Source organism: Nocardia sp. KT25-26 (genome assembly GCF_056627695.1).
In genome coordinates, this window is record NZ_CM152813.1 from 2,298,447 (window position 1) to 2,354,478 (window position 56,032).

Sequence of the window (56,032 nt, forward strand, 5' to 3'; positions counted from 1 at the left end):
GCGCCAAGCTCGCGCCCGGCTACATCGTCGGCTGCCAGGTGAACATCAGCGGCGCCGGCACGGGTGGCAATGTCCAGGGCAGCACCAGCTGGGACGGTGAGAAGACCTCGGCGTCCGCCGGTGCCAACGGCAACCTGACGCTGGGGCCCGGGCAGACCGCCCGGCATATGATCCTGGACCTGGAGAAGGCCAATGCCTACGGCGAAGAGACGCACAGCAGCGCCAACGGTTTCCAGGGCAACGGCAGTGTCAGCTGGGCCGATACCACCCTTGCGGTCAACGGCTGCGGCGGCTACGCCCAGGCGCGCTCGTTCGTCATCGTCAAGGTGCGCGGTGACTTCGGTGTCACCGCGGTGACCCTGTGGGGTCAGCCGTTCAGCCTCGGCTGAGCGACCCGCGCAGCACGAAACCCTGCCGGTACCGCCTCGTCGGGTACCGGCAGGGTTTCGGTCGTTTCAGTTGGTGGCGGCCTCGGCGGCGACCAGGTCGGCCCGCCACTGCCGGAAGCCCTCCTCGGTGCGCCCATCTCGCCAATAACCAGAGATCGAGGCCGCCCATTCGGCATCGACGCCCCGTTCCCGGCGGATGTAGCGCCGCAGATCGTGCATCACCGTCTGCGCCTCACCGTGGATGAAGACCTGGACCTGTCCGGGTGCCCACTCCGCAGCCCGCACCGCCTCGGCCAGGGCGAGGCCGGGCCGGCGGTCGCCGCGGTGTACCCAGGTCAGGGTCACGCCGGGCGGGTGGGCCAGTTCGAGTTCGTCGCGGGTGGACTCGACCTCGACGAATGCCTGTCCCACCGCATCGGCGGGCATGCGCTCCAGCGCCACCGCGATCGCGGGCAGCGCCGCCTCGTCACCGGCCAGCAGGTGCCAGTCGGCGTCGGGGCGCGGTGCGTACGCGCCCGCGGGGCCCTGGAGATCGACGGTGGCGCCGGGCCGGGCTGCGGCGGCCCACGGGCCCGCCACCCCCTCGCTGCCGTGATGGACGAAGTCCACCGCGATCTCCCCGGCAGCCGGGTCCACCGAACGCACGGTGTAGGTGCGGCGGACCTCGTCGGCGCCCTGCGGGAAGACCAGCTTCACATAGGAATCGGTGAACTCGGTGGGCCGGAAATCCGCGTAGCCGGGGCCGCCGAGGTGCACCCGGACGAGATGCGGTGTCAGCCATTCGGTGCGCTGGACGGTCAGGGTGATGCGCGGTCGTGCCATCTGAGCACCTCTCGATCGAATATAGGCAAGCCTCACTTTACTGGAGGATCAGGGGTGGGTCACCTCGCCGAGTGGCCGCCTGGTGTCGGCCGGGACGACCAGGGGCGTGCCGGTCAGCGGATCCTCGATCACCGTGTTCGGCAGATCGAAGGTGGTGGCCACCAGGTCGGCGGTCACCACCTCGCCCGGCGGCCCCTGGGCGACCACCTGGCCACCCTTCATCGCGATCATATGCGTGGCATAGCGGGCGGCGTGGTTCAGATCGTGCAGTACGGCCACCACGGTGCGCCCCTGTCGCTGCAGGTCGTGCAGCAGGTTGAGCACCTCGATCTGATGGGCGATGTCGAGGAAGGTGGTCGGCTCGTCCAGCAGGACCAGGGGAGTCTGCTGCGCCAGCACCATCGCGATCCACACCCGCTGGCGTTGCCCACCGGACAGCTCGTCCACCCGCCGGGTGGACAGTTCGGCGGTTCCGGTGGCGCGCAGCGCGTCGGCCACGGCCGCCTCGTCCGCCGCCGACCACTGCCGGAGGAACCTCTGGTGCGGGAAGCGGCCGCGCGCCACCAGTTCGGCGACGGTGATGCCGTCCGGGGCGGTCGAACTCTGCGGCAGCAGGCCCAGCCGGCGGGCCACCGCCTTGGCCGGATAGCTCGCGATGTCCTTACCGTCCAGCACGATCCGTCCGGCGGCCGGGCCGAGCAGGCCGGCGAGCGCGCGCAGCAGTGTGGATTTGCCGCAGGCGTTGGGTCCGATCACGACGGTCAACGACCCATCCGGGATGTCGACACTGAGATGGTCGGCGATGGTGGTGCGGTCGTAGCGCAGCGTCACATCGACGGCGGCGAGCGGGGGACGGCCGGTGCTGGTCATCGGTGGTCTCTCTAGGTCCTGGTACGGATTTCGTGGACGAGCAGCCCCACCAGGTAGCCGCCGCCGACGACGACGGTGACGACACCGGCGGGCACGGTGACGGGGACGAGGTGCTGGGCGATCAGATCCGCACCGAGCAGTACCACCGCACCGATCGCCGCCGACACCGTCAGCGGCAGATGGGGGGTGCGGGCCAGGCGGCGCGCGATCTGCGGTGCGGCCAGCGCGACGAAGGCGATCGGACCGGTGACGGCCGTGGTGATGCAGACCAGCGCCACACCGATCACGACCGCCGCGAGCCGGACCCGGCCCAGCCGGACGCCGAGTGCAGCGGCCAGGTCGTCCCCCAGATCGAGCTGGCGCAGCTTCGGTGCCAGTGCCGCGGTCGCGGCGAATCCGGCGGCCAGGCAGACCGCTGCCCCGGCTACCAGGTCTTCGGTGATGCCGTTGAGGGTGCCCGCGCCCCAGGCCGAGGCGAACAACGCGGTTTCGAGCTCCACCTGGAGTAACACCCAGGTGTTGATCGAAGCCAGCATGGCCGATATCGCAATGCCGACCACGATGAACCGGAAGCCCTGCAGACCGCCGCGATAGGCCAGCAGGTAGATCACCAGGGCAGCGGCCACACCGCCGACGACCGCGCCCGCCGTCCGCCACTGCCAGGCGCCGCCCACCGCGAGCAGCGTCAGCAGCATGCCGGTGAAGGCGCCGTGCGACAGCCCGACGATATCCGGGCTGGCGAGCGGATTACGGGTGAGTGTCTGGAAGATCGCCCCCGAGACACCCAGGGCGGCCCCGAAGAGCAGCGCCGCGAGGACCCGGGGCAGCCGCCACTCCAGCACCACGGTGCGGGCCAGGCCCGTTTCGGAGCCCTGGACGACCGCGACGACCTCGTGCACGGTGAGCGGGAAATCGCCGTTGATCAGCGCGGCGACCACCAGCGCGAGCAGCACCGCGGCCGCGCCGAGCAGCATCACCAGGGTGCGCACCCGCAGCACCAGGTGGTGTCGGTCGGTGCCGACGACGAGGCGGCGGTAGGCGAACCGGACCGCCGGGGTGGATTCGGTCACAACGTACTCGCCTTCCGCCGCCGGACCAGGACGATCAGGATCGGTGCGCCCACGAACGCGGTGACCACCCCGGCGGGCATCTCGCTGGGCAGCACACTGATCCGGCCGATGATGTCGGCGCCGAGCAGCAGCACCGGTGCCGCGACGATCGAGGCCGTGACGATCAGCCGCTGGTCGGGGCCGAGCGTCCAGCGCAGCACGTGCGGGATCATCAGGCCGACGAACGAGATCGGGCCGGCGACCGCGGTGGCCGCACCGGCCAGCAGGGTGACCGCGGCGAGTACCAGCAGCCGCACCCGGCCCACCGGTACACCCTGGGCGCGGGCGAGGTCCTCGCCCAGTGCCACCGAGTTCAGCGCCGCTGCGACCGCCAGCGCCAGGGCGATACCCACTGCGACGAACGGCAGCACCGGGACGAGGACGTCGAAACCGCGCCCCAGCAGGCTGCCCGCCTGCCAGCCGCGCATCTCGTCGAATGCGTCGGGGTCGGTCAGGGTCAATCCGGTGGTGAGGCCGGACAGGACGGCCCCCATCGCGACTCCGGCCAGGGTGAGCCGCACCGGGTCGGCGGGCCCGCGCCCCGATGCGCCGATCGCATACACCACGAACGTCATCACCAGCGCACCCGCGAAGGCGAGCCAGGTGTAGGACAGGATCTCGCGCAGCCCGAAGAACGCGACCCCGACCGCCACGAAGAAGGCGGCACCCGCATTGACGCCGAGAATGCCGGGGTCGGCCAGCGGATTGCGGGTGAACGCCTGGATCAGCGCGCCCGCCACGCCCAGCGCCGCACCGACCAGCAGTCCGGCCACGGTGCGCGGCACGCGCTGATCCCACACGATGTACCGGGTTTCCCGGGTACCGCCCCCGAACAGGGCGTCCAGGACCTCATCCGGTGGGATCGGATTCGCGCCGATCAGCAACGACAGCACGATCGCGACGGCGAGGGCGGCCGCGATGGCGAGCAGGCCACCGGCGCGCGCCCGGACCCCGGGTGCCACGGGGACGTCCCGGGTCGGTGCCGGCCGGCGGCGGGCGAGGAGCGGCACGGGTCAGCGATCGGCGACGATGCGCTCGATATCGTCGAGCACGGCCTGTCCGCCGAGCGGGCCGACACCGGTGATCCAGTACGAGCGGTCCACCAGATGGACGTTCGGGAACATCTGCGGGTTGTCCCGCACCGCGGCGGGCGAGGTGCTGGCGTCCGACGGATCGGTGCTGGTGACGAATACGTAGTCGGCCTGCGCTTCCGCGACCCGTTCGGGGGAGAGGTCGACCGAGATCGAACCCTCCCAGTCACGCTGCGGTGTGGTGAATCCGGCGCATTCGAGGGTGCTGCCGGCGAACGAGGTCGGCCCGTACAGCGTCAGCCGGACATCGCGGGGCCGGATCAGCTGGGCGGTGGTGCCCGACAGTTCGTAGGTCTCGGCGATCGAGTCGCAGCGATCCCGGTACTCCGACAGCAGGCGTTCGGCCTCGCCGGAACGGTTCAGTGCCTGCCCGACCAGTTCGACATTCTCCTGCCACGGGTCGGCCTGGGACGCCATGAACACCGTCGGAGCGATCTCGTCGAGCTGCTCGTAGAGTGCCGAATGACGCGATTCGGTGCCCAGAATCAGATCCGGGCGCAGTGCGGCGATCTTTTCCACATTGGGCTCGGGCACCGTGCCGACCATCTCGATCCCGGCCGCTTCATCGCCGAGATAGGCCGGAACGCCCGACTTCTCGCTGAGGACGGCGGTGCCGACCGGTGTCACGCCGAGGGCGACCGCGGTGTCGAGCTGGACCGGCTCGAGGACGACGACGCGTTGCGGATCGGCGGGTACCTCGGCGGTGCCACGCGCATGTTCGACCGGGTGGCCCGCCGCGCCGGCCGGGTCGGTGCCGGTCTCGGCGCTACAGGCGGAGACGACGGCACAGGCGGTCAGGGCCGCGGCGAGCAGGCCGGCGGCGCGGAGTCGGGGCTTTCTTGACTGCATTCGGTGAGGTTAGCCTAGCCTGAAGTTGCCTGGGGATTGCGGGGTGAGATGCCCGGCGACGGGTCAGCGATGCGCGCGCGCCGTGAGGTAGGCGTGCAGCACCGTGCGCAGCTCGGACACCATGGCCGGGCGGGCGGCGGGCTCGGCATCGACGATCAGCGGCATCATGCCGCGGACCAGCTGGACCGCCACGGTGGTGGCCTGTTCGGTGTCCTCGCCCAGTTCCGGCAGCACCGACCCGATCAGCGCCGCCGCCTGGCGGTGGATCGCCTGGTGGGCGGGGGCGACGGCGGCGCGCAGGGTCGGTGGCATATCGGTGCGGGCGAACAGTGCCTTGAAGCCGGGATGGGCCAGGTTGAACTCCACCAGCGGTCCGAGCAGTTCGGTCAGCAATTCGTCGAGATCGCGCCCCGTGCCGGATCCGGCGCCCGGTAGCTCGCCCCGGAAGCGGACCAGCTGGTCGCGGTAGAACTCTGCCAGCGCGGCCGCCACCTCGTCCTTGTTCCGGAAGTACTGATAGAGCGAACCAGGGGAGATGTCCGCCGCTGCGGCGATGGCGTTGGTGGTGGCCCCTTCGTAGCCGCGATCGGCGAAGACCTCGGCGGCGGCACGCAGGATCTGCTCGATGCGGCGGCGGCCGCGTTCCTGCCGGCGTACTTCGGGCATGGCTCTCCTGTTGCTAATGCGAGCAGTTACTCGTATTCTCGGATCGAACGCGAGTCATTACTCGAATATTCTGCACCCCCACAGAGGACCCCCTGTGCTCGGACGCACCATCACCCGCCATCCACGCGCGATTCTCGGCGCCGCGCTGGCCGTCGCCATCGGATTCGTCCTGCTGGCCGCCGGCGCCCTCGACGCCCTGTCGCTGAACCGATTCGAACACCCCGATGCCGAATCCACTTCGGCCCGAGCCGAACTCGCTGCAGGCTTCGACACCGGCAGTCCCAATGTCGCGGTGCTGGTCACGGCGCGCGACGGCGATGTGGACAGCTCGGCGGTGGCCGCCGCCGGGCGGCAGCTCACTGCGGAACTGGCCGCCTTCCCCGGAGTCGGTGATGTCCGGTCCTACTGGGGTGGCGACGCTCCCGGGACCCTCGCCTCGGTCGATGGTGACCACGCCCTGATCCTGGCCTGGGTGCCCGGCGACGCCGATCATGTGCGCGGCCGGGTGCTGCCCGGAATCGAGGCCGAGATCATCGACGCGGACCGGCCGGCGCCGATCGAGGTGACCCTCGGCGGCGGTGACGAGGTGTTCCGCGATGTCGCCGAGCAGGCCGCCACCGATTTCCTGCGCGCCGAACTGCTGATCCTGCCGGTGGTCTTCCTGCTGCTGTGGCTGGTGCTGCGCCGGGCCGCCGCGGCGGCAGTCACGGTCGGCATCGGGATCTTCTGTGTACTCGGCACCCTGGCACTGCTGCGGGTGGTCACCGAGTTCACCGACGTCTCCACGTTCGCGGCCAATATCGCGCTGGTCATGGGGATCGGCCTCGGCGTCGACTACTGCCTGTTCCTGATCCACCGGTTCCGGGAGGAACTCGCGGCCGGTGGTGATGTCGCCGCGGCGGTGCGCCGGTCGATCCCGTCCGCCGGACGAACCGTCGCCTTCAGTGCGGCGACGGTCGCGGCGTCGCTGGCGGTGCTGCTGGCATTTCCGTTCCCGTTCCTGGCGTCGTTCGCCTACGCCGGCATCGCGGTCGCTCTGGTGGCAGTACTCGGCGCGGTCGTGGTGCTGCCGGCGGCACTCACCCTGCTCGGCCGCCGGATGATGCCCGCCCGGCCCGGACGTACGCCCGACACCGGCCTCTGGTACCGCACGGTCGGCCGGGTCCAGCGGCAGCCGCTGCGTTACGGCGGCATCGCGGCACTGATCCTGGTGGCGCTGGCGGCGCCGGCGGCAGCAGTGGACTTCGGTGCACCCGACGACCGCGTGCTGCGCTCCGAGCAGCCGGTCCGGGCGATGTACGACACCATCCGCGCCGAGTTCGTCACCGAAGAGGCCGACGCCCTGCAAGTGGTGGCGCCGGCGGCCGACCTGCAGGCACTGCCGGGCTACGCGACGGAGCTGTCCGCCCTGCCCGGCGTGCTCCGGGTCGACACGGCCACCGGGACCTACGCCCACGGAGCACTCGCCGGGGCCGCTGCGGGCGGTGCCGAGCGTTATCACAACGGGGACGGTGCCTGGTTGCACGTGGTGCCGACCGGTGACCGGCTGGCGGACGATCCCGGCGGGCTGGTCCGCGACGTCCGCGCCGTCGCAGCACCGTTCGACGTGCTGGTCGGCGGGTATCCGGCGGAGCTGGCCGACTACCGCGACGGGGTGCTGGACCGGCTGCCGCTGGTCGCGGCGCTGATCATGATCGTCACCTGGGCGGTGCTGTTCCTGATGACCGGCAGCGTGCTGGCGCCGGTGAAGGCCGCCGTCCTGAACCTGCTGTCGATGACCGTCATGTTCGGCGTGCTCGTGCTCGGCTTCCAGAACGGTGCGCTGGCCGATCTGCTCGGCTTCACCCCGACCGGCACCATCGAACCCAGCATTCCGATCCTGATGTTCTGCATCGCCTACGGGCTGTCGATGGACTACGAGGTATTCCTGCTGGCCCGGATCAAGGAGGACTACGACCGCACCGGCGATCCGACCGGCTCGGTCGCCCGGGGCATCGCCCGCAGTGCACCGCTGATCACCGCGGCCGCCGCGATCCTGGCCGTCTCGTTCGCGGTGTACGCCACCAGCGAGGTGGTGTTCCTGCAGCAGCTCGGCATCGGCATGGCGATCACCGTCGTCCTGGACGCCACCGTCGTCCGGGGCATCCTGGTGCCCGCGCTGATGCGGTTGGCCGGACACGCCAACTGGTGGGCGCCCGCCCCGCTGCGCCGATTCCACCGCCGGTTCGGCTTCCGGGAAGCGGTTTCGCCGACCGGGGCGGCCGATCCGGTGCCGGAACCGGTCCACCGGTGAAGTGGCAGGCCAGTGCCGGGCAACTGGCTATCAACCCCTGGTCCGGGCGCGCCTAGAATCGCCTACGTTTCCACATCCAGCGATGCGGGCGCACCCTCACCGGTGCCGCGCTCACGACTCAGGAGTTGACCGTGACCACCCCCGAGACCACCAACACTGTCGGCACCGCCCGCGTCAAGCGCGGCATGGCGGAGATGCTGAAGGGCGGTGTGATCATGGACGTGGTCACTCCGGAGCAGGCGAAGATCGCCGAGGACGCGGGCGCCGTGGCAGTCATGGCCCTGGAACGGGTCCCCGCAGATATCCGCGCCCAGGGCGGCGTGTCCCGGATGAGCGATCCGGACATGATCGACGGCATCATCAACGCCGTGTCCATCCCGGTGATGGCCAAGGCCCGGATCGGCCACTTCGTGGAGGCCCAGGTTCTGCAGAGCCTCGGGGTCGACTACATCGACGAGTCCGAGGTGCTCACCCCGGCCGACTACACCAACCACATCGACAAGTGGAACTTCACCGTGCCGTTCGTCTGCGGTGCCACCAACCTGGGCGAGGCGCTGCGCCGCATCACCGAGGGCGCGGCGATGATCCGGTCCAAGGGTGAGGCCGGCACCGGCGACGTCTCCAACGCCACCACCCATATGCGCAAGATCCGGCAGGAGATCCGGCAGCTCGGCGCCCTGGCCGAGGACGAACTCTACGTCGCGGCCAAGGAACTGCAGGCACCCTACGAACTGGTCCGGGAAATCGCGCAGACCGGCAAGCTGCCGGTGGTGCTGTTCACCGCCGGTGGTATCGCCACCCCCGCCGACGCCGCGATGATGATGCAGCTCGGCGCCGAGGGCGTGTTCGTCGGCTCCGGCATCTTCAAGTCCGGCAACCCGGCCCAGCGCGCCTCCGCCATCGTCAAGGCCACCACCTTCCACGACGACCCCGATGTGCTCGCCAAGGTGTCTCGCGGCCTGGGTGAGGCCATGGTCGGCATCAACGTCGAGGAGATCCCGCAGCCGCACCGGCTGGCCGAACGCGGCTGGTGACGGCTCGTATACGAGCCGATTCGAGCCCACGTCACCGATGTTCGGCATGGGAGTCCTTCGGAACGGCCACCGGGGGCTCCTCGTCGTACGCGGCACGAAGGATCCTGATGAACTCCTGATCCTGTCGCAGCCTCCGGTCCCCGATCCGGGCGACCGGGATGCCGGGTGACCACGAGTTCATCACCGCTGCCGTCAGACGTTCGTCAAGGTCGCTCGGGCGGATCTCCGCTGTCCGCTGAGGGACTCCGAGCGGTTCGAGCCGACGGGCGAGGATCTGCATCGTCACGCCCGGCAGGACCTCGGCTCGCGGCCAGATCACCGACTGCCCATCCCAGAAGGCCAGGTTCCAGATCGTCGCTTCGCTCAATCTCCCAGATCGGTCGGTGAACGCGGCATCGTCGAAGCCGCCGGCGTTCGCGCGCCGGAGCAGGAGTGTCTTGGACACCTCGCCGACGTGCTTGACGCGGGGAAGATGCCGCTCGTGCTCGACGAGGTCGAGTGAGAGGGGGCCGACGGGCGGCGTTGCCGGATCGGTGACCTTGATCAGCACGTCGAGGTCGACGTCGTCGTCGGCCGGTGTGAATTCTCCCGGCCGTGAGGTGACGAAGCAGGTCAAGGACACGTCCGGCGGCGCGTCCGCAAGCACGCCGCGCATCTGCTCGAGGATTGTCTCTTCGGGTAGGTGCCGGCCGAAGAGCTCATCGCTGGCCTCGCGCAGACGGGTCAGGTGCAGGTCCAAGCCCCGCACACGGCGGTCGCGGACCTGCATCGCGGTGAAGTGGGCGAACCCTGCGAATGCCAGCGGCGCGAGGTCGGCTACCTCGGCATGCCTACCATTGAGATGAGTGATCGAAGTGGTCATGCGATCGACCGTAGGAGTTGACACCAGTGTCAAGGGCAAGCCGCGCGACTGTGGGGGACGTGCTGCGGGTCGGTGATCTCGCGGCCCTCACGTTCACGACGCCGAGGATGCTGCGGCACTACGAGAACCAAGGGCTCATCGCCGCGGAGCGCTCCTCCACGGGCCAGCGCTTGTTCGACCCGTCCGTCGTCGACCAGGTCCGGGCCATCCGACGGCTGCTCGCAGCCGGACTGCCTGTCGTGGCCGTCCGTGAGCTCCTCGACTGCATCCACGACACCGATCGGCTCGAGCCGTGCGCGGTGCCGATGCTGGTCGAGCACCTCCAGGTCTACGACGGGCGCATCGCCGAGCTCACGACGACCAGGAGCGCTCTCCAAGGGCTCATCGACGCGTCGAGCAGGTGACGCGTCGTCTGCATGGGATTCGGCCTGATCAACGACTTGCCCGCGCAGCCTCTTGCCTCCTGCAACCTCGTCCGCCCCGTGATCCCACAGCCACACCGGCTGGCCGAACGCGGCTGGTAGGCCCGGTGCGCCGCGTACCGGAGGGTCTCTGTTCGCCGAGCCGGTGCGACCCGTGGCCAGGGCGGTACGAAACAACCGCACCGGCGGGCGTTCCGCAAACAGCGACGGCCGGCATGATCGTTTTCTCAGAGTTTCCTCGAGATGACTGGGTAGCGTGCCTGCAGCGGTGGCATCGGCGTCACCGAACCGACGAAAAGGACGAGTGGATGAAACTTCGCAGGACCGGACGAGTCGTGGTGGCGGGTGTGGCCGTGGTGGCAGCACTGGGGCTGACCGCATGCGGCAGCGACGACGAGGGTGGTTCGGAGCCCGCCACCACGACCAGTGCTGCCGCGGAGGCGACGACGACGGCCGAGGCGGCCGCGGAGCTGCCGCCGGTGCCGACGGTGGAGGAGCTGAACGCGCAGCTGACCCAGGCGCTGGATCCGTCGGTGCCCAACGAGGAGAAGCTGAACTTCGTCCAGGGCGGCGAAGCCGACCCGGAACTGCCCAACCGGCTCGCCGTAGCCGCCCAGGACGCCGGCGTGCAGGTCGTGGTCACCGACGTCACCGCATTCGGTGACGCCGTCAGCGCCAAGGCCGACTTCACCATCCCCGGCCAGGCCACCAACGTCGTCGACGTCCCCTTCGTCGCCGAGGACGGGGTGTGGAAGGTCCAGAAGGACTGGGCCTGCACCATGCTCACCAACCTCGGCGAAGAGTCGGTGGCCTGCGCCCCCGCCTGACCCCGGCGTGATGCGGATTGCCCCGGACCCGATACGAGTCCGGGGCATATCCGTATGAAACGTCAGTCGTCGAGCTGGGCGGCGACGTCGTCGCTGATGTCGACGTTGGTGTAGACGTTCTGCACGTCGTCGCTGTCCTCCAGCGCATCGACCAGCTTGAGGATCTTGCGGGCGCCATCGATGTCGACGGCGACCTCGACCGACGGCTGGAAGCCGGACTCGGCGGAGTCGTAGTCGATATCGGCGGCCTGCAGCGCGGTGCGTACCGCGACCAGGTCGCCGGGTTCGCTGATGACCTCCCACATGTCGCCGAGGTCGTTGACCTCTTCGGCACCGGCGTCGAGGACGGCCATCAGGACATCGTCCTCGGACAGGCCGTTCTTCTCGAGGGTCACCACACCCTTGCGGTGGAACAGGTAGGCGACCGAACCCGGGTCGGCCATGTTCCCGCCGTTGCGGGTCATCGCCACCCGGACCTCACCGGCGGCCCGGTTTCGGTTGTCGGTGAGGCATTCGATCAGGACCGCGACACCGTTGGGCCCGTAGCCCTCGTACATGATGGTCTGCCAGTCGGCGCCGCCGGCTTCTTCACCGCCGCCGCGCTTGCGGGCCCGTTCGATGTTGTCGTTGGGGACCGACGACTTCTTCGCCTTCTGGATGGCGTCGTACAGCGTCGGGTTGCCTTCGGGATCGCCACCGCCGGTCCGGGCCGCCACCTCGATGTTCTTGATCAGCTTCGCGAAGAGCTTGCCTCGCTTGGCATCGATCGCGGCTTTCTTGTGCTTGGTGGTGGCCCATTTGGAGTGGCCGCTCATTCCCTACTTCCTCCAGTCGGTGGCACGTCTGCCCGGGTGGACAACGGGATAGAGCCTACTCGGCCGCCCGAGCGCCGCGCCGAGGGTCCGGGTGCACCGGCGTTCCGGTCGGTCCGATCAGGCCGTGGCCGGGGCGTGCCGGACGACATCGACGAACATCCGGTGCACCCGCAGATCCCCGGTGACTTCCGGATGGAAGGACGTGGCCAGGACGTTGCCCTGCCGCACCGCGACGATCCGCCCGGCGGCGGGACCGGCCGGCACCCGGGCCAGCACCTGCACGTCGTCGCCGGCCCGTTCCACCCACGGCGCCCGGATGAATACCGCCCGCACCGGGCCGTCGTCGATCCCGGCGAACTCCAGATCGGTTTCGAAGGAATCGACCTGGCGGCCGAAGGCATTGCGCCGCACCGTCATGTCGATGCCGGACAGGTGCTCGGCATCGGGGCGGGTGTCGAGCACCTCGTCGGCGAGCAGGATCATCCCGGCGCAGGAGCCGTAGGCCGGCAGGCCCGCCCGCAGTCGCGCCCGCAACGGTTCCAGCAGGCCGAAGGTCACCAGCAGATTGCTGATCGCGGTCGATTCCCCGCCGGGCAGGATCAGTCCGTCCACGGCGGCCAGTTCGCTCTCCCGGCGCACCAGCACCGGTTCGGCGCCGCAGCGGCGCAGCGCTGCCGCATGCTCGCGCACGTCGCCCTGCAGGGCGAGCACACCGATGGTCGGGCGAAGGGAGTCCGCGGTGGCGTCGATGGCGTTCACAGCGTCCGAGCCTACGGACGTGGGCGATGTGCCCCGGCTCACGTGCCGACCGGTCATTCCGCGCGCAGGGTCCGGATGAGGCCTTCCTGCATCACCATGGCGACCAGGTTGCCCTCACGGTCCCAGATCTTGCCCTGGGTGAGCGCGCGGCCCCGTCCGGCCGACGGCGAGGACTGGTCGTAGAGCAGCCAGTCGTCGGCCCGGAACGGGCGCATGAACCACATGGCGTGGTCGAGCGAGGCGTCCTGGGTGGGCGTGTCGGGATGGATCACCTTGGACGAGCCGAGCAGGGTCATATCGCTCATATAGGCCAGGGTGCAGACGTGGAACAGCGGGTCGTCGGGCAGCGGGTGCCGGTACCGGAACCACACCTGCTGGGCGCAGACCACGCCTTCCCGTTCGGTGACCTGACTCTGCGGCACCGTCCGGATGTCCCAGTGCTCCCATTCCCGCATCGCCCACAGGCGTTCCGGGCTCATCGTGGTGCTGGCGTCGGGCAGTTCGTCGGGCGCCTCGACCACCGGCATGATGTCCTGGTGCTGCGGACCTTCGTCGCCGACATGGAACGACGCCGACATCATGAAGATCTCCACACCGTCCTGGATGCCGACCACCCGGCGGGTGCAGAACGAACGCCCGTCCCGGATCCGCTCCACCAGATAGACGGTCCGCTCGTGCGGATTGCCGGGCCGCAGGAAGTACCCGTGCAGTGAATGCACCTGGAACTTCGGGTCGACGGTACGCACCGCCGACACCAGCGCCTGACCGGCGACCTGGCCCCCGAACGTCCGCGGCAGCTGGGATTCGGTGACGGCGCCGCGAAAGATGTTCCGGTCCATCCGCTCGATCTCGAGCGCCTCCTCGATTGTCGCCATGATCGAAAGGTTAGCCCGCCGCGAGCCCCTCGTTCCGAGCGGCTCGCGGCAAGGTGACCTGGACCTCAGCGGGCGGACGGGCCTGATCTCGCCGCTCGTCCCGAACGATCCGGTGCGCTGGGAAATCGGATGAGGACCGTTGGCGAAGAATGGCAGAATTCGGTCATGACCTCGATCGAGCTGGTGCACGGCGACATCACCGAGCAGGTGGTCGATGCGATCGTGAATGCTGCGAATTCGTCGCTGCTCGGCGGCGGGGGCGTGGACGGGGCGATTCACCGGCGGGGCGGGCCGGAGGTCCTGGCCGCGTGCCGGGAGTTGCGTGCCGGGCCGCTTTCCGGCGGGTTGCCGACCGGGCAGGCGGTGGCGACGACGGCGGGGCGGTTGCCGGCGCGGTGGGTGATCCACACGGTCGGTCCGGTCTGGTCGGCGGGCGTGGATCGGTCCGGGCAGCTGGCCTCCTGCTACCGCGAGTCGCTGCGGGTGGCCGATGAACTCGGTGCGGGCACGGTCGCCTTTCCGGCCATCTCGACCGGGATCTACGGCTGGCCGATGGACGACGGGGCACGGATAGCCGTCGAGTCGGTGCGTACCACCGCCATCTCGGTGCGGCAGGTGCGGTTCGTGCTGTTCGACCGGGCGGCGTACGCCGCGTTCGAGGCTTGTCTGTAGCGCGCCGGGTATCGACCACGGTGGCCGGTCCGAGGCCACGAACACTCGGGCGTCACCGGCCGGCTGGATTCGATACTGATACGGCCGTTCGTTGCCGAATACCTAGAGCGACGGGTGCACATTACCCGTGGCGCTCTGCGTTGTTCCAGGGGCTCAGGCTGCGCTGGGGCACTCGGCGCGGGTGGTGGCGGCCCCGGGGTGTTCACCGCCGGAGGTAGAGGGCGGTCGGCTGCCGGACCGTGCGCTGTCACTCGGCGATCTCGGTGCGCTCCCACCATTCGTAGACGGGCAGGCGGCCCTCGGGGGTGTCCTGCTCGCGCTGCGTGGACTTGAAGTGTTCGTAGCCGCCGCGGAACGGGATCTTCAGCTCGGTGCCCGGCGGGGTGATCGCGACGATGCGCTCGGGCAAGCTCTGCGGCCCGCCCTCCAGGACAGCCTTCGTTGCAGTGCTCATGTTCCGATGGTAGGGGCCCCGGCGGGCGGCTGGCGAGATCGCCACGCGGCCGTGTCGTGGTGGGATGGGCCGGATTCCGTGCACTAGAGTATCGAACAACTGTTCGTGTCCCGAGGGGAGGAGTGCCGGTGCGGGTGATGGGTGTCGACCCGGGACTCACCCGGTGCGGCCTGAGCATGGTCGACAGCGGGCCGGGTCGGCGGGTGGTCGCCCTCGATGTCGGCGTGGTGCGGACACCGGCGGATGCCGAACTCGCGCACCGGCTGGTGCGGGTCGCCGACGCCGCCGAGGAATGGATGGACGTGCACCGCCCGGAGGCGGTGGCGATCGAACGGGTCTTCGCGCAGCACAATGTGCGGACCGCGATGGGGACCGCGCAGGCCGGTGGGGTGATCGCACTGGCGGCCGCCCGGCGCGGTATCGAGGTCGCCTTCCACACCCCGAGCGAGGTCAAGGCCGCCGTCACCGGCAACGGAACCGCGGACAAGGCCCAGGTGACGGCCATGGTCACCCGGATCCTGGGACTGCAGGTGGCGCCGAAACCGGCGGATGCGGCCGATGCGCTGGCGCTGGCCATCTGTCATTGTTGGCGGGCGCCGCTGCTGAAACGGATGGCCCGGGCCGAGGCCCAGGCCGAGGCGGTGCGCCGGCGGTACGAGCAGCGGCTGGCCGAACAGCGCCGGTCCGGCGGACGAAAGGTGGTAGGCGGGTGATCGCGTCGGTACGCGGTGAGGTGCTCGAGATCGCACTCGACCATGTGGTGGTGGAGGCGGCCGGAGTCGGCTACCGGCTCAATGCGACCCCGGCGACGCTGGCCGGGCTCACCCGCGGCGACGAGGTCCGGCTGTACACGGCGATGATCGTGCGCGAGGACTCGATGACGCTGTACGGGTTCGCCGACACCGAGGCGCGGGAGCTGTTCGGCCTGCTGCAGACGGTGTCCGGGGTCGGGCCGCGGCTGGCCATGGCGGTGCTGGCGGTGCTCGAACCCGAGGCGCTGCGCAAGGCACTCGCCGAGAGCAATGTCGCGGCGCTGACCCGGGTGCCGGGTATCGGCAAACGCGGCGCCGAACGCATGGTCGTGGAGCTCCGGGACAAGGTGAACCAGGTGCCGGTGCCCGCCGGTCCGCCCGGCGCCACCCCGGCGCCCGCGACGCCGGTGCGGGAACAGGTCGTCGAGGCGCTGATCGGGCTCGGTTTCCCGGCGAAGGCCGCCGAACCGGCCGTCGATGCGGTCCTCGCCGATCAGCCGCAGACCGGGACCTCCACCGCACTGCGCGCGGCCCTCGGCCTGCTGGGGAAGAACCGGTAGCCGATGGACCCCGAATTCGACCCGGAGACCTCCCCGGTCGACGCGCACGCCCTGCCGTCCGACGGCGACGCCGAGGCGGGCCTGCGGCCGCGGTCCCTCGCCGATTTCATCGGGCAGCCGCGGGTGCGTGAGCAGCTGGCCCTGGTCCTGCACGGTGCCCGGCAACGCGGCGCCACCCCGGATCATGTGCTGCTGTCCGGGCCGCCGGGGCTGGGCAAGACCAGTATGGCGATGATCATCGCCGCCGAACTCGGGACCGCACTGCGGATCACCTCCGGCCCCGCACTGGAACGGGCCGGTGACCTAGCGGCCATGCTGTCCAATCTGGTCGAAGGCGATGTGCTGTTCATCGACGAGATCCACCGGATGGCCCGCCCCGCCGAGGAGATGCTGTACCTGGCGATGGAGGACTTCCGGGTCGACGTCGTGGTCGGGAAGGGGCCCGGCGCTACCTCGATCCCCCTGGACATCGCACCGTTCACCCTGGTCGGCGCCACCACCCGGTCCGGTTCGCTGACCGGGCCGCTGCGCGATCGGTTCGGCTTCACCGGTCATATGGACTTCTACGAACCGGCGGAGCTGCTGCATATCCTGCAGCGTTCCGCCGGGATCCTCGGCGTGCCGATCGAACCGGACGCGGCCGCCGAGATCGCGGGCCGCTCGCGTGGTACCCCGCGAATCGCGAACCGCCTGCTGCGCCGGGTCCGCGACTATGCCGAGGTCCGCTCCGACGGCACCATCACCCGCCCGGTCGCCCAGGCGGCGCTCGAGGTGTACGACGTCGACGTCCTCGGGCTCGACCGGCTCGACCGGTCAGTACTCGGCGCCCTGGTCCGCAGCTTCGGCGGCGGACCCGTCGGCGTATCCACCCTGGCCGTCGCGGTCGGAGAGGAATCCACGACGGTGGAAGAGGTCTGCGAGCCCTTCCTGGTGCGCGCCGGTCTGGTCGCGCGCACGCCCCGGGGCCGGGTGGCGACCGCCGCGGCCTGGGAACATCTGGGCCTGGTCCCGCCGCCGGACCTGGTGGTCGGCGCGATCGAAGTGCGCGGCCGCGGACAACCGTCCCTGGACCTGTTCGACAACTGACCGCGCCGACCTCCCTGCGGGCCCGGCCGCCGGGGCCGGTGCGGTATCGACTCGCTTGCAGTACCCAGATTTGCGCCATCCGCACACAACCGTCGCCGAACCGGCCGTTCGGCGTGGTACCGGCTCGATTGTGGGCGAATGGCGCAGTATCGGAACGGTGCCGCGGCGACCGCCGGGCGTGTTCGTCGTGACGTGGTTCGGTCTCCGGAGCGAGCGTCGGCGGGTTCCGGACTGTGGCCGTCCCGGGGCCCGGTAGCCGGCGGCGTGCGGGCCGGTGACCTCCGACGAACGTTCGTCCGGTGCCCACCGATACCGCTGCCGGGTGGGCGGTTCGCGCGAAGGGGGTGCGTCCGTAGCCCTGGCCGGTCCGGCCGGTGGTGGCCCGGTTCGCCGGCGGCGCGCCCGGAATCGGATATCGGCGCGCTGGATTACAGTCGGCAGGATGGTGATCGCACGTGTGCTGGAAACGGTTCCGGAGCCGTTGCGTTCCGTTCTGATCCGGCATCGGGAAATGCTGAAGTTCGCGACGGTCGGTGGCATCACCTGGTTCATCGACACCGGCGTCGTGTACGCGGTGAAGCTGACCGTACTGGGGGAGAAGCCGCTGACGGCCCGGCTGCTCGGGGCGCTGATCGCGACCATCGCCTCCTACATCCTCAACCGGGAGTGGTCGTTCCGCACCCGCGGTGGTCGCGCCCGGCACCACGAGGCGGCGCTGTTCTTCCTGATCAGCGCGCTCGGTATCGGGGTGACGATGATTCCGCAGGCGGTTTCGCTGTATGTACTGAACCTGCGGGTTCCCCATGTCGATCCGGTGGTGCAGGCGGTGGCCAACTTCGTCACCGGCCAGATTCTCGGAGTGCTGCTGGCGATGGTCTTCCGGTTCTGGGCGTTCCGTAGATTCGTGTTCCCGGACGACCGGTATCAGGCCGAACTGCACAGCATCCAGGGCTGATCGGGGCTCAGGCGCGGCCGGCCTGCTCCAGCGCGGTGACCACCAGGTCGAGGAAGGCATCCACTTCGTCGCGGGAGTACCCGCGGGTGCCCAGCCGCGCCTCGGTGAACCGGACCGACCGCACATCGGCGACGGTGAGGCTGCCCGGTCCGTCGTGCACCAGCGTCGCGGCCACCAGATCCAGGAACGCATCGACCTCGTCGGTGTGATAGCCGCGCAGTTCCAGCCCGGCCCGGCTGAACCGGACCCGGTGCACATCGTCGGGGCTCAGCAGCTCGGCGGGCCGGTTGTCGGCGGGTGCGGCGGGTACCGGGGCCGCGCCCTTCTGGCGATGCTCGAGCTCCACCCGGACGCGGTCCAGGAAATCGTCGACCTGGTCGGCCTGGTATCCGCGGCCGCCGAAGCGGGGCGCGCCGAAATGCACCTGGCGGATGTCGTCTGCGGTGAGCGCACCCCGGCCCTGCAGGGTGGCCGTGACGAGCTCGAGAAAGGCGTCGACCTCATCGGCATGGTAGCCGCGGTGTCCGATCGATGGCATGGCGAAGTGGGTGCGGCTCACGTCGTCGGGGGTCACGTGCGTCATTCTGTCAGGAACCGCCGCTGCCGCCGCCCGGTTGGTCGTTTTTCCGCACACCGTCGATCAGCAACCGGCGCACCGACATGTTGTACCGGGCCAGACCGGCCGGATCCGGGTCGCGCATACCGTGCAGGACGCCGGCCAGCAGCATGCCGGTGACAGCGCGCGCGGTGCCTGCGGTGTCCAGGTCCGGTCGCAGGTAGCCCCGCTCCACCCCGTGCTCCAGGTAGGCGGTGGTGAGTGCATCCGCGGTGTCCAGGAGCCCGTACAGCCGGGTGGTGAGTTCGTGGTCGATCCCGGTGGCGTGGAAGAGCAGCAGCTGCGGGATCCGCGGGTCGTCCAGCAGGATCCGGTCGAGCGCGGCCCCGATCCGGTCGAGCTGGGCCCGGTAGTCGTCGAGGGTGGCGGCTGCGTCCGGTGCGTTCTCGGTGCTCAGCTCGGCGACGATGCGTGCGGTCAGGTCGTCGACGACATGGTCGATGATGTCGCGCTTGTTGGCGAAGTACCGGTAGAACGTGCCGTGGCCGATTCCCAGTTCGGCCGCGATATCGGCGATCCCGGTCGCGTGGTAGCCCTTCCGGGCGAAACACGCGAACGCCGTGTCGATGATCTCCCTGCGCAACTCGGCCTTGCGCTGCTCGGTCCGGGTGGCCGGCGGCATGGATGGCTGCGTGGATGGCTTCGTCACGTGCCCGATGATACGGTCGTCCGTAGCGGAATGATATGTCATTCCGGTTTGATCTTCTGTTGAGCTGGAGGTTCGACGTGGCACCTCGATTCGATGCGGTAGTGGTCGGTGCGGGGTTCGGTGGCATGGGAGCGGCCATCGAACTGGACCGGCTCGGTCTGCGCAATTTCGTCATCCTGGAACGGGAGGACGATCTGGGCGGCACCTGGCATGTGAACCACTACCCGGGCCTGGCGGTCGACATCGCCTCGGTCACCTACTCGTATTCGTTCGAGCCGAACCCGCACTGGAGCCGGCTGTTCGCGCCCGGCGCCGAGTTGAAGCGCTATGCCGAGCACGTCGCGGACAAATACGACCTGCGGCGGCGGATGCGCTTCGGCACCGTAGTGTCCGGGGCGTGGTGGAATCCCGACGAGCAGTACTGGGAGGTGGCCCTGGCCGACGGGACCACCGTGACCGGCCGGTATCTGCTGACCGCGACGGGATTCCTGTCCCAGCCCTACACCCCGCCCTTCCCGGGCATCGACTCGTTCGCGGGCAAGATCATCCACACCACCGCCTGGGACGACGACTTCGACCTCACCGGACGCAAGGCCGCCATCATCGGCACCGGCGCCACCGCGGTGCAGCTGATCCCGGAGGTGGCCCGCGAGGTCGAGGCGCTGACCGTGTTCCAGCGCACCCCGATCTGGGTGGTGCCGAAGGTGGATCTGCCGATCCCGGCAGCCGTGCAGGAACTGTTCGCGCGGGTGCCGCTGACGCAGCAGGCCGCCCGGCTGGTGAACACCGGTCTGCTGGAGGCGGTGATGGTGGCCGGCGTGCTGCACTATCGGCAGGCCAAGGTGCTCAACCGGGCGGCAGCGCTGGTGGCGAAGGCGCACCTGCGGGCCCAGGTTCCCGATCCCGAACTGCGTGCGAAGCTGACCCCGCACTACGACTTCGGCTGCAAACGCCCGACCTTCTCCAACACCTACTTCCGGGCCCTCGGCGCCGACCATGTGCACCTGGAGACGAACTCCATCGACCACCTCGAATCGGATGCGATCGTCACCGAGGACGGCACCCGGACCGAGATCGACACGCTGATCCTGGCCACCGGGTTCAATCTCTGGGACGTCAACTTCCCGGCGATCGAAATCATCGGCCGGGACGGGGTGAACCTGGGGAAGTTCTGGCGGGAGAACCGGTTCCAGGCCTACGAGGGAATCACGGTGCCGAAGTTCCCCAACTTCCTGAGCCTGAACAGCCCGTACTCCTACAGCGGCCTGTCCTACTTCACCACCATCGAGGCGCAGATGAAGCATATGGGCCGGCTGTTCGGCGAGCTGTTCCGGCGGGGAGAACAGGTCTTCGAGGTGACCGAACAGGCGAATGCCGAGTTCCTGGACCGGGTCACCGAGAAGCTCGACGACTCGGTGTTCTACGGCGGCGACTGCGCCACGGCCCGCAGCTACTATTTCAACCAGCACGGTGAAGCGGCCCTGCTGCGCCCCACCAGCACCGTCAATGCCCACCGCGAGGCGGTCGCCTTCCCGCTGGACGACTACATCTACGGTGCGGCGTGACCAGCCCGAGCCGGTTGTCCGGGCTCCGGGCGCCGACGGTGGACCGCGGAGGTCGAGGACGGTAACCGGTCGGGGCCCACACCCTGCGAGGTGACTGCCGCGGCCGAGTCGCTCCCGGCGTCGGCCGTGGCCCGAAGTCCATCGTCCGGGGCACTGGGCCGGGCCGCGGGTGCCGGGCGTTCGAACGCCTGCGTTCGCGGAGATCGGTACGGTGGCGGTGCCGCCGGCCGGGCGCCGCCACCCGATGGCGGTCCGCCACGGCTCCGGGCAGGGTGTCCGGTGTGTCGCCGCCGCGCGGAGCTGGCAGACTGTCAGGCGTAACCGTGTACATCACCTACCAGAACACTCACACTAGGGACTGACTTCGACGATGGACTTCCTGTTTCCGCTGCTGATCCTGGCCCTGCTCGTGCCGATGTTCCTCGGTATCCGCAAACAGAAGCGCGAGGCCGAGAAGATCTCGGTCATGCAGGACAGCCTGAAGGTCGGCGATCAGGTGGTCACCACCTCCGGTCTGTATGCGACCGTGGTCGAGCTGGACGAGGACACCGTGGATCTGGAGATCGCCGAGGACGTCGTCACCACGTGGCTGCGTCAGGCGATCCGTGAGGTGCGTGCCGAGGACACCGCCGTCGAGGAGGCCGGCAGCGCGAACAGCGCCGAGGCCCCCGCGGGTGCCGAGGAGACCGCCGAACAGACCGAGACCCGGCTCACCAAGGACTGACCGGTCTCATCCTGCGCCGTGCGGGCACACCGCACGGCGCCGGGCGCTGCTGTGCCGCCGGCGCCGGTGTCCCTCGATTCCATTCGACCTTCCAGGAGATGACGTACTGTGCCACCTTCTCAGGGATCGGCGCATCCGTTCCGGCTGCTCGGTGTCTTCGCCGCGCTGCTGGCCGTGATCTATGCGCTGGTGTTCTTCACCGGTGACCGCGAACCGACGCCGAAACTCGGCATCGACCTGCAGGGCGGCACCCGCGTGACGCTCACCGCGCGCACGCCCGACGGTAATCAGCCCAGCCAGGACAGCCTGGAGAAGGCGCAGCAGATCATCGAGAGCCGGGTCAACGGCCTGGGTGTCTCCGGTTCCGAGGTGATCATCGACGGCGACAACCTCGTCATCACCGTGCCCGGCACCGATGGGCAGCAGGCCCGCACCCTCGCGACCACCGCGCGGCTCTACATCCGCCCCGTCCTCGAGGAACGGCCGGTGGCGGTTCCGGGAGCACCGGAGACGGCCACCCCGGAGGCGCCGGCGCCGCCCGCCGAGGCCCCGGCGGCACCTCCGGCGGAGACGCCCGCGGCCGAGCCGCCCCCCGCCGAGTCCGCGGCTCCGGAGGCTCCGGCCGCGCCCGAGGCGCCGGTCGCGCCGGCACCACAGCAGCGAGTGTTCCCGGCCCAGGCACCGACCACCCCGGAGGAACCGGCCCCGGACGCCGCCGAGACCCCGCAGGAACAGGCGCAGCGCGAGATCGCCGAGGCCAAGGAACAGCGGCAGAGTACCGACCCGGCGGCCCAGCAGGCGGCCCTGGCGGCGATGGACTGCACCGGCGCCGACCCGCTGGCCGGCAACGACGATCCGGACAAGCCCCTGGTCACCTGCTCCACCGACGGCACCCGGGTCTATCTGCTCGATGCGGCCCGCATCGACGGCCAGGAGATCAAGGACGCCACCTCCGGCCTCAATCCGCAGACCTCCCGCCAGGAGGTCAGCCTCGAGTTCAAGTCCACCGGCACCGACCAGTGGGCGGATCTGACCGGCGAATACCTGAACCGTCAGGTCGCCTTCGTGCTCGATTCCCAGGTCGTCAGCGCACCGGTGGTCAACGAGGGCCCGCAGCTGGGCGGCCGCACCGCGATCTCGGGTTCGTTCACCGCCGACTCGGCCCGGGAACTGGCCAATACGCTCAAGTACGGTTCGCTGCCCCTGTCCTTCGAGGTGTCCGAGGCCGAGACGGTCTCGGCGACCCTGGGCCTGTCCTCGCTGAAGGCGGGCCTGTTCGCCGGTGCGGTCGGCCTGCTCGTGGTGTTGCTGTACTGCCTGAGCTACTACCGATTGCTGGGGTTGATCACCGGCCTGTCCCTGGTCGCCGCCGGTTTCGCGGTCTACGGGATCATGGTGCTGCTCGGCCGCTGGATCGGCTTCACCCTGGACCTGGCCGGTATCGCCGGCCTGATCATCGGCATCGGGATGACCGCGGACTCGTTCGTGGTGTTCTTCGAACGGATCAAGGACGAGATACGCGAAGGCCGCAGCTTCCGGTCGGCCGTTCCGCGCGGCTGGCAACGCGCCCGGCGCACCATTCTGTCCGGCAACACGGTGAGCCTGATCGCCTCGGTCGTGCTGTACATGCTGGCGGTCGGCCAGGTGAAGGGCTTCGCGTTCACCCTGGGACTCACCACGGTGCTCGATGTGGTGGTGGTGTTCCTGGTCACGGCGCCGCTGCTGCTGATGGTGGCCCGGACGCCGTTCTGGGCCAAACCCTCGGTCAACGGCCTCGGCGCGATCCAGCAGGTCGCCCGGGAGCGGAGCGCGGCGGCCGCCGCGGTCGGAAAGGCATGACGCGATGAGCAACCCCAACCCGTCGCTGACGAAGACATCCGACGTCGCCGCCGCCCCACCGCCGAGACACGGCTTCCTCAACCGGCTCTACACCGGCACCGGTGCGCTGAATGTCATCGGCAAACGCCGTAAGTGGTACGCGATCACCGCGACGATCGTGCTGATCGCGATCGCCGGCATGCTGCTGCGCGGCTTCAACTTCGGCATCGATTTCGAGGGCGGTTCGCAGATCCAGTTCCCGGCCGGATCGGCGACCGTCGAACAGGCCGAGCAGGCCTACGCGGCCGCACTCGGTACCGAACCGGAGTCGGTGCAGACAGTCGGCCGGGGTGAGTCGAGCACGCTGCTCATCCGCTCCGAGGCCCTCGACCAGACCCAGGTCGAGCAGCTGGGCAGCGAGATCCTGGAACGCTTCCAGCCCGAGGACGAGAACGGGGTACCAAGTCTCGCCGCGATCAGCTTCTCCGACGTCAGCGAGACCTGGGGCAGCCAGATTACCCAGAAGGCGCTGATCGCGCTGGTGGTGTTCCTGGTGCTGGTGGCGGTCTACATCGCGATCCGGTTCGAGCTGCACATGGCGATTGCGGCACTGGCGGCGCTGGCCTTCGACCTGACGGTGACCGCCGGGGTGTACGCACTGGTCGGCTTCGAGGTCAGCCCCGCCACCGTGATCGGCATGCTCACCATCCTCGGCTTCTCGCTGTACGACTCGGTCGTCGTGTTCGACAAGGTCGAGGAGAACACCCGCGGGGTCCTGGAGGTGCACCGGCGTACCTACGCCGAACAGGCCAACCTCGCGGTCAACCAGACCATCATGCGTTCGATCAACACCACGCTGATCGGCATCCTGCCGATCCTGGGCCTGATGATCATCGCGGTGTGGATGCTGGGCGTCGGCACCCTGAAGGACCTGGCGCTGGTGCAGCTGGTCGGCCTGATCGTGGGTACCTACTCGTCGATCTTCTTCGCGACGCCGCTGCTGGTCTCGATCAAGGAGCGGTGGGGACCGGTCGGCAAGCACACCGAGAAGGTGCACGCCAAACGGGCGCGCGCTGCGTCCCGGCCGGCCGGGGCCCCGCAGCCGGCCGGCGCCGCCCGCCGGCCCGCCGGGCCGCGTCCGGAGCCGGGCGCCGCGCCACGCCCCGGAGCGCGCCCCACCGGTAAGCGGCAGCGAGGACGGCACTGATCCATCGGCAGGGGGTTCGTGGTATGCGCATGCGTTCGATGCGGCAGCGGTTCGGCCGGCCGGCGGCCCTGCTCACCGCGGGCGTGCTGGCGGCCGGGCTGGTCGTCGGCTGCTCCGGTTCCACCCGGGTGCCGTCGATCGGGTACGCCGTGGACGTGCCGGTCGCCAGTTACAACGGTGGCAGCACGCTCGGCGCGGTGACCGGTGCCGCGACGGTGTTCCCCCGGGTACTCACCGGGTTCTTCTACACCGGGCCGGAAGGCCAGCAGATCGCCGACACCGACGTCGGAACCGCGAAGGAGGTGCCGGGGGAGGCCCAGACCATCCAGTACCGGTTCCATCCCGACGGCACCTACTCCGACGGGGTCCCCACCTCCTGCGACGATCTGGTGCTGGCCTGGGCCGCGCAGTCGGGACGGTTCGCGCCGCTGTTCGACGCCGCCCGGACCGACGGCTACGCCGATATCGAGCGGGTGGAATGCGAACCCGGCTCCAAGGACGCCACCGTGGTGTTCCGGCCGGACCGTCGCTACCTGCCCTGGCAGACCCTGTTCGCGGCGGGCGAGCTGATGCCGGCCCATATCGCCGCCGCGGCGGCGGGTGTGCCCGACGTGGTGACCGCGGTCGAGTCCGGGGATATGGAAGCGATCCGCCGGCTCGCCGAGTTCTGGAACTCCGGATGGAACCTCACGCCGGGTGAATCGGATCTGGCGAACTTCCCGTCCTCGGGCCCGTACCGGATCGAGTCGTTCACCGAAGACGACGGCCTCGTGCTGGTCGCGAACGACGAATGGTGGGGCACCGAGCCGGAGACCGGCCGGATCGTGGTGTGGCCGAAGGGCACCGACCTGGCCGCGAAGCTGGGGGAGAACGCGGTCGGCGTCGTCGACATCGGTACCGGCGCCCTTCCCGACCTGGACCTGAGCGGCTTCTCCGTGCAGACGGTGCCCGGTCGCGGCGCCGAACAACTGATCCTGGCCACCGGCGGCGTCTTCGGCTCGGTCGAGGCCCGGCGGGCCTTCGCACAGTGCGTGCCGCGGCAGGCGCTGTTCGACTCCGTCGGCGCCGTCCCCGAACCGCCCGAAGCGGGGCTCGGTGCCGGACCGTTGAACGCGCACGTCGTCGCGCAGGACTCGCTCTACTACCCGTCGGTGACCGGCGCCGCCGGGCAGTTCGCCACCGCCGACCCGGCCGCCGCGGAGGCCACCCTGGCGGCGGCGGACCTCGACGCACCGACGGTCCGGATCGGCTATGCGGCGCCCGACGCCCGGCGCGCTGCCACCGTCGCGGCCATCGCCGACGCCTGCCGTGCAGCCGGTATCACCGTCGTCGACGCCGGTTCCCCCGACTTCGTGGCCACCTCGCTACGGGACGGCGCGGTCGACGCCGTGCTCGGCGGAACCGGGGCGGCCCCGGGACCGTCCGGTTCCCGGTCGCAGACCGTCGCCTTCGCGGCGTTGCGCACCGGCAACGGCCTGAACATCGGCGGCTACGGCAACGGCCGCTTCGACGATATCGCCGCACAGCTGGCCGGTGACGGCAATCCCGCGCCGGCGCTCGGCCTGCTCACCGAGGCGGAGAACCTGCTGTGGGCCGATCTGCCCGCCGTTCCGCTGTTCGCGAACCCGCGCACCATCGCCTTCGGCGACGGTCTGCGCGGCGGTGTGGCGAACCCCACCCGCGGGGGGACCGGCTGGAATATGGACCGCTGGGTGCTGCAACGGTGACCGGCGCACCCGGAACGACCCGAGGGAAGAGGAGCCGATGAGCAAGCACGCGGCAGCGGAGCCCGCGGAAACCGAGGCCGACCGGCACCTGCGGGCCGCCGACGCCGTGCGGCGGCTGACCCGCTGGCACGACGACTTCCCGACCCCCGGTGTCCGGTTCGCCGATCTGACCCCGGTGTTCGCCGACGCCGCCGGCTTCCGGAGCGTGGTCGACTGCCTGGCGGCCGGCGCCCCGGACGCCGACCTGGTGGCCGGGGTAGATGCCCGCGGCTTCCTGCTCGGCGCCGGCGTCGCGGCCACCCTCGGCACCGGTGTGCTGGCCATCCGCAAGGCGGGCAAGCTGCCGCCACCCGTCGTCTCCCGCGAATACCAGCTCGAATACGGGTCGGCGGCCCTGGAGATTCCGGCCGACGGCGTCGACCTGCAGGGCCGCCGGATCCTGCTGCTCGACGATGTGCTCGCCACCGGTGGCACCCTCGCCGCGGCCGCGGAGCTCTTCCGTGGCGTCGGCGCCGAGGTCGTCGCGGCCGGTGTGGTGCTGGAACTGGAGTTCCTGAACGGGCGCGAACACCAGGGCGACTACCCGCTGACATCGATCGTGCGGGTCTGACGACCGCCGGTACCGGCCGGCTCCGGCAGGATCGCAGCGGTCCGGTCGGCATGAGGACTAAAGTAGGTGGTCCGGGTGGTTACAGCAGTCGGCCCGCTGGGCCCGAGTGCGCGTGGAGAGGCGGTGGCATGACTCGACAGCTGGGCGAGGCAGAGGTCGGAAAGAGGTCGGCCGACGCCTCACCGGCCGGCGGTGCGGACGCGACGGCGAAACCCGCCCAGGAACCGCGGAAGGTGCCGACCCCGGCGCAGGTCGCGGCGGCGAGCAAGGCCCGGCAGTCGGCGCCCGCGGTGCCGTCGTCGGCGTCGCGGCGGGTCCGAGCTCGGCTGGCCCGGCGGATGACCGGCCAGCGCGGGATCGCCGCGGTGAAACCGGTCCTCGAGCCGCTCGCCACGGTGCACCGGGACCTGTATCCCAAGGCGAACCTGGCCCTGCTGCAGCGGGCGTTCGACGTTGCCGACGAACGGCATGCGAAACAGTTCCGCAAGTCCGGTGACCCCTACATCACCCACCCGCTGGCCGTCGCCAACATCCTGGCCGAGCTCGGTATGGACACCACCACGCTGGTGGCCGCCCTGTTGCACGACACGGTCGAGGACACCGGCTACACCCTGGAACAACTCACCGAGGAGTTCGGCCAGGAGGTCGCGCACCTGGTCGACGGCGTCACCAAACTGGACAAGGTGAACCTCGGTTCGGCCGCCGAGGCGGAGACCATCCGCAAGATGATCATCGCCATGGCCCGGGACCCGCGGGTCCTGGTGATCAAGGTCGCCGACCGGCTGCACAACATGCGCACGATGCGCTTCCTGCCGCCGGAGAAGCAGGCGAAGAAGGCCAAGGAGACCCTCGAGGTGATCGCGCCGCTCGCGCACCGCCTCGGCATGGCCACGGTGAAATGGGAGCTGGAGGATCTGGCCTTCGCCATCCTGCACCCCAAGAAGTACGACGAGATCGTGCGCCTGGTCGCCGACCGGGCGCCCTCGCGCGACACCTACCTGACCAAGGTCCGCCAGGAGATCATCAACACCCTCGCCGCCAGCCGGATCGATGCGGTGGTCGAGGGCCGGCCGAAGCACTACTGGTCGATCTACCAGAAGATGATCGTCAAGGGTAAGGACTTCGACGACATCCACGATCTGGTCGGTATGCGCATCCTGTGCGACGAGGTGCGGGACTGCTATGCGGCGGTCGGCGTGGTGCACTCGTTGTGGCAGCCGATGGCGGGCCGGTTCAAGGACTACATCGCGCAACCGCGGTACGGCGTGTACCAGTCGCTGCACACCACGGTCGTCGGCCCGGACGGCAAGCCACTGGAAATCCAGATCCGCACCCACGCCATGCACCACACGGCCGAGTTCGGCATCGCGGCGCACTGGCGTTACAAGGAGACCAAGGGCAAACACTCCGGTGACGCGACCGAGGTCGACGATATGGCCTGGATGCGGCAACTGCTGGACTGGCAGCGCGAGGCCGCGGACCCGGCGGAGTTCCTGGAGTCGCTGCGGTTCGACCTGAAGTCGCCGGAGATCTTCGTGTTCACTCCGAAGGGCGATGTGATCACGCTGCCGCAGAAGTCGACGCCGGTCGATTTCGCCTATGCGGTGCATACCGAGGTCGGGCACAAGTGCATCGGTGCCCGGGTGAACGGCCGCCTGGTGGCGCTCGAACGCCAGCTGGAGAACGGTGAGGTCGTGGAGGTGTTCACCTCCAAGGCGCAGAACGCCGGGCCGAGCCGGGACTGGCAGAAGTTCGTGGTGTCTCCGCGTGCCAAGGCCAAGATTCGCCAGTGGTTTGCCAAGGAACGCCGGGAAGAGGCGCTGGAGAACGGCAAAGAGGAGATCTCCAAGGAGGTCCGCCGGGTCGGGCTGCCGCTGCAGCGGCTGATGAACGTGGACGCGATGACCGCGGTGGCGCACGAACTGCACTACAGCGACATCTCCGCGCTGTACACCGCGGTCGGCGAGCACCAGGTGTCCGCGCATCACGTGGTGCAGCGGCTGATGGCGCAGCTCGGCGGTATCGGCGACGTCGAGAACGAACTCGCCGAGCGGTCCACCCCGTCGACCACACCGGCGCGGCAGCGGGTCACCGGCGACGCCGGGGTGCTCATTCCGGGTGCCTCGGGAACGGTCGCCAAACTGGCCAAATGCTGCACTCCGGTGCCCGGTGACGAGATCATGGGCTTCGTGACCCGCGGCGGTGCGGTGAGCGTGCACCGGACCGACTGCACCAATGCGGGTTCGCTGCGGGAACAGGCCGAGCGCATCATCGATGTCGAATGGGCGCCGTCACCGTCGTCGATCTTCCTGGTGGCCATCCAGATCGAGGCGCTCGACCGGACCCGGCTGCTGTCCGATGTCACCAAGGTCCTCGCCGACGAGAAGGTGAACATCCTGTCCGCCTCGGTGGCCACCCACGGAGACCGGGTGGCGATCAGCAAGTTCACCTTCGAGATGGGCGATCCCAAACATCTCGGGCACCTGCTGAACGTGGTCCGGAACGTGGAGGGCGTCTACGACGTGTACCGGGTGACCTCCGCCGCCTGAGTTCGTCCGGACGGGAACTCACGCCGCATCGGCCGGTCGGAGCCGTCCTCGATGCGGCGTGGCCGGATCCCGCCGGGCTGCGGCGGATCCGTGACCCGGTTCGCCGACGTTCTGTCGCTCCGGGTGCTCGGCGCGTTCGGAAGATGTACCGCCCGGACTTCGCCGGGGGTTTGCCGAGTGCGGCGAGATTTGCTGTGGTGCAGTGCGAGGGCAGTGCCGGGGCGGTGGGAGGCGGCTTCGCCGATCCCCTGTGATAGCCGGATTCTGTTACGGTTTATGGCGTTTCAACGCTCCTCGGATCACGTTCGACACCTCCGACTGATTGCGGATCGCTATGGCACGGTGCATGGGAAGGCCGACGGGAACGCTGTTCGCGTTCACCGTCTCGGTCGCGACCGTCGTCACCGCGAGCGCGACCGCCACGGCGCAGCCGGCGCCGGCCGGCGCCCGGCTCGGAATCGACACCTGCCCGGCCCTGTACGCACTGGGTATCCAGGGCACCGGGGAATCCTCGCCGGGCACCGCGCCGACCACCGACACCGGGATGCTGTCGACCGTCTTCGGTCCGATGCTCGCCCGCGCGCCGGAACCGGGACTCGTCGCCCGCGCCTATGTGCCCTACGAGGCCGGATTCGGTGGTGCGGTGCCGGGCGGTGCGGCACCGTACGCGGAATCCGTGCGCGGCGGCTTGGAGCGGCTACGCGAGATGGCCGGGACGGTGGGGCAGCGCTGCCCGGACAGCCGGATCGCGGTCGCCGGTTATTCGCAGGGGGCGCATATCGCCTCGCTCTTCGCACAGGAGGTCGGCGCCGGAGTCGGTGTGCTGCCGCCCGATCGAGTGGCCGCGGTCGCCCTGTTCGGCGATCCCACCCGCACGCCGGGTGCGCCGCTGTTCCCGGGCGCGCCGGGCCTGGTGGAACCCGAACCGGCGCCCGGCACCTCGGGTGCCGAGATCGGCGGCGTCCAGGTGCTGTCGCGCACCGCCGCACCGGGCGGCGGAATCGCACCCGAACGGGACCGGGCCGAGAACTTCGGTGCGCTGACCGGCCGGGTGGCCAGCTTCTGCGCAGCCGGCGATCTCGCCTGCGATGCACCGGCGGGAGCGCCGATCCTGCAGGCCGTCGCCAACCTGGTGGGGCAGGTGCAGCTGTCCGGTGGTGACCCGATCGGCTCGCTCCGATCGATCGCCCAGGCGCTCGCCTTCACCTCCATCAAAACAGCCACTGCCGTGGTGAACGAGGACATCACCGGCACCACACCGGCCGATCTGTCGCTGGCGCCGCGGAAATCGATCTCGCAACGCCTGGCCGAGGCCTCCGATCCGCGGACGCCGCTGCAGGCGAACGACGCCGTGGCCGCCCTGTTGAAGGTGGGCACGATCGGCCTCAATGCCGTCGAGACCGTCGTCCGTACCGTGCTGAATCCGGTGGCGATCGCCGAACTGGCCACCGCCACCCTGGCGAATCCGGCCGCGGGTATCGCCCTGCTGGGCACGAAGCTGGCGGGTGCGATTCCGCAGTTGGTGCCGCCGACCACCGGGTTCCGGCTCGTCGAACAGGCCTACCACGAAGTGCTCCGCAACGTCACCGACAACCGGGAACTGCTGGACATCACCACCTGGGTTCGTTACTGGGACACCGTCTCCAGGCACCAGGCCTACGCCAACGCCACGATCACCGCCGAAGGCGACGCACCGACACGATTCGTGGCGGACTGGTTCGCCGCCCTGTCCCGGGACCTGGCGGCGGAGTTCGGTGCCGGTGCGCCCCCGGCCGGCGGATCCGATCGACCCGATCCCGGAATCTTCGGTCCGGGTCCCGGCGCGTCGCCGACGTCCGAGCCGTCCGGTACGGGACAATTTCCCTTCGGGACAGGAGCCGATGGCGCCTCATCCGGAGGCGTGACATCTACTCCGCCTACCGATACTCCGCCCACAGGGCCACCCGAAGCCACCACGTACTCGTTCACCGAGAACTGACTCTTCCGACAGGTCCGAGAAACAGAGGTCGAGACGATGCGAATCCATGCGCCCGGCGTTGCGGAGAGGGGGGAATGTTGAAGTCGTACAATGAACTGTCGCGCTGGTACGCCGCGCTGGAGCCGGCCGACGGCGCCCCCGCCCCGGACCGCCCGGACACGACGGAGTCCGCACCGGCCGGTGAGGACGACGGTCCGGCTCGATATTCGCCCGCGGCCGAGGCCGCGCCCCGTGCCCCCGAGCCCCTGGCGGAGTTGCCGGTGCGGCACAGTCAGTACACCGGCGGGTGGTCGGATTGGGTGACCGGTGAACCACCGGATTCCGCCCACGAAGCGGAGCTGGTCGAGTTTCCGTGGTCCGGTACCGAAGGGGTCGAGGCGGCGCCGCGGCTGGCGCCCTCCGGACCGATCCGTCCGGTCCCGCGTCGCCGGATGTGGCTCGTGCTCGGCGGATGTGTGCTGGTGCTCGTCCTCGCCGCGGCCGGGGTGGTCTTTCTGCTGGCCGGTCCGGACGCCCGGCCGGCCGACTCGGCACTACCCGCCGCCGGCAGCCGGCCCGCCGCCTACGACCGGTCCTGCCCGACCGAGCGGACCGCCACCGTCGTCCGCAGCGCCGAGCCCGGGAGTACCGCGTCAGGGCCGGATGTGGTGCTGGCCTTCCAATACGCCTACTACGTCACGCGTTCGGCCGTCCAGGCGCGGGCGGTGGTCACTCCCGATGCCGCGGTCGCACCGGCCGAGATCATCCAGCGCGGGATCGACTCCATCCCGGTGGGCACCACGCATTGCGTGCTGATCACCACGATGGCCGCGGACCGCTACGCGGTCGAGGTCACCGAATTCCGCCCCGCGGACGCGCCGGCCACCTACAACACGCAGACCGTGCGGACGGCGCGGTTGGGCGAGCGCACGCTCATCACGGGCATCGCGGCGGGATAGAGGAGAGCAGAAGCGATGGCAGAGGATTGGAGCCGCTGGCTCGACGAGACGCCGGACGACGCGGACCCGGCGGGCGGACCGGACGCCGCACCGGCACCGGTGGTCCGGCTGCGCCGAGGCGCCGACGAGGACGGTGCCGGGCCGCGCCGGCGCTCGATCCTGGTCGTCGGTGGTTGCGGTGGGGCCGGGACGACCACCACGGTCCTCGGCCTGGCCGCCGAGCTGGCCGACACCGGCGCCGAGACCGTCGCCGTGGACGCCACCGCGGCGGGTAGCGATCTCGCCCTGCGCGGTGCGGACAAGCATCTGCACCCGGTGAGCCTGCAATCATGGTTGTACGGCCGCGGCGGTGACCGGCCCGCGCCGGTCGCCGCCGGTCTGTCCCGGTCGACCTCGGGCTACGGGCTGTTGTGGCGCGATGCCGCACCGTTGCGCCGCCGGGCCACCTATCTCACGGTGGCGCGGGCACTGTCCGGCAGCGGGTACACCGCGGTGTACGACGGCGGACACCCGATCGCCGGCCGGCAGTTGCGTCCCCTGCTCGACGACGGTGAGATCGCTCTCGTGCTGGCGATCCCGGCACGTGTCGACGCGGCGAACCGGTTGCGGCTGACCCTCGAATGGCTCGACGATCAGTACGGCGACGCCGAGGACAGCATCGTGGGCGACACCACCATCGTGGTGTCGCATCAGCATCCGGACGGCGACGATCGGGTGGCCGGGCACCTGCGGGAACACCTGGCCGGCTGGGTGCGTGGAATCGAGGAGATTCCCTACGATCCGCATCTGGCCCGTGGCGAACTCGTCCGGCATGTCGATTTGACGCAGGCCACACGCTCGGCATATGGGAGCCTGCTCGCCGGGGTGGCATCATGACGGCAGCCATGAAACTGCATCGTCGTCGTGAATCAGATCCCGCACCGGCGGGCGTGATCGCGCCACCGGAATCCCGGCAGGCGCCGATCTGGAAACATCCCATCCCGGGAATCGGGCGTGCGCCCCTGTTCTGGTTGCTCGGTGTGCACGGTGGTGCCGGCGCCAGCACGCTGGCGCATGTGCTTGCCCCGGCGGCGGATTCGCAACGGCGCTGGCCGGGCGGATTCGACGGCGAGTCGCCGTTCGTCGTGCTGGTGGCGCGCGAGACGATCTCCGGTCTGACCTGCGCCCACGATCTGCTGCGGCAGCACCATGCCGGACTGGCCGGAACCGGCACCGACGTACTGGGTCTGGTGACGGTGGCGGCGCGGCCGGGCCGCGTGCCCGCCGAGATCCGGCGCTACCGGGATGTGGTCGGTGTGCTCGCCGGCCAGGTATGGCGGGTCCCGTGGTTCGAGGAGTGGACCCTGGTGGAAGCCGAGCAGTTGCCGGTGTGGTCGCCCGGGATCGACACCGCACCGCGGAAGCGGCGGGTGGACCCGCTCGACCAGGTTCCGCCCGAAATCGGTGAGCTCGGTACCGAACTGGTGGCCGCCGTGCGTGCGGCGCTGTCCGGTGACTCCGCTGCCGGGGCAGGTGGTGGATGATGCACCATCGGCGCAGCTGGTGTACAAGTGATCTTCGGCTCGACAGTGATTGCGGGACAACACCTTCGAACGGGAGAGAGGCACCCCGATGAGCATGATTCTCGTCGCCGTACAGGACTCGGCGAGCGCTGTCCTGGCCCAAGTCGGTAATCCGACGCCCGAGGCGCCTCCGGGTTCGGAGAAGATCCTGCAGCTGGTGCGGTACCTGACCTGGTTCGTACTGCTGTCCGGCATCGTCGGCATCACCTATGCGGGGGGCAAGTTCGCCTGGGAGAAGTGGACCGGCGGCGGTCTCGAATCGCCGAAGATGGTCGCCGGGGCGATGATCGGTGGTGTCGTCGCGACCAGCGCCGGAACCATCATGAACGCCGTCATCGGAACGTGAGGTTGCAGATGTCCACCCTGTCCGCTGGAACCGCCCTGGCCTACAAGCAGATGCCGGCCGAGGTGCTGGAGCCGCTCATGCAACTGCTGAACTGGCTGCTGTGGTTCGTGCTGCTGTCCTGCCTGGCCTGGATGCTGGTGGCAGCGGGACGGTTCTGGCTCGCCTTCCGCGACGATCTGGCGGTGAACGACTCCTCACACGGAATCATGATGAGCCTGCTGGGGGCGATCGTCGCCAGCACCGCATCGGGGATCGCGCTGGCGATCCTGCCCGCGTGAGCCGGCGGACGGCCATCGGGCGATGAACTCCACAGTGACCAGATCCCGGCCGGTCATCGGTGTCGCGGCGACCGGTGTCGCGGCCCTGGTGCTTGCGGCCTGCGGGTCCGACGATCCCGGTCCCGGCCTGTCCGATGCGCCGACCGGCGTGCGCTGGGACAGCTACCAGGGCATCGCGCTGCCGCGCGCCGACCAGGGGCCGGGTTCGGTCTCCGACGGTGCGGCCACCGGATTCGAACACTCCCCGCGGGGCGCGGGCCTGGCCGCGGTGACCCATTCCATCCGGCTGTCGGTCGCACCGGACGACGAATGGTCGACCGTGGTCAACCGGGAAGTGGTGCCCGGCCCGGCCCGGGACCGCTGGGCAGTGAACCGGGTGCAGCTGTCCATCACCGGCCCCGCCGCCGACGAGTACGCACCCCGCCTGCTGGGCTACCTGGTAACCGGCTACACCGATGAGCAATCCGAGGTGGACGTCTACACCGAGTATTCGGACGGCTCTCGCGCGGTGAACCACACCACGGTCCAGTGGTTCGGCTCCGACTGGCGATTACGCCTGCCGGCGCCGGACTCGGACCTGCGGCCGGTGGCCGCGGTCGACGAACTACCACCCGACATCGTGATATTGGAGGCACCGAAGTGAGCGAGAAGGAGTCGGCCGCGCGCGATCGCGTCTCCTTCGGCATGATCGCATCCGGGGCCCTGCTGACATTGATCCTGGTCGGGGGCGCGATCGTCTACTTCACTGCGGGGGACGGTCCTGCGGTGGCGACGGCTCCGCCGCCACCTCAGGCGGCCGGTGGTACCGGCTTCGCCGATGCGGAGGTCGATCTGTTCGGCCGCCGGGTGGACATCCCGAACAACCCGGCCGGCCAACCGCTGGAACAGGATCCGGAACTGCAGCGGACTCCGGCCGATCCGGACTGGCTGACCGGGGCGCCCGCCGGGACCACGGATCCGTACGGCTGGCAACGGGTGTACGGTGCCTCGGTGCCGTTCTCCACCTCGGACGGCCCGGCCCGGATCGAGGACGGCCTGGCCGTGGGCTATGCCCACACGCCGCAGGGCGCGGCGCTGGCCGCCGCACAGATCACCTACCGACTCAACGCCCGACCGGCCGATCGCGACCTGTACGTGAACCAGGTCGACAGCACGCCGGCGCAGCTCGTCGCCTACGACCGGGCGCTCGGCAGCGACCGGCTGCCGGAGCAGCAGCCGGAGCGGGTGACCCGGTATCTGGTCGCTCCGGACGGCTTCAAGATCGACGACTACGCCGACGATATGGCGATCGTGCGGCTGGCCTCGCGCGGCCCGGTGGTCGACGGGCAGCAGCTCTATGCCGCGATGCGGCTGATCATGGTGTGGGAATCCGGGGATTGGCGGCTCAAGCCGACCACCTCGAACAATGCGCAGACCGAGTACGTGGAATCCCTAGCGGGGTGGACGACATGGTGATACCTGCGAACCATCGAAGGGGCCTGACGGTGCAGACGACTCAGACGATGCTGCAGCGGCTCGTCACGATCCTCGCGGTGATCTTCACCGTCATGATCGCGACGCCGACCGTTGCCTACGGCCAGACCTACGGGTTCGACGAAGCGTGCAACGAACTGCACGACACGCTCGACAGCGTAGCCATCCCCGGGGTCTCGCTCGGCGATGCCGCATCCGCGGTGTGCAAGGCGGGCAACGCCGCAGCGCATCCGGACCAGGCGGCCGAGGCGGTCAAGGACAAGGCCTGGGACTCGACCTTCGGCAGCGTGGTGGACTCGCTGATGAAGGGCCTCGGCGAGGCACTGATCCTCGCGCTGACCTTCTGGATGAAGGTGCCCAACGAGGTGGTCAGCGATTCCGGCGCGTTGTTCACCACGATCAACGACTACACCTATCAGGTCCAGATCCTGTTGCTGATCGCCTCGGTGATCATCACCGGTGCCCGATTGGCCGAGGCCAGACGCGGGGCCGCCATGAGTGAGGCGGCCGAATCGTTCCGGATGTTCGCGCGAGTCGTCTTCAGTTCCTGGATGCTCGGTGCGGTGATCGTCGCCGGTACCCGGGCCTCGGACCGGTTCTCCGAGTGGATCATCACCGACGCCACCGGCGGCAACGCCAAGGACATGGCCGAACTACTGGTGAAAACCAGCAAACTGCAGGCATTCTCACCGGGGCTGGTGCTGATCATCGCCATCGTGGGCATGCTGGGTGCGCTCGCCCAGATCGTCCTCGCGATCGTGCGTCAGGGCCTGCTGGTGGTCGCCGCCGGCGTGCTGCCACTGGCCGCGGCCGCCTCGGCGACCGGTACCGGCAAGCAGTCCTATCAGAAGCTGGTCGGCTGGATCATCGCGTTCATGCTGTGGAAACCGGTGGCTGCGATCGTCTACATGATCGCGTTCACCACCGCCGGGCATGTCGACAACCTCACCCCGGCCGGAGGCCTGCCCGCCGCCGAGGAAGCCCAGCGGATGCTGGTCGCCCTGGTGCTGATGTGCAGCGTCGCGTTCGTGCTCCCCGCCCTGATGCGGATGGTTGCACCGGCCGTCGCCACCGTCGGTACCGGCGGCTCCGGTCTGGTGATGGCCGGTGGCACCGCGGTCGGCGCGATGGCCCTGGGCGCGGTCGGGACGAAGGCGGTGAGCGCCCGGGCCGCCGCTGCCGGGCCGGGTAAGGCCGGGCATGTCGCGGCGACCGGATCCGGTCCCCGCCCGCCACGCCCACCCGGGGGCTCGGCCGGGCCACGCGGCGGTGGTACGCCGCCGTCGCCGCGGGGCGGCGGGCCCGGCGGTGCGCCACGGGGCGGCGGCGCTGCGGCGGTACCCTCCGGTGCGGCGCGCGCAGCAGGGCGCGTGGGCGCGGCCCGGGCCGCGGCCGATACCGCGAACCGAACCGATCAGGCGGCCGGGGACCTCGCGGGTGACCGGTGGGCCAACCGGGCGCCCGATCTCGGGAGGAGCACGATTCCGCGATGACGACACCGACCGATACCTACGAGCGGCGCTCGTACGGACTGTGGCAGAAGCCGCGCAGCGCAGGTCTGTTCGGCCTGCGCTGGGAAGAGACGGTCATCGGCTTCGTCGTGGTGATCACGGCGCTGATCTGTGCCATGGTCGGCGGGTTCACCTGGGGGCTGGTCGTCGGCGGCGTCGGAGTGCTGGTGATGCTGCCGCTGGTGTGGCGTACGGGTGGCCGTTCGGGATACGAGACGGGACTGATGATGTTCAACTGGATGCGCTCCCGGAGTCGCGGCGAGCATGTGTACCGGGGCGGCCGGTTCTCCCGGATCCCCGGTGGTTTCACCAAACTGCCCGGCCTGCTGGCGCCGTCGAAGCTCTACGAGGGTGTCGACGCCGGTGGATTCCACTTCGGGATGATCCACCTGCCGGCCTTCTCCCAGTACACCGTGGTGCTGCGGGCCTGGCCACAGGGACACGAGGCGGTGGACCAGCCGGTGATCGATCGCTGGGTCGCCGCCTGGGGCACCTTCCTGGCGTCGGTCGGCCAGACCAGCGATATCGTCGCCGTCGTCCCGGTGATCGATACGGTGCCCGAGACCGGAAACCGGCTGCTCACCGAGGTCTCCACCATCACCCGCCCCGAGGCGCCGGACCTGGCCCAGCAAGTGATGTACGAACTGGCCACCGAATTGCCCCAGGAACGGGTCCAATTGCTGCCCCGGGTGGCGATCACGTTCAAGGCGACCACCGCGGAACGGCGCAAGAACCCGGCCGAGGAAGCCGTCGAGATCGGCCGGCGGCTGCCCGGGATCTGTGCCGCGCTCGCGGAGGCCGGGGTGCGCGCCCAGCCGATGTCGGCCGACGAGGTGATCTCGTTCATCCGGCGCAGTTACGATCCGGCGGCCCAGGCCGACCTGGAGGTTGCTGCCGGGGAGCCCACCGGGCACGGGCTGGGCTGGGACGACGCCGGTCCGGTCTCCTACGACGAGAAATGGGATCACCTGATCCACGACGGCGCCCGGTCGGTCACCTGGGAGATGGACGCGGCACCGGAGGGCGCCGTCGACGAACGGGTGCTGCAGCGGCTGCTGGCACCGAATCCCGAAGTGCCGCGCAAGCGGATCGCCATCGTGTACCGGCCGCATTCGGCAGCCGACGCCGCCGAGATCGTCGACGACGACTTCAAGAACGCCCTGGTCGCGCAGCAGAGCGAGCGGGGCGTGGTCTCCGCGGCGGCCACCCTCCGGGTCGGCGCCACCCAGCAGGCCCGCGAGGAGCAGGCCCGGGGCCACGGCGTGACCCGGTTCGGAGCATTGGTGACCATCACCGAGCCGCTGCGTGGTGACACGCCGCGGATCGAGGCGATCACCCGGGATCTGTCCACGCAGGCACGGTTGAAGATCCGGCGATGCTACCGCTACCAGTCGGCGGCCTTCGCCGCCTCACTGGGCTGCGGTGTCATCCTGCCGGAACACGCGACGGTGCCGAAGGCACTGGCGGGATGAGGCAATCATGGGACGTGACCGCACCACCGGCGACGACGCCGATCCGCTGCTGCCCGAACTCGATCTGGTTCCGGTGCACCGCCCGCCCCGGATCCGGGGGGAACGGGAGCCCCGGCCGGTGCGGAGTTCGGCGCGCGTGAGCGGCGACGAACGCGTCGGCCTGGACAAGCGCACCGAGCGGGAGCGCCGTACGCCCCGGGACAACGACCGCCGGACCCGCGCCGCGGCGGCACCGCCCGACCGGGGCCGCGGCGAACATGCACCACGCCGCCGCCCGGACCGCGGCGAGCGCAGCGGCGCGCCCCGGGAAGGGGAACGCCGGGTCCGCGGGGACGGGCCGGATCGGCCGAAGGCCGGAAAACCACGCCCGGCCGGGAATCGCAGACCACCCCGCGCCGCCCGGGCCGATACCGCCGCCGACCGGGCGATGGGTACCGGTGCGGCAGCGCGGGCACCGAAACCCGCTGCCCGGCAGACCCGGTCCGGGCCCCGGCTGCTGGAGCCGGCCGAGCGCAGCCGCTACGAGCAGATCGCCCGGGAGCAGTCCGGATTGCGGGCGGCCTGGGCCACGTTCCGGCTGCACACCGACGACCTGCGGCGGCGCAATGCCGAATCCCGGGTGCAGGCAGTGGTCGAGGACGGTTTCGACCGCACCACCGCCGAACTCACCGACCTCGGGTACGCGGGACCGGGTGGCGGACGGATGAACGTCGTCGGGCGGCCGGTCGAGTACCGGGCCACCACCGCCCAGGTCGCGGGCCTGTGGCCCTGGTCGGTCGGAGCCGGTGCACCGTTGATCGGGACCCCGCTGGGATCGCATCTGCACACCGGCGCCCCGGTCTGCTTCGACCCGATGAACTGGTTCATGCGGGGCAGCTTCATTACCGCACCCAGCCTGTTCGTCCTCGGGCTCAACGGTTTCGGCAAATCGTCACTGGTCCGCCGGATCGTGCTCGGCGGCGTTGCCCAGGGCATCACCCCGTTGATGCTGGCCGACGTCAAACCCGACTACCGGCAACTGGTGGAACTCGTCGGCGGGCAGGTGATCGATCTCGGCTACGGGCACGGCAAGCTCAACCCCCTGGCTGCCGGAGTGCTCGGTGCCGTCGTGCCCCGCCTCGACCATCTGCCCGCCCTGCAGCAACAGGTGCTGCAGGACCTGCGGGCCCGGCAGGTCACCCTGATCGCCGGGCTGGTGGAACTGGTACGCGGCGAACGGGTCCGCGACTTCGAGGAGACGCTGATCGCCACCGCGCTGCGGATTCTCTACCTGCCGGACCGGGGGTTCACTCCGGACCGGCCGCCGATCATGGCCGATCTGCTCGAGGTGATCGTCGCCGGTGGCGACGAGCTCATGCTGGATGCCGGCGCCGACGACGAAACCGAATACCAGCTGGCGATCAAGGAACTGCGCCGATCGCTGCGCGCGCTGACCCAGGGACCGTTCGGTGCGGTGTTCAACGGGCAGACGACAGTGCCCATCGACACCGACTCCGTCGCCGTGTGCATCGACGTATCGCATGTGCCCTCCGGCGACAAGAAACTCAAGGCCGCGGTGATGCTCGCCTGCTGGGCCGACGGTTTCGCGTCCGTGGAAGCGGCACATGTGCTCGCCGATGCCGAATTGGGGCCGCAACGCTACTTCCAGGTGGTGATGGACGAGCTGTGGCAGGTGCTCGGGCTGGGTGACTTCATGGTCGACCGGGTCAACGAACTGACCCGCCTGCAGCGATCCATCGCGACCGCTCTGATCATGATCAGCCACACCATCAAGGACCTGCAGGCACTGGGCTCGGATGCGGCGATCGCCAAGGCGCTCGGCTTCCTGGAACGGGCCCGCGCCAAGATCTTCGGGGCACTGCCCGCCGAGGAGATCAACCGGCTCGACAGTACGGTGCCGTTCACCTCCGCCGAGCAGGAAATGGTCACCAGCTGGTCGGCGCCGCAGGCACTCACCGGTGAGGCCCTGCGGCCCGGTCAGCAGCGCCCGGCGCCGCCCGGCACCGGCAAGTTCCTGCTCAAGATCGGTGAGGACCGCCGGCCCGGGATCCCGTTCCACATGGAGTTCACCTTGTCCGAGAGGGAAAGTGGCATCCACGAGACGAATCAGCGGTTCAGCGAGTTCACCGGCCCGGCGACGGCCGCCGGGGAACCGGCCGGTGCCGACGGGAGCGGATCATGAGCACACCGCCGGGATCCTCGACCGGGAGGTGGCGCCGATGATGCCGCACCGGCCCTACCGGAAGGTCTCGCCCGAGGTGCGCCGGGCCGCGGTCGAACAGGTGCTGGCCCTCGCCGGGAAGCTGCGCAGCGAATCCGAGGCGTGCCGGGTGGTGGCCGAGCAGATCGGGGTGCACACCAACTCCGTACGCAATTGGGTGCGGGCCGCCGAGGGCCCCAGCCTGGACCGGATGGATGCCGCGGCCCTGCGCCGCAAGGTGGCCGTGCTCCAGGAACAACTGGCCGCCGCAGCCGAGATGAACCGGACTCTCGCGGACACCCTCAACGACGCCCGGCGCCGGACGTGAAGGGAGTCCGGTGACGGCCCGGTCGCTACTCACCCTGGCGCTCACGGTGACGCTGGGGTTGCTGGCATTGGTCGTGGTCGTGGTGCTCCCGTCCGTGGACGAATCGTGTACGGACACCGATATCTTCGATGCGCCACCGCCGACCCTGCCGCCGCTGGGCGGCTACGCGCCGGGGGACCGGGCCGCCGCCGACGCGCCGGCGCCGGAGATCTCGGCGAATCCGTCGCTGGCGGCCGGTACCGGGCCGATCGAACGGACGCTGCCGCTCGAGGCGGGCACCTTCACCGTCTCCGACGGCTTCGGCACCCGCGGCGGACGGCACCTCGGGGTCGACTTCGCGGCCGCCGACGGCACCACCATCTACTCGGTGTCCGACGGCCGGGTCGTGGCGGCCGGTCCGGCCTCCGGTTTCGGGAACTGGATCGTCGTCGATTCGGTGGACGTGAACGGCCGGGCCTTCTCCGCGGTGTACGGGCACATGTGGGAGCACGGCGTCCGGGTGCGGGCCGGTCAGCAGGTGCGGGCCGGCCAGCCGATCGGCACCGTCGGTTCGGCCGGCCAGTCCACCGGTCCGCACCTGCATTTCGAGATCGTCCCCGGCGGGCGGTTCACCGGTGGCCGCCAGATCGACCCGCTGCCGTGGCTGGACGGCGCACCGACCCCGGATGTGGGCGGCGCCCGGGCCTTCTCGTCGGACCCGCGATGCGTCCGCGGTTTCGGCAGTGCCGGTGGTGCGCTCGCCGACGGTACGGTGCCGCCCGAACTCGAGATCTGGTACCGCCGCGCGGGAACCGTCTGCCCCGAGATCACCTCGTCCCTGCTCGCCGCGCAGGGCAGGCAGGAGTCCGGATTCCGGCGCGGGCTCACCTCACCCGCCGGGGCCCAGGGCCTGGCCCAGTTCCTGCCGGGCACCGCCGCGAGCATCGATCCGGCCGACGGCCGGCCCTATGTCATCGACGCCGACGGCAACGGCACCGCCAGCGTATGGGACGACGGCGACGCCATCATCGGCCAGGCCCGCTATATGTGCGCCATCGCCGCGAAGGTCGCCGGCTGGATCGAACAGGGGCGGGTCTCCGGTGATCCCACCGCCCTGACCCTCGCGGCCTACAACGCGGGCGAAGGAGCGGTGCTGGCCTCCGGTGGGATGCCGAACCAGTACGCCGCGCACTACTCCGAGACCCGGCCCTATGTGGCGAACATCCTGGCGATGGAGCCGCGCTACCGCGCGCCCGGCGCCCAGGGCCGGTTCGTTCCGGAGGCCGACGGGGCGGACGGCAGCCAGATCGCTGCGGCAGCCCGCGATTGGCTGGGTACCCCGTATGTATGGGGCGGCGGTGGTCCGCAGGGGCCGACCGACGGCGGGTTCGACGCCGCGGGGCTGACCGCCGCGGCGGTGTTCCGCGCCTCGTCCGGTGAGATCGACCTGCCGCGGACCGCCGAACAGCAATGGGAGGCCGGGATCGAGGTGCCGATCGGCCGGGCTGCGGCCGGTGACCTGGTGTTCAGCGATTTCGGTCCGCGCGGTCCGGCCGTCGTGGGCATCCACGCCGGAGACGGGACGATGATCCAGGCGGTTCCGGCGCGCACTGGCGCGGGTGGTGGGGTGCAGCAGGTCCCGGTCCCCGGCGACGCACGAGCGAGGAGGGTGCTGTGATCCGGCGACGGCGGCCGCACCGGTGGATAACCTGGAGGAACAGGGTTTCGGATGCGGCGGACGATCGAGGGAGGTCGGCCTCGTGGTACGCGGTCGGTGCGGTGACGGTCGGTGCGATCGTGCTGACCGGTTGCGGTGGTGGCCCGGAATCCGGCGGGGCACTGCCGACGGCGCCGAGTACCGTCCGGCAGCTGGAGGCGGCGCCGGCGCCGGACCCGACGACCCCGGACGGGGTGGCAGTCGCCGCGATCCGCGAGGTCTTCACCTGGACCCCGGCGACGGAGCAGCCCGGCGATTCCCTGGAGCGGGCCCGGAAATGGCTGGGTCCGAGTCTGATCCGGGTCGTCGACGAATCGTCCGAGGCCGGTGGTCCCGGGGCGTCGCTGCAGTGGGCGGACTGGGCCCGCAACGGCGCGGAGGTCGAAGCGTTCACGTTCGCGGCGGGGGAGCAGCCGGAAACCGCCCCCGGCGCCGAGGTCGCGCAGTACAAGATCGGTGTCGAACAGACCGTGGTGTACCCGGACGGCCGGCGCGTGCCACTGAACCCCAGCACGGTCATCGCGACCGTGGTGCACACCCCGGACGGCTGGCGGCTCGACGGATTCCGTTGAGCAGACCCGTCCCCAACGATCGACGTCCACACAGGAGGCGCAGGTGGCGAAGAAGAAGGTGAAGGACCCGGCCGCGGTCGGCCCGGATATCGGCCTGTGGGCGATCGGCATCGGGTTCGCAATGCTCGCGTTGACATGGGTGGCGCTGCACGTCGGGAACTCGTTCGCGGTGGTACCGCAGGACATGCCGATCAACCCGATCGCGATAGTCGTCGGCTTCGTCCGCGGCGAACTGCACTGGCCCAGCGGTGCCACCGTGATCATCCTGGCCGCGGTGCTGATCGTGGTGTCCGCCTTGCTGATCCGGCGGCGCCGACAGGTGGCCAAGCTCAAGGGCCGGCTGTCGATCGACGACAAGGCCGACCATATGGGCAGCGGGGGCGCCATCTCGGCGCTCACCGCCGCCGGCGCCGGCGAGAAAGCCGGACAGCTCGGGCTGAAACTGGGGGACGGCATGTCGCCCGGCGTCCCGATCGGTGTCGGCGTCGCCGACGGCATCATGCTGTACGGCTCCTACGAGGATCTGCACCTCGACATCTGGGGGCCGCGCCAGGGCAAGTCGACCTCCCGGGTGATCCCGGCGATCCTCACCGCGGTCGGTCCGGTGCTGACCACCTCGAACAAGCGGGACGTGGTCGACGCGACCCGGGATGTGCAGGAGGCCAAGGGCAGTCCGACCTTCGTGTTCGATCCGCAGCAGGTGGCCGGGGAACATCCGCGGTGGTACTGGGATCCGCTGGGCTGGGTCGACCCGCGGCTCGACGGCTGTGAGATGCGGGCGGCGCGGTTGGCCGGGCATTTCGCCGACGCCGACAACACCGGGGACGCCAAGACGGACTCCTTCTTCGATCCCGAGGCCGAGGACCTGCTCGCCGGTCTGTTCCTCGCCGCGGCGGTCGCGGGGAAGCCGATCACCCAGGTGTGGGAGTGGGTGACCAATCCACAGGACCAGGAGCCCGTCGAACTGCTGCGTGCGGTGCGGCTGCCCGGCACCAGCAAAGGCAAGTACGACATGGTGGCCTCCGGCCTCGCCATGCAGTACAACGCCGACGAACGCACCCGCAGCGGCATCTTCGGCACCGCCAAGAAGATGGTGCGCTGCTTGCAGCTGTCCAATGTGCATCCCTGGATCACCCCGGACGAGCACAACTCCCGGCTCCAGTTCGACGAGATGGAGTTCCTGGACCGCAAGGGCACGCTGTACTGCCTGTCCTTGGAAGGTCGCGGTTCGGCGGCGCCACTGGTCAGCGCGCTCACCGAAGCGGTCATCGACGTCGCCATGCGCAAGGCGTCGATGTCCACGGGCGGGCGGTTGCCGTTGCCGCTGCTGGCCGTGCTCGACGAGGCCGCCAATGTGGTGCGCTGGAAGGATCTGCCCAAGCAGTACAGCCACTTCGGATCCCGCGGCATCGTGGTGATGACGGTGCTGCAGTCCTGGGCACAGGGCGCCCGGTGCTGGGGCGAGGACGGGATGAGCGCGCTGTGGTCGGCGGCCAATATCAAGGTGCTGGGCAGCGGCGTCGACGATATGGCGTTCCTGCGGGATCGCTCCGAGGCCATCGGCGAATACGATGTGGTGTCCTCGTCGGTGTCCGAATCGTCGGGGGGTAAGAGCTACTCGCGGTCGCTGGGGTCGTCCAAGACGTTCACCGCGCAGGCCCTGGCGACGCTGCCGCGGGGCCGCGCCGTGGTGTTCACTTCCGGGCAGCCCGCCGTGCTGGTCCGGACGGTGCCGTGGTGGGAGACCGCCTACAAGGACCGCGTCCAGCGGTCCATCGAGAACAACGACCCGACCCGCAAGACCCGGGTCGACGATCTGATCGGGGTATCCGTCATCGCCCCGCGTACCGAACCGCCCGCGGCCGGTCCCGGGCACGTAGAGGAGGTTGAGCCGCTGTGACCGACCATGACGATCGGGACCATCAGCCCGTCACCGACCCGACGCAGATCGAATCGGTTGTCGACTTCGTCGAGAAGTACCTGGTGCAACTGTATCGCCGGCAGGTGACCGATCTCAGCGACACCGTGTGGTGCCCGGAATGGTGGCGGCATCCGGAGGCGGTTGCCCGGCTCGATGCCCTGTGGCGGGCCTGGCAGCACCTCCGGATGGACAGTGCGACCGGACTGAGCGTGTGGTTCCTCGACCACGCCGATCCGCATATGGCGAAACTGTTCGATCCGCGGGGGCCGTTCAAGTACTGCAGTGTCCGGAACGGGCACAAGTCGATGCTCGACCCGCTACCGGTCCGTGAGCCCGAACCCGTCTTCCTCGAGCGAATCCTCGAAGTCGACTGACCGTGAGCCGGGCCGCCGATCGGTCGGCCCGGCTCAGCGGCTGCGTTCCTGGCCGCGCCCGTCGATACCGCGGCCACGGCTCTTCACGGCCCGCTCGGCGGCTTCCTTTGCCCGCGCTGCTTCTTCGGCCGGCAGTCCCTGGCCCATCTCCATCAGCATCCGGACCGAGGTGAGTTCGGGCGTGACCCCGGCGCGGGCCAGATGGGCGGCGATCGCGGACCGGCGCTCCGGCGAGTCGTAGCGCATCGCCGGCGCCTCGGTCTTGACCGCCGTCGCGACCCCGCCACCCGCGGCGAACGGCGAGGACGGATCCTTGGTGAGGCTGATTCCGCGCTGTTCTCGGGATTTTCCGGTCCCGGACGCGGTCGGTACCGGGTCCGACATCATCCGGCCCAATTCGGCGTTCCGCGGGTCCTTGGACTTGGATTGCCGGGCTTCGCGGACCTGTTGCTCGCGCGCTTCTTTCCGTTGCGCCTCCACGACCTTGGCCCGCATCTCGGCTTCCTTCTGGCCGCGTTCCCGTGACTTCAAGGCGACCAGGGTCGCCATCTGCAGCATGGTCCGCGCCAGGTTGGCGGTTTCGCTGCCGATGTCGTCGAGTTCTGCCATGAGTGCTCCCCGATGCCGCAGTGGTTGCTCGGTTCGAGATTACTCCGATGTGCGCGCAACGTCGCGTTTGTCCGCGGGCCGGTCTCCGTGGTGGGTGGTCCCGGCCCGCGGGGGACCGGGACCACCGGATCAGCCCACCCGGGCCGCGGTGATCTCGACCGGAAGAGCCGGTGCCATGCCCTGCGGATCGGCCGGATCGACACCGGCGGCGCCGACCTTGTCCAGAACGCCGAGGCCGGCCTCGTCGATGGTGCCGAAAATGGTGTACTGCGGCGGCAGCGTGGTGTCGCCGAAGACCAGGAAGAACTGGCTGCCGTTGGTGTCGGGGCCGGAGTTCGCCATTGCGACGATGCCGCGCTCGTAGTTGATCGGCTCGTCGACCGCCGGATCGTCGGCGGCGTACTGGTCCTTGGGGTACTCGTCCGCAAAGCTGTAGCCGGGGCCGCCGGTGCCGGTGGCCGTGGGATCACCACACTGCAGGATCGACATCCCGGGACCGGCGACCAGGCGGTGACAGCTGGTGTCGTCGAAGAAGCCCTGTTCGGCCAGGCTGACGAAACTGTTCACGGTGCAGGGCGATTCGGCATTGTTCAGGGTCAGGCCGATCGCGCCCTCGCCGGTCTCCAGGGTGACCGTGGCAGGTGCGGCGTCCGGCCCGCTGGGTACCTGGGTCCGGCCGGGCGGGTTCACCGGTTTCGACGGCTCACCGCTCACGTTGTAGGTGCAGTCGACGGTGGCGGGCTTCGGGACCGCCACGGGTGCGCCCGCGGCGGTGAGCTCGGCTTCCTCGACCGGGCTGGTGGTGGACGGCGTCGCCGTTGTGGATTCGGATTCCCGGCCCTCGGTCAGGAAGTACACCCCGGCGATCGCGGCGGCGACGACCACGACCCCGAGTGCCGAACCGGCGATCGTGAGGCGCTTGCGCTTACGCTCCTGTTCGGCCCGCTTCTCCAGCCGGCGTTCCAGCTTGCGTTTCGCCGCTGCCCGCCGCTGCTCGTTGGTCGGCACTCCAGAATCCTCCCGTGTCGAAACTGTCCGGCACCGAGTGTGCCATCCCTGGAGGCTACTGTGCGGACCGCGGCAGCCGCGGCGTCGATGCGGAAGCCGATCCGGGGGACAGGGGATACCGGTTGGACTCGGCGTGCCCCGGTGGGGGAAACTGGATGATCGTGACCAAGACGAGCAGCTTCACCGCCCCGAAAGGGGTCCCGGACTATGTGCCCCCCGGCTCGGCCGAGTTCGTCGCGGTGCGCGACGGCCTGATCCGCGCCGCCCGAACCGCCGGGTACGGGCATATCGAGCTGCCGGTCTTCGAATCCACCGCGCTGTTCGCCCGCGGGGTGGGCGAATCCACCGATGTGGTGAGCAAGGAGATGTGGACCTTCGCCGATCGCAACGGTGAGAGCTTCACCCTGCGGCCGGAAGGCACCGCGGGGGTGATGCGCGCGGTCATCCAGCACGGCCTGGACAAGAGCGGTCAGCTGCCGATCAAACTCAGCTACGCCGGGCCGTTCTTCCGGTACGAACGCCCGCAGGCCGGTCGCTACCGGCAGTTGCAGCAGGTCGGGGTGGAAGCGATCGGCGTCGACGACCCGGCGCTGGACGCCGAGGTCATCGCGATCGCCGACGCCGGGTTCCGCGGCCTCGGCCTGGACGGGTTCCGGCTGGAGATCACCTCGCTCGGCGACGAGACCTGTCGGCCGCAGTACCGGGAGCTGCTGCAGGACTTCCTGCTGAAACTGCCCCTGGACGCCGAAACCCAGCGCCGGGCCCGGATCAACCCGCTGCGCGTGCTCGACGACAAGCGGCCGGAGGTGCGCGAGCTGACCGCGGACGCGCCGTTGATGATCGACCACCTGTCCGAATCGGCCAAAACGCACTTCGAGCAGGTGCTGGGCCACCTCGACGCGCTCGGCGTGCCGTATGTGGTGAACCCGCGCATGGTGCGCGGCCTCGACTACTACACCAAGACCACCTTCGAATTCGTGCACGACGGACTGGGTGCGCAGTCCGGGATCGGCGGCGGCGGCCGCTACGACGGCCTGATGGCGGAGCTGGGTGGCCAGGCGCTGTCCGGGATCGGGTTCGGCATCGGCGTCGACCGGACGGTACTCGCGCTGCAGAAGGAGGGGCGCACGGCCGCCGACCCGGCCCGCTGCCAGGTGTTCGGGGTTCCGCTCGGGGACGCGGCGAAACAGCACCTGGTGGTGCTGGCCGGGCAGCTGCGGGCGGCGGGTGTCCGGGTCGATCTGGCCTACGGCGGCCGGGGCGTGAAGGGGGCGATGAAGGCGGCGGATCGTTCCGGCGCCCGTTTCACCCTGGTCCTCGGCGACCGCGACCTGGCCGAGCACACCATCGGCGTCAAGGACATGTCGACCGGCGATCAGCGGCAGCTGCCGCTCGGTGAGGTCGTCGGCGTCCTGCGCACCGAACTGGACGCCTGAGGGAGCCTATCGGCGCGAGTCCGCGCCGATCCGGGCAGAGAGGGAACGGTGGACGTGGAGCAGGGCAGGCCGGAGCCGCCGGCCGACGTCGGGATCGACCTGGTGGCGCCGGAGACGTTCGCTCCGGTGCTGCGCCGGGTCGCCGGTATCGCGGCCGGAATCGGTATCGCGGCCGGGCTGCTGGCCGCGTTGTGGCTGAGCTGGTGGGCCGCACTGAGCATCGGAGTCGTGGTCGGGCTGCCGACCGTGCTGTACACGATCGCGGTCCGGCGCCGCCGGTTGTGGCTGCGCGGGACCACATTGCATGCGCGCACCGTCTTCGGTGAGCACACTCTCGACGTGGCGGCGGTGGCCGGCGCCGAATTGCTGGTGTTCCCGGGGCGGTTGAGCCGGGTGGTGCTGCGGCTGACCGGCGGCTCCGGCGACGGGCGGACCCGGCTGGTCCCGGTGGCCATGTACACCGACAGTGGCAGCGGCCGGGAGCTGCATCCACTCGGCCTGCGCCGGCTCGCCGATGCGCTGGCCGCCGGGCAGCTCGCCGCGGCGGCGGTGCTGTCGGAGGTGCTGGTGCAGCAGTTGCGGGCGGAGGCGCGGGACGCCGGACTGGCCGAACGACCGCTGTACCGCGCCGTACAGCAGGCGCGTTCGCGGGATGCGGTGTCACCGGTGGTGCTGACCGACAGCGACGTCGCCGGGCTGGCCTGAGTACGCACCGCGAGGGATCGAAAAGCGAATCGGCCCCGGGCCGCTGCAGCGGGCCGGGGCCGATCTTCGTATCAGGGCCGTTCAGAAACGGTCGCTCTCGTCGCGCAGCTCATCATTGGGTGTGGTGCCGATGACATCCGGGGTCGCCTCACCGAGCGGGCCGGTGAGATCGTTCTCTCCGGTGCGGTTCTGGTGCGGTTGCACCGAGCGGGCATGTTCCTCGTCGTTGTTGCCGCGCTGGCCGGCGCCGGCCGCACCCGGGCCGCCGCCCATATAGCCGCCGGGTCCGCCGACCCCGGCGGGAGTGGTGCCCATCGGCATCCCGCCGCGCATCATCGGTGCGCCCCCCGGGCCGCCCGGCATCGAGGAGCCCGCACCCGGGACGCCCGGTGCGCCGGTACCCGACAGACCGGGTGTACCGATGCCCGGCGATCCGCCACCCGGCGAGCCGAGCCCGCCGGGGCTGCCGAGCCCGCTCGGCCCGCCGGGGGTACCGAGGGGCCCCAGGCCCGCGGGCGTGGTCGTGGTACCGACCCCGGCGGGGGAGGTGTTCAGACCGGCCGGGGAGGTCGAGGTGCCGGTGCCGTCACCGGACATCATCTCCTTTGCCTGCGCCAGCACCGGTTCGCCGATGTTCTGTGCAGCCGCCTGGGCCACTTCCTGCGGTGCCGGTAGACCGCTCTGGCCGAGGAGCTGCCCGACGGCGCCGTTCAGCTCGGCGGTGTGCCCGGCCAGCGAGCCACGGGTGGCGTTGACGACGGACACACCCTGGCCGAGATGTTCGGTCGCGGAGGTCATGAGCGCGACCTGGGTCGGCGGCAGCATGATCGCCGGAGCCATGGCCACGGCCTGCGTGGCGAACGAGGTCGCGATCCCGGCCAGCTGCAGATTGCCCTGCTGGACGACCGCGGCGGCCCGCTGAGTGATCTCGGCGATGTCGACACCACGCTGACTGGTTTCCTCGCCCTGTACCCGGGTCTGCCGGCTCTCCTCCTGTGCGGCGTCGGCGGCGGCGCCTTCCCAGGACTGCATCGCCGTCTGGATGCCGCCCTCGGCGACGGTCATCGCCATATCGATCACCCCCGAGGCATGGCTCAGGATCGCCGTGGGATCGAGCGCACCCAGCACCCCGGTGCCGAAGCTGTTGAGCAGCTCCAGGATCGGTTGCAGCAGGACATCGACACCCGGCAGTCCGGGTACCGCCGCGCCGCTGAGCAGTGCGGCCACCGGGTCGGCAGGAAGTTCGGGGAGTTCCGGCAGCATCGGTGCCGCCGGAGCCGATGCGGGCGCGGCACCGGCGGCCGCAGCCGTTCCGCCGCCGGCACCGCCGAGCAGTCCGTCGGTTGCTTGACGGGCGCCGTCGAGGACTCCCTGCGCCCCGTCCAGTGCCGGTGCGATGGCGCCGTGCAGTGCGTCACCTGCCGAGTCCAGGACTCCGTCGGGTGCCGGGAGGCCGCCCAGCGGGTCCTCCGGGGCGCCACCGCCGAGCCCACCGAGCCCGGCCGGTGACCCGGCGAGCCCGGGCTGCTGATCCTCGGTGGCCTTGCGCGCGAAGACCAGTTCCGGGGCCTCGGCCGGCTCCACGTCCTCGGGGAGCTGCATCAGCGGGACATCGATGATCGCCTGCTGCGCGAGCTCGGTATCGGCCGGAGCCGCACCGGAAAGGGGTGCGTCGGCGGCCGGTTGTGCGGCCGCGGGCGGCGCGATGACGCCGAGATCTCCCGAGTCGATCGGCCTCACACCGCACCCCCGGTGATCTCGGCCGCCTTGGCGGCGATATCGCCGGCGAAGGCGACGTCCTCCACCTCGTACCTGCTGGCCGCCGCGAACGCCCCCTCGGAGAGTTTCGCGTACCGGGCGGACAGGTCGTTCATATCCTTGGCCTGCAGCACCTGCGCGGCCGCGAACGACAGTAGATAGTCGGCGCCGATCAGGCCGAACACCGGCGTCATGGCGGTGATGTTGCCGACGACGTCGAGATTCGCGACTCCGGCGATCTCGGCCGCGACCCCGCCGTTCGTCGAGCCGAGTGCGGCGATCGCCGCGGGATCTGCCCGGAGATGATCACTCATCGAGTGGCCCCCCAATCGTTGTGAACGGTGACGTGTGCACACCGGCAGCCGCGAAACTCCCGTCGCGGGTGCGCAGTCCGTGCACGCGCTAAATATAGCCGACCACTCCGACGCTTTCGAGCGCCCGGGACCGACCCGGGCCGAATGCGCGACAAACTAGAACATGTTCTATATTCTCGGGTCATGAAGGTCGCAGTGACCGGCGCCGCCGGCTACCTCGGAACCAATCTGATCCCCGCGCTGCTCATGGAGGGCCACGAGGTCGTCGCCGTCGACCGGGTGCGCCCCGGGGTGGCCGACGAGCCCGGGGTCACCTGGGTCGAGGGCGACGTCCTCGATTCGGACGGCATGCGTACCGCGTTCGCCGGTGCCGAGGTGGTATTCCACCTGGTGGCGCTGATCACCCTGGCCGAGCACAACGATGTGGCCTGGCGGGTGAACACCGAGGGGGTGCGGATCGCCGCGGAGGCCGCCCTGGCCGCCGGGGTGCGCCGGTTCGTGCACACCAGTTCGATCCATGCCTTCGACCAGTACCGCAGCGGCGGCCGGATCGACGAGAACGCCCGCCGCTCCGACGATCCGTCGCTGCCCGTCTACGACCGGTCCAAATGGGCGGGGGAGCAGGAGTTGCGCACGGTCGTCGAGCGCGGTCTGGACGCGGTGATCTGCAATCCCACCGGTGTCTTCGGTCCGGTCGACCTGCGTGGTCGGCTGTCCCGGATCAACCGCACGGTCGCCGACTGCGCCAAGGGGCGGGTGCCGATCACCATCGGCGGTGGCTTCGACCTCGTCGATGTGCGTGATGTGGCCGCCGGGCTGATCCTGGCCGCCGAACACGGTCGCACCGGGGAGAACTATCTGCTGGGCGGCACCATGACGCCGATGCTGGACCTGTGTCGGCGGGCGGCCGAACATGCGGGTGTACGTGGCGCCCGGTTCGCGATCCCGCCCAAGGTGATCGGGGCGATGTTGCCGGTGCTGGAGCCGGTCGGCCGGCGATTCGGCGTGGATGCGCTGTCCAAGGCCGCGCTCGGTGCCCTGATCTCGGCTCCGGAAGTCGATCACGGCAAGGCCGAACGCGAACTCGGCTACCGGCCCCGTCCGGTGGACCGTTCGATCACCGAGCTCGTCGACTTCCTGCTCGAGCCGGTGCCCGCGTGACCGTGCTGCACTGCCCGGCTGCTTGACACCTGTTCGAACGCATGTTCGACTGATGGGGTGCGGTGGCGGAACCAGGCCCTGGATGCCGACGACGGAGCCCTGCCCGGCCTGGAGCGGGCCGGGCTGGTCCGCACGGTCCGTACCCCGGAGTTCGACGGGATCACCTTCCACGAGGTGCTGTGCAAGAGCGCCCTCAATCGGGTCCCCGAGGGTTCGGGGCTGCCGTTTCGCTGGACGGTCAACCCGATGCGGGGCTGTACCCATGCTTGCCGCTACTGTTTCGCACGCGGCAGCCACGAATATCTGGGACTCGACGCCGGTGCCGATTTCGATTCCCGAATCGTGGTGAAGACCAATGTTGCCGCGGTACTGCGCCGGGAGCTGGCACGGCGATCCTGGCGCCGTGAACCGGTCGCGCTCGGTACCAACACCGATCCGTATCAGCGGGCAGAGGGGCGGTACCGGCTGATGCCCGGCATCATCGCCGCACTCGCGGAATCGGGGACGGGCTTCTCGATCCTCACCAAGGGGCCGCTGCTGCGCCGGGATCTGCCCCTGCTCACGGCGGCCGCCCGGCAGGTGCCGGTCCGGCTCGCGGTATCCATCGCGATCGCCGACCCGGAGCTGCACCGCAGCCTGGAACCCGGAACCCCGCCGCCGGGCTCGCGCCTGGCGCTGGTCCGCGCCCTGGCCGACGCGGGATTCGACGTTCATGTGATGGTCGCACCGGTGATCCCGTGCCTCACCGACGGCCGCGCACACCTGACCGGACTGTTCGGCGATATCGCGGCGGCCGGCGCCACGAGTGCGGTGGCTTTCCCGATGCATCTGCGGGGCAGTACCCGCGGCTGGTTCCTGACCTGGCTCGGCGCCGAACACCCGGCGCTGCTGCGCCGCTATCGCCGGATCTACGGCCACGGACCGAACGTCGCACCCGAATACGCGGCCTGGCTGCGGGAACGGGTCGACCCGCTGCTCGACGAGTTCGGCCTGCGCGGCCGGCCCGCCGTACCGTCGGCACCCGGTCCGCTCCGCACGGCTGCGCTGGATCGGCAGCTCGCTTTGTTCGGCTGACCCACCGATCGCCGGGCCGGGCGCATCATGAGGGAATGGACGACAACCAGCGGTCCATTGCCCGGCCGCGGGCCCGGCGTGGACGGTGGACATCGTTCGTGGCCCCGGAACCGGAACCCGGCCGGCCCGTACGCGGCCTGCACGAGGAAGGCAATCCGGCCCATCGCGCTCGGATCGAACACGACCGCGACACGCTGCTGGTCCACATCAGTGACGAGGACGGACACGGCTGGACGACCCCGGCGATCGACCGGGCCACCCGCGGCTGGGCGGTGGCGCAGCGCGACACCCAGGCCGAGGCCGCGGCACAGGCCTACCGGCTGCTCTATCCGAGCTGATGCGTCAGCCGTCCTCCTCGAACCCGTCGACCAGCTGCCGGTACAGGTCGGTGAAGCGTTCCCGGTGCTCCTGCTGGTCCTCGCTCAGGCCGGCGACCTCGTCCGGCCCGTACATGATCAGGTGGACATCGGCGGCGGGGTCGGCGCCCATCAGGTCGATGAGCCGGGCGCCCTCGCCGGTGCGTGACGGCAGCCCGAGGTCGGCGTCGGCGAGCGCTTTCGTTTCCTTGCGGGCTGCCGTCAGCACCTTGCCGGGAACGGTTCCGGCGATCTCCTCGGGCGCCCGGTCCGGCTTCCGGTCCGCATCGGCGGCATCGGGCCGGTACACGGCGGTGCCGTCGGGATAGACCTGCAGCACCGGCCGCAGGTCGGTGCGCTGCTGCCAGCCGCCGGGGAAGGTGGTCAGCGTGAACAGCGGCAGGTCCGCCGGCTCGGACTGTGCGGTACCGCCGGCCAGGGTCGCGGGCAGTACGACGGCGCAGGCGAGCAGGGCCGGCAGGGGTGATCGCATCGGATTCCTCGGATCGGGGGCAACGGTCGGGCGGCCGGCGGACCGGCACATCGCGGTCAGCGTAGGCCGGCCGGATTGTTCAGATCGGGTGCCGAGTAGGTGTCGCAGGCGGCCACCGATCCGGTGCGGTAGCCGGTCAGGAACCACTTCTGCCGCTGTTCCGAGGATCCGTGGGTCCAGGCTTCCGGGTTCACCCGGCCCTGCGCGGACTGCTGGATCCGGTCGTCGCCGACCGCCGAAGCAGCCGAGAGCGCGTCCCGGATATCGGACTCCGACAGCGGCGCGAGGAACGGGCGGTCGCTGCCCGGCGCGGGTTGTTCGTCGGCGTAGTGTGCCCAGACCCCGGCGTAGCAGTCGGCCTGCAGTTCGGTGCGCACCGCGCCGGATTCGGGGCCGCGCGGGTCCTGCTGTGCCCGGCTGATATCGCCCAGTTGGGTCTGCAGGTGATGGCCGACCTCGTGGGCGACCACGTACTCCTGGGCGAGCGGCCCACCGCTGGAGCCGAATCGGTCGACGAGATCCTGGAAGAAACTGGTGTCGAAGTACGCGGTCCGGTCCCGCGGGCAGTAGAACGGGCCGACCGCACTGGTCGCATTGCCGCAGCCGCCGGTCGACACCCCGCCGGAGAACAACGTGAGGCCTGGTTCGGCATAGGTCGTACCGGTCTGTTCGGGCAGCTGGACGGCCCAGACCGAATCCAGGCTGTGCATGGTGGCGATCACCCGGCATTCGACATAGGTGTTCGCCGCCTCGGCGGTGGTGCAGTGCGCGGTGTCGACCGCACCCCCGCCCACTGTGCCCGGGCCGCCGGAGCCACCGACCAGGCCGGTCGGGTCGCCGCC

The 56,032-nt window shown here is 70.1% G+C and carries 57 protein-coding genes (2 of these 57 only partly in view); 38 read left to right on the forward strand and 19 right to left on the reverse strand.

Annotation, left to right across the window (positions count from 1 at the left end; translation table 11 throughout):
• Positions 1-389 carry the 3' portion of an MspA family porin gene (locus tag AC1HFH_RS10360; RefSeq protein ID WP_480247210.1) on the forward strand. Its footprint begins 283 nt before the window's first position, so 389 of the gene's 672 nt are visible here — the last part of the coding sequence; its start codon lies beyond the left edge, outside the window; it ends in the stop codon at positions 387-389.
• A 66-nt stretch (positions 390-455) separates the two neighbouring features.
• Here AC1HFH_RS10360 and AC1HFH_RS10365 read toward each other — a convergent pair whose 3' ends face one another.
• From AC1HFH_RS10365 to AC1HFH_RS10390, 6 genes are all read right to left on the reverse strand, one after another.
• The gene (locus AC1HFH_RS10365; RefSeq protein WP_480247211.1) at positions 456-1,211 is read right to left on the reverse strand and encodes a siderophore-interacting protein; all 756 of its coding nucleotides are present in this window, start codon (positions 1,209-1,211) and stop codon (positions 456-458) included.
• Positions 1,212-1,259: 48 nt separating this feature from the next.
• The gene (locus AC1HFH_RS10370; protein ID WP_480247212.1) at positions 1,260-2,081 is read right to left on the reverse strand and encodes an ABC transporter ATP-binding protein; all 822 of its coding nucleotides are present in this window, start codon (positions 2,079-2,081) and stop codon (positions 1,260-1,262) included.
• Positions 2,082-2,092: 11 nt separating this feature from the next.
• Positions 2,093-3,151 carry a FecCD family ABC transporter permease gene (locus AC1HFH_RS10375; RefSeq protein WP_480247213.1) on the reverse strand — a complete coding sequence of 353 codons (1,059 nt, stop codon included), beginning with the start codon at positions 3,149-3,151 and terminating at the stop codon, positions 2,093-2,095.
• Entirely contained in the window at positions 3,148-4,152 is a 1,005-nt protein-coding gene (locus AC1HFH_RS10380) for a FecCD family ABC transporter permease (RefSeq protein ID WP_480247214.1), read from the reverse strand. Before AC1HFH_RS10380 ends, AC1HFH_RS10375 begins: the two co-directional genes overlap by 4 nt.
• Positions 4,153-4,203: 51 nt before the next feature.
• Complete coding sequence (locus AC1HFH_RS10385; protein WP_480247215.1) at positions 4,204-5,130, reverse strand: ABC transporter substrate-binding protein; 927 nt, start codon at positions 5,128-5,130, stop codon at positions 4,204-4,206.
• Positions 5,131-5,193: 63 nt separating this feature from the next.
• A complete protein-coding gene (locus tag AC1HFH_RS10390) occupies positions 5,194-5,796 on the reverse strand; it encodes a TetR/AcrR family transcriptional regulator (protein ID WP_480247216.1) in 603 nt (200 codons plus the stop codon).
• A gap of 94 nt (positions 5,797-5,890) precedes the next feature.
• On the opposite strand from AC1HFH_RS10390, the gene AC1HFH_RS10395 reads away from it, so the two are divergent.
• Positions 5,891-8,089, forward strand: coding sequence for an MMPL family transporter (locus tag AC1HFH_RS10395; protein ID WP_480247217.1), 2,199 nt, complete (start codon positions 5,891-5,893; stop codon positions 8,087-8,089).
• Positions 8,090-8,274: 185 nt separating this feature from the next.
• A complete protein-coding gene (gene pdxS / locus AC1HFH_RS10400) occupies positions 8,275-9,123 on the forward strand; it encodes a pyridoxal 5'-phosphate synthase lyase subunit PdxS (protein ID WP_480247812.1) in 849 nt (282 codons plus the stop codon).
• 31 nt (positions 9,124-9,154) lie between these two features.
• On the opposite strand, the gene AC1HFH_RS10405 is transcribed toward pdxS, so the two are convergent.
• Entirely contained in the window at positions 9,155-9,985 is an 831-nt protein-coding gene (locus AC1HFH_RS10405; protein WP_480247218.1) for an aminotransferase class IV family protein, read from the reverse strand.
• Positions 9,986-10,035: 50 nt separating this feature from the next.
• Between AC1HFH_RS10405 and AC1HFH_RS10410 the strand changes: the two genes are divergently transcribed.
• Both AC1HFH_RS10410 and AC1HFH_RS10415 read left to right on the forward strand, forming a co-directional pair.
• Positions 10,036-10,389: a MerR family transcriptional regulator gene (locus tag AC1HFH_RS10410; protein ID WP_480247219.1), complete on the forward strand. Its 354-nt coding sequence runs from the start codon at positions 10,036-10,038 to the stop codon at positions 10,387-10,389.
• 326 nt (positions 10,390-10,715) lie between these two features.
• Positions 10,716-11,234 (forward strand): WKL family lipoprotein, encoded by a 519-nt coding sequence (locus AC1HFH_RS10415; RefSeq protein WP_480247220.1) that lies wholly within the window; start codon positions 10,716-10,718, stop codon positions 11,232-11,234.
• A gap of 62 nt (positions 11,235-11,296) precedes the next feature.
• On the opposite strand, the gene AC1HFH_RS10420 is transcribed toward AC1HFH_RS10415, so the two are convergent.
• The 3 genes from AC1HFH_RS10420 to AC1HFH_RS10430 all read right to left on the reverse strand — a co-directional run bounded on the left by AC1HFH_RS10420 (position 11,297) and on the right by AC1HFH_RS10430 (position 13,683).
• Positions 11,297-12,049: a YebC/PmpR family DNA-binding transcriptional regulator gene (locus AC1HFH_RS10420; RefSeq protein ID WP_480247221.1), complete on the reverse strand. Its 753-nt coding sequence runs from the start codon at positions 12,047-12,049 to the stop codon at positions 11,297-11,299.
• A gap of 117 nt (positions 12,050-12,166) precedes the next feature.
• Positions 12,167-12,808: a pyridoxal 5'-phosphate synthase glutaminase subunit PdxT gene (gene pdxT, locus AC1HFH_RS10425; RefSeq protein WP_480247222.1), complete on the reverse strand. Its 642-nt coding sequence runs from the start codon at positions 12,806-12,808 to the stop codon at positions 12,167-12,169.
• Between the two features lie 53 nt (positions 12,809-12,861).
• Positions 12,862-13,683, reverse strand: coding sequence for an acyl-CoA thioesterase (locus tag AC1HFH_RS10430; protein ID WP_480247223.1), 822 nt, complete (start codon positions 13,681-13,683; stop codon positions 12,862-12,864).
• A gap of 165 nt (positions 13,684-13,848) precedes the next feature.
• Between AC1HFH_RS10430 and AC1HFH_RS10435 the strand changes: the two genes are divergently transcribed.
• Positions 13,849-14,355: an O-acetyl-ADP-ribose deacetylase gene (locus AC1HFH_RS10435; protein WP_480247224.1), complete on the forward strand. Its 507-nt coding sequence runs from the start codon at positions 13,849-13,851 to the stop codon at positions 14,353-14,355.
• A gap of 247 nt (positions 14,356-14,602) precedes the next feature.
• Here the strand turns inward: AC1HFH_RS10435 and AC1HFH_RS10440 are convergent, their stop codons facing one another.
• Positions 14,603-14,809: a DUF5988 family protein gene (locus AC1HFH_RS10440; RefSeq protein ID WP_480247225.1), complete on the reverse strand. Its 207-nt coding sequence runs from the start codon at positions 14,807-14,809 to the stop codon at positions 14,603-14,605.
• Positions 14,810-14,937: 128 nt separating this feature from the next.
• On the opposite strand from AC1HFH_RS10440, the gene ruvC reads away from it, so the two are divergent.
• From ruvC to AC1HFH_RS10460, 4 genes are all read left to right on the forward strand, one after another.
• On the forward strand, positions 14,938-15,522 hold the full coding sequence (gene ruvC, locus AC1HFH_RS10445) for a crossover junction endodeoxyribonuclease RuvC (protein WP_480247226.1): 585 nt from the start codon (positions 14,938-14,940) through the stop codon (positions 15,520-15,522).
• Positions 15,519-16,121, forward strand: a complete 603-nt coding sequence (gene ruvA, locus AC1HFH_RS10450) for a Holliday junction branch migration protein RuvA (protein ID WP_480247227.1) — start codon at positions 15,519-15,521, stop codon at positions 16,119-16,121. Before ruvC ends, ruvA begins: the two co-directional genes overlap by 4 nt.
• 3 nt (positions 16,122-16,124) lie before the next feature.
• A complete protein-coding gene (ruvB, locus tag AC1HFH_RS10455) occupies positions 16,125-17,207 on the forward strand; it encodes a Holliday junction branch migration DNA helicase RuvB (RefSeq protein ID WP_480247228.1) in 1,083 nt (360 codons plus the stop codon).
• A gap of 442 nt (positions 17,208-17,649) precedes the next feature.
• Entirely contained in the window at positions 17,650-18,162 is a 513-nt protein-coding gene (locus AC1HFH_RS10460) for a GtrA family protein (RefSeq protein ID WP_480247229.1), read from the forward strand.
• A 7-nt stretch (positions 18,163-18,169) separates the two neighbouring features.
• Here AC1HFH_RS10460 and AC1HFH_RS10465 read toward each other — a convergent pair whose 3' ends face one another.
• Together AC1HFH_RS10465 and AC1HFH_RS10470 are read right to left on the reverse strand one after the other, a co-directional pair.
• A complete protein-coding gene (locus tag AC1HFH_RS10465; RefSeq protein WP_480247230.1) occupies positions 18,170-18,745 on the reverse strand; it encodes a DivIVA domain-containing protein in 576 nt (191 codons plus the stop codon).
• 4 nt (positions 18,746-18,749) lie between these two features.
• A complete protein-coding gene (locus tag AC1HFH_RS10470) occupies positions 18,750-19,400 on the reverse strand; it encodes a TetR/AcrR family transcriptional regulator (protein WP_480247813.1) in 651 nt (216 codons plus the stop codon).
• Between the two features lie 104 nt (positions 19,401-19,504).
• Between AC1HFH_RS10470 and AC1HFH_RS10475 the strand changes: the two genes are divergently transcribed.
• From AC1HFH_RS10475 to AC1HFH_RS10585, 23 genes are all read left to right on the forward strand, one after another.
• Positions 19,505-20,992 carry a flavin-containing monooxygenase gene (locus tag AC1HFH_RS10475; protein WP_480247231.1) on the forward strand — a complete coding sequence of 496 codons (1,488 nt, stop codon included), beginning with the start codon at positions 19,505-19,507 and terminating at the stop codon, positions 20,990-20,992.
• A gap of 370 nt (positions 20,993-21,362) precedes the next feature.
• Positions 21,363-21,716: a preprotein translocase subunit YajC gene (gene yajC / locus AC1HFH_RS10480; protein ID WP_480247232.1), complete on the forward strand. Its 354-nt coding sequence runs from the start codon at positions 21,363-21,365 to the stop codon at positions 21,714-21,716.
• Positions 21,717-21,824: 108 nt separating this feature from the next.
• The gene (gene secD / locus AC1HFH_RS10485; protein ID WP_480247233.1) at positions 21,825-23,555 is read left to right on the forward strand and encodes a protein translocase subunit SecD; all 1,731 of its coding nucleotides are present in this window, start codon (positions 21,825-21,827) and stop codon (positions 23,553-23,555) included.
• A 4-nt stretch (positions 23,556-23,559) separates the two neighbouring features.
• The gene (gene secF, locus AC1HFH_RS10490; protein ID WP_480247234.1) at positions 23,560-24,741 is read left to right on the forward strand and encodes a protein translocase subunit SecF; all 1,182 of its coding nucleotides are present in this window, start codon (positions 23,560-23,562) and stop codon (positions 24,739-24,741) included.
• A 29-nt stretch (positions 24,742-24,770) separates the two neighbouring features.
• Complete coding sequence (locus tag AC1HFH_RS10495) at positions 24,771-26,468, forward strand: ABC transporter substrate-binding protein (protein ID WP_480247814.1); 1,698 nt, start codon at positions 24,771-24,773, stop codon at positions 26,466-26,468.
• A 37-nt stretch (positions 26,469-26,505) separates the two neighbouring features.
• The gene (locus tag AC1HFH_RS10500; RefSeq protein ID WP_480247235.1) at positions 26,506-27,078 is read left to right on the forward strand and encodes an adenine phosphoribosyltransferase; all 573 of its coding nucleotides are present in this window, start codon (positions 26,506-26,508) and stop codon (positions 27,076-27,078) included.
• 128 nt (positions 27,079-27,206) lie between these two features.
• Positions 27,207-29,627, forward strand: coding sequence for a RelA/SpoT family protein (locus AC1HFH_RS10505; protein WP_480247236.1), 2,421 nt, complete (start codon positions 27,207-27,209; stop codon positions 29,625-29,627).
• Positions 29,628-29,973: 346 nt separating this feature from the next.
• Positions 29,974-31,605 (forward strand): cutinase family protein, encoded by a 1,632-nt coding sequence (locus AC1HFH_RS10510; protein WP_480247237.1) that lies wholly within the window; start codon positions 29,974-29,976, stop codon positions 31,603-31,605.
• A 74-nt stretch (positions 31,606-31,679) separates the two neighbouring features.
• Complete coding sequence (locus AC1HFH_RS10515) at positions 31,680-32,543, forward strand: DUF8176 domain-containing protein (protein WP_480247238.1); 864 nt, start codon at positions 31,680-31,682, stop codon at positions 32,541-32,543.
• A gap of 15 nt (positions 32,544-32,558) precedes the next feature.
• Complete coding sequence (locus AC1HFH_RS10520) at positions 32,559-33,419, forward strand: MinD/ParA family ATP-binding protein (RefSeq protein ID WP_480247239.1); 861 nt, start codon at positions 32,559-32,561, stop codon at positions 33,417-33,419.
• Positions 33,416-34,066: a hypothetical protein gene (locus AC1HFH_RS10525; RefSeq protein ID WP_480247240.1), complete on the forward strand. Its 651-nt coding sequence runs from the start codon at positions 33,416-33,418 to the stop codon at positions 34,064-34,066. Before AC1HFH_RS10520 ends, AC1HFH_RS10525 begins: the two co-directional genes overlap by 4 nt.
• 88 nt (positions 34,067-34,154) lie before the next feature.
• Positions 34,155-34,451, forward strand: a complete 297-nt coding sequence (locus tag AC1HFH_RS10530; protein WP_480247241.1) for a hypothetical protein — start codon at positions 34,155-34,157, stop codon at positions 34,449-34,451.
• Positions 34,452-34,459: 8 nt separating this feature from the next.
• Entirely contained in the window at positions 34,460-34,729 is a 270-nt protein-coding gene (locus tag AC1HFH_RS10535) for a hypothetical protein (protein WP_480247242.1), read from the forward strand.
• Positions 34,730-34,751: 22 nt separating this feature from the next.
• On the forward strand, positions 34,752-35,372 hold the full coding sequence (locus AC1HFH_RS10540) for a DUF8175 domain-containg protein (protein WP_480247243.1): 621 nt from the start codon (positions 34,752-34,754) through the stop codon (positions 35,370-35,372).
• On the forward strand, positions 35,369-36,184 hold the full coding sequence (locus AC1HFH_RS10545; RefSeq protein WP_480247244.1) for a DUF8175 domain-containg protein: 816 nt from the start codon (positions 35,369-35,371) through the stop codon (positions 36,182-36,184). Before AC1HFH_RS10540 ends, AC1HFH_RS10545 begins: the two co-directional genes overlap by 4 nt.
• Positions 36,185-36,213: 29 nt before the next feature.
• Entirely contained in the window at positions 36,214-37,695 is a 1,482-nt protein-coding gene (locus tag AC1HFH_RS10550) for a hypothetical protein (RefSeq protein ID WP_480247245.1), read from the forward strand.
• Complete coding sequence (locus AC1HFH_RS10555; protein ID WP_480247246.1) at positions 37,692-39,185, forward strand: SCO6880 family protein; 1,494 nt, start codon at positions 37,692-37,694, stop codon at positions 39,183-39,185. The genes AC1HFH_RS10550 and AC1HFH_RS10555 overlap by 4 nt, the downstream gene beginning before the upstream one ends.
• 7 nt (positions 39,186-39,192) lie before the next feature.
• On the forward strand, positions 39,193-41,367 hold the full coding sequence (locus AC1HFH_RS10560; RefSeq protein ID WP_480247247.1) for a hypothetical protein: 2,175 nt from the start codon (positions 39,193-39,195) through the stop codon (positions 41,365-41,367).
• Complete coding sequence (locus tag AC1HFH_RS10565; protein WP_480247248.1) at positions 41,345-41,713, forward strand: transposase; 369 nt, start codon at positions 41,345-41,347, stop codon at positions 41,711-41,713. The genes AC1HFH_RS10560 and AC1HFH_RS10565 overlap by 23 nt, the downstream gene beginning before the upstream one ends.
• Positions 41,714-41,723: 10 nt before the next feature.
• The gene (locus AC1HFH_RS10570) at positions 41,724-43,370 is read left to right on the forward strand and encodes a peptidoglycan DD-metalloendopeptidase family protein (protein ID WP_480247249.1); all 1,647 of its coding nucleotides are present in this window, start codon (positions 41,724-41,726) and stop codon (positions 43,368-43,370) included.
• A 101-nt stretch (positions 43,371-43,471) separates the two neighbouring features.
• Positions 43,472-43,981 carry a hypothetical protein gene (locus AC1HFH_RS10575; RefSeq protein ID WP_480247250.1) on the forward strand — a complete coding sequence of 170 codons (510 nt, stop codon included), beginning with the start codon at positions 43,472-43,474 and terminating at the stop codon, positions 43,979-43,981.
• 43 nt (positions 43,982-44,024) lie between these two features.
• Complete coding sequence (locus tag AC1HFH_RS10580) at positions 44,025-45,881, forward strand: type IV secretory system conjugative DNA transfer family protein (protein WP_480247251.1); 1,857 nt, start codon at positions 44,025-44,027, stop codon at positions 45,879-45,881.
• Complete coding sequence (locus tag AC1HFH_RS10585) at positions 45,878-46,276, forward strand: DUF4913 domain-containing protein (RefSeq protein ID WP_480247252.1); 399 nt, start codon at positions 45,878-45,880, stop codon at positions 46,274-46,276. The genes AC1HFH_RS10580 and AC1HFH_RS10585 overlap by 4 nt, the downstream gene beginning before the upstream one ends.
• Positions 46,277-46,309: 33 nt before the next feature.
• Here AC1HFH_RS10585 and AC1HFH_RS10590 read toward each other — a convergent pair whose 3' ends face one another.
• Together AC1HFH_RS10590 and AC1HFH_RS10595 are read right to left on the reverse strand one after the other, a co-directional pair.
• Positions 46,310-46,885 carry a hypothetical protein gene (locus AC1HFH_RS10590; RefSeq protein WP_480247253.1) on the reverse strand — a complete coding sequence of 192 codons (576 nt, stop codon included), beginning with the start codon at positions 46,883-46,885 and terminating at the stop codon, positions 46,310-46,312.
• Positions 46,886-47,014: 129 nt separating this feature from the next.
• Positions 47,015-47,893 carry a peptidylprolyl isomerase gene (locus AC1HFH_RS10595; RefSeq protein ID WP_480247254.1) on the reverse strand — a complete coding sequence of 293 codons (879 nt, stop codon included), beginning with the start codon at positions 47,891-47,893 and terminating at the stop codon, positions 47,015-47,017.
• Positions 47,894-48,054: 161 nt separating this feature from the next.
• Here AC1HFH_RS10595 and hisS point away from each other — a divergent pair, with 161 nt between their 5' ends.
• On the forward strand, positions 48,055-49,329 hold the full coding sequence (gene hisS / locus AC1HFH_RS10600; RefSeq protein ID WP_480247255.1) for a histidine--tRNA ligase: 1,275 nt from the start codon (positions 48,055-48,057) through the stop codon (positions 49,327-49,329).
• Between the two features lie 48 nt (positions 49,330-49,377).
• The gene (locus AC1HFH_RS10605) at positions 49,378-50,034 is read left to right on the forward strand and encodes a hypothetical protein (protein WP_480247256.1); all 657 of its coding nucleotides are present in this window, start codon (positions 49,378-49,380) and stop codon (positions 50,032-50,034) included.
• Positions 50,035-50,115: 81 nt separating this feature from the next.
• Here AC1HFH_RS10605 and AC1HFH_RS10610 read toward each other — a convergent pair whose 3' ends face one another.
• Entirely contained in the window at positions 50,116-51,774 is a 1,659-nt protein-coding gene (locus AC1HFH_RS10610; protein WP_480247257.1) for a hypothetical protein, read from the reverse strand.
• Positions 51,771-52,106: a type VII secretion target gene (locus tag AC1HFH_RS10615; RefSeq protein ID WP_480247258.1), complete on the reverse strand. Its 336-nt coding sequence runs from the start codon at positions 52,104-52,106 to the stop codon at positions 51,771-51,773. The genes AC1HFH_RS10610 and AC1HFH_RS10615 overlap by 4 nt, the downstream gene beginning before the upstream one ends.
• 183 nt (positions 52,107-52,289) lie before the next feature.
• Between AC1HFH_RS10615 and AC1HFH_RS10620 the strand changes: the two genes are divergently transcribed.
• The 3 genes from AC1HFH_RS10620 to AC1HFH_RS10630 are packed head-to-tail and all read left to right on the forward strand — an operon-like array spanning position 52,290 to position 54,679.
• Positions 52,290-53,267 (forward strand): NAD-dependent epimerase/dehydratase family protein, encoded by a 978-nt coding sequence (locus AC1HFH_RS10620; RefSeq protein ID WP_480247259.1) that lies wholly within the window; start codon positions 52,290-52,292, stop codon positions 53,265-53,267.
• A 57-nt stretch (positions 53,268-53,324) separates the two neighbouring features.
• Positions 53,325-54,341, forward strand: a complete 1,017-nt coding sequence (locus tag AC1HFH_RS10625) for an Rv2578c family radical SAM protein (RefSeq protein WP_480247260.1) — start codon at positions 53,325-53,327, stop codon at positions 54,339-54,341.
• Between the two features lie 35 nt (positions 54,342-54,376).
• Positions 54,377-54,679 (forward strand): hypothetical protein, encoded by a 303-nt coding sequence (locus tag AC1HFH_RS10630; protein ID WP_480247261.1) that lies wholly within the window; start codon positions 54,377-54,379, stop codon positions 54,677-54,679.
• A 4-nt stretch (positions 54,680-54,683) separates the two neighbouring features.
• Here the strand turns inward: AC1HFH_RS10630 and AC1HFH_RS10635 are convergent, their stop codons facing one another.
• Together AC1HFH_RS10635 and ypfJ are read right to left on the reverse strand one after the other, a co-directional pair.
• Positions 54,684-55,190 carry a hypothetical protein gene (locus tag AC1HFH_RS10635; RefSeq protein ID WP_480247262.1) on the reverse strand — a complete coding sequence of 169 codons (507 nt, stop codon included), beginning with the start codon at positions 55,188-55,190 and terminating at the stop codon, positions 54,684-54,686.
• 56 nt (positions 55,191-55,246) lie between these two features.
• Positions 55,247-56,032, reverse strand: partial view of a KPN_02809 family neutral zinc metallopeptidase gene (gene ypfJ, locus AC1HFH_RS10640; protein ID WP_480247263.1) — the 3' portion only. Its footprint extends 126 nt past the window's final position; 786 of the gene's 912 nt are visible here — the last part of the coding sequence; the start codon falls outside the window, past its right edge; its stop codon occupies positions 55,247-55,249.

What these genes read in the sequence shown, in the direction of transcription:
- AC1HFH_RS10365 (WP_480247211.1), bottom strand. Translation starts at nt 1,211, where the DNA reads ATGGCACGACCGCGCATCACCCTGACCGTCCAGCGCACCGAATGGCTG.
- AC1HFH_RS10370 (WP_480247212.1), bottom strand. Translation starts at nt 2,081, where the DNA reads ATGACCAGCACCGGCCGTCCCCCGCTCGCCGCCGTCGATGTGACGCTG.
- AC1HFH_RS10385 (WP_480247215.1), bottom strand. Translation starts at nt 5,130, where the DNA reads ATGCAGTCAAGAAAGCCCCGACTCCGCGCCGCCGGCCTGCTCGCCGCG.
- AC1HFH_RS10390 (WP_480247216.1), bottom strand. Translation starts at nt 5,796, where the DNA reads ATGCCCGAAGTACGCCGGCAGGAACGCGGCCGCCGCCGCATCGAGCAG.
- pdxS (WP_480247812.1), top strand. Translation starts at nt 8,275, where the DNA reads ATGGCGGAGATGCTGAAGGGCGGTGTGATCATGGACGTGGTCACTCCG.
- AC1HFH_RS10405 (WP_480247218.1), bottom strand. Translation starts at nt 9,985, where the DNA reads ATGACCACTTCGATCACTCATCTCAATGGTAGGCATGCCGAGGTAGCC.
- AC1HFH_RS10415 (WP_480247220.1), top strand. Translation starts at nt 10,716, where the DNA reads ATGAAACTTCGCAGGACCGGACGAGTCGTGGTGGCGGGTGTGGCCGTG.
- AC1HFH_RS10420 (WP_480247221.1), bottom strand. Translation starts at nt 12,049, where the DNA reads ATGAGCGGCCACTCCAAATGGGCCACCACCAAGCACAAGAAAGCCGCG.
- AC1HFH_RS10430 (WP_480247223.1), bottom strand. Translation starts at nt 13,683, where the DNA reads ATGGCGACAATCGAGGAGGCGCTCGAGATCGAGCGGATGGACCGGAAC.
- AC1HFH_RS10435 (WP_480247224.1), top strand. Translation starts at nt 13,849, where the DNA reads ATGACCTCGATCGAGCTGGTGCACGGCGACATCACCGAGCAGGTGGTC.
- AC1HFH_RS10440 (WP_480247225.1), bottom strand. Translation starts at nt 14,809, where the DNA reads ATGAGCACTGCAACGAAGGCTGTCCTGGAGGGCGGGCCGCAGAGCTTG.
- ruvB (WP_480247228.1), top strand. Translation starts at nt 16,125, where the DNA reads ATGGACCCCGAATTCGACCCGGAGACCTCCCCGGTCGACGCGCACGCC.
- AC1HFH_RS10460 (WP_480247229.1), top strand. Translation starts at nt 17,650, where the DNA reads ATGGTGATCGCACGTGTGCTGGAAACGGTTCCGGAGCCGTTGCGTTCC.
- AC1HFH_RS10465 (WP_480247230.1), bottom strand. Translation starts at nt 18,745, where the DNA reads ATGACGCACGTGACCCCCGACGACGTGAGCCGCACCCACTTCGCCATG.
- AC1HFH_RS10470 (WP_480247813.1), bottom strand. Translation starts at nt 19,400, where the DNA reads ATGCCGCCGGCCACCCGGACCGAGCAGCGCAAGGCCGAGTTGCGCAGG.
- yajC (WP_480247232.1), top strand. Translation starts at nt 21,363, where the DNA reads ATGGACTTCCTGTTTCCGCTGCTGATCCTGGCCCTGCTCGTGCCGATG.
- secF (WP_480247234.1), top strand. Translation starts at nt 23,560, where the DNA reads ATGAGCAACCCCAACCCGTCGCTGACGAAGACATCCGACGTCGCCGCC.
- AC1HFH_RS10495 (WP_480247814.1), top strand. Translation starts at nt 24,771, where the DNA reads ATGCGTTCGATGCGGCAGCGGTTCGGCCGGCCGGCGGCCCTGCTCACC.
- AC1HFH_RS10500 (WP_480247235.1), top strand. Translation starts at nt 26,506, where the DNA reads ATGAGCAAGCACGCGGCAGCGGAGCCCGCGGAAACCGAGGCCGACCGG.
- AC1HFH_RS10505 (WP_480247236.1), top strand. Translation starts at nt 27,207, where the DNA reads ATGACTCGACAGCTGGGCGAGGCAGAGGTCGGAAAGAGGTCGGCCGAC.
- AC1HFH_RS10510 (WP_480247237.1), top strand. Translation starts at nt 29,974, where the DNA reads ATGGGAAGGCCGACGGGAACGCTGTTCGCGTTCACCGTCTCGGTCGCG.
- AC1HFH_RS10515 (WP_480247238.1), top strand. Translation starts at nt 31,680, where the DNA reads ATGTTGAAGTCGTACAATGAACTGTCGCGCTGGTACGCCGCGCTGGAG.
- AC1HFH_RS10520 (WP_480247239.1), top strand. Translation starts at nt 32,559, where the DNA reads ATGGCAGAGGATTGGAGCCGCTGGCTCGACGAGACGCCGGACGACGCG.
- AC1HFH_RS10525 (WP_480247240.1), top strand. Translation starts at nt 33,416, where the DNA reads ATGACGGCAGCCATGAAACTGCATCGTCGTCGTGAATCAGATCCCGCA.
- AC1HFH_RS10530 (WP_480247241.1), top strand. Translation starts at nt 34,155, where the DNA reads ATGAGCATGATTCTCGTCGCCGTACAGGACTCGGCGAGCGCTGTCCTG.
- AC1HFH_RS10535 (WP_480247242.1), top strand. Translation starts at nt 34,460, where the DNA reads ATGTCCACCCTGTCCGCTGGAACCGCCCTGGCCTACAAGCAGATGCCG.
- AC1HFH_RS10540 (WP_480247243.1), top strand. Translation starts at nt 34,752, where the DNA reads ATGAACTCCACAGTGACCAGATCCCGGCCGGTCATCGGTGTCGCGGCG.
- AC1HFH_RS10555 (WP_480247246.1), top strand. Translation starts at nt 37,692, where the DNA reads ATGACGACACCGACCGATACCTACGAGCGGCGCTCGTACGGACTGTGG.
- AC1HFH_RS10560 (WP_480247247.1), top strand. Translation starts at nt 39,193, where the DNA reads ATGGGACGTGACCGCACCACCGGCGACGACGCCGATCCGCTGCTGCCC.
- AC1HFH_RS10590 (WP_480247253.1), bottom strand. Translation starts at nt 46,885, where the DNA reads ATGGCAGAACTCGACGACATCGGCAGCGAAACCGCCAACCTGGCGCGG.
- AC1HFH_RS10615 (WP_480247258.1), bottom strand. Translation starts at nt 52,106, where the DNA reads ATGAGTGATCATCTCCGGGCAGATCCCGCGGCGATCGCCGCACTCGGC.
- AC1HFH_RS10620 (WP_480247259.1), top strand. Translation starts at nt 52,290, where the DNA reads ATGAAGGTCGCAGTGACCGGCGCCGCCGGCTACCTCGGAACCAATCTG.
- AC1HFH_RS10630 (WP_480247261.1), top strand. Translation starts at nt 54,377, where the DNA reads ATGGACGACAACCAGCGGTCCATTGCCCGGCCGCGGGCCCGGCGTGGA.
- AC1HFH_RS10635 (WP_480247262.1), bottom strand. Translation starts at nt 55,190, where the DNA reads ATGCGATCACCCCTGCCGGCCCTGCTCGCCTGCGCCGTCGTACTGCCC.